The 57,671-nt window shown below is 55.1% G+C and carries 49 protein-coding genes, 2 tRNA genes, 2 rRNA genes and 1 pseudogene (1 of these 54 running past the window's edge); 12 read left to right on the top strand and 42 right to left on the bottom strand.

Annotated elements, in window-relative coordinates:
• From QN359_RS06930 to QN359_RS06885, 10 genes are all read right to left on the bottom strand, one after another.
• Positions 1 to 102, bottom strand: the start of a protein-coding gene (locus QN359_RS06930; protein ID WP_322251054.1) for an MBL fold metallo-hydrolase. Its footprint begins 786 nt before the window's first position; the window shows 102 of its 888 coding nt (coding positions 1–102); it begins with the start codon at positions 100 to 102; its stop codon lies beyond the left edge, outside the window.
• A gap of 47 nt (positions 103 to 149) precedes the next feature.
• Positions 150 to 362: a DUF1289 domain-containing protein gene (locus QN359_RS06925; RefSeq protein ID WP_322250385.1), complete on the bottom strand. Its 213-nt coding sequence runs from the start codon at positions 360 to 362 to the stop codon at positions 150 to 152.
• 13 nt (positions 363 to 375) lie between these two features.
• Complete coding sequence (locus tag QN359_RS06920; protein ID WP_322250384.1) at positions 376 to 699, bottom strand: hypothetical protein; 324 nt, start codon at positions 697 to 699, stop codon at positions 376 to 378.
• An 83-nt stretch (positions 700 to 782) separates the two neighbouring features.
• On the bottom strand, positions 783 to 2,069 hold the full coding sequence (locus QN359_RS06915) for a TIGR03862 family flavoprotein (RefSeq protein ID WP_322250383.1): 1,287 nt from the start codon (positions 2,067 to 2,069) through the stop codon (positions 783 to 785).
• Between the two features lie 86 nt (positions 2,070 to 2,155).
• Positions 2,156 to 3,262: a substrate-binding domain-containing protein gene (locus QN359_RS06910; RefSeq protein ID WP_322250382.1), complete on the bottom strand. Its 1,107-nt coding sequence runs from the start codon at positions 3,260 to 3,262 to the stop codon at positions 2,156 to 2,158.
• A 293-nt stretch (positions 3,263 to 3,555) separates the two neighbouring features.
• Positions 3,556 to 4,059, bottom strand: a complete 504-nt coding sequence (locus QN359_RS06905) for a hypothetical protein (RefSeq protein WP_322250381.1) — start codon at positions 4,057 to 4,059, stop codon at positions 3,556 to 3,558.
• Entirely contained in the window at positions 4,038 to 4,463 is a 426-nt protein-coding gene (locus tag QN359_RS06900) for a VOC family protein (RefSeq protein ID WP_322250380.1), read from the bottom strand. Before QN359_RS06900 ends, QN359_RS06905 begins: the two co-directional genes overlap by 22 nt.
• A gap of 3 nt (positions 4,464 to 4,466) precedes the next feature.
• Entirely contained in the window at positions 4,467 to 5,996 is a 1,530-nt protein-coding gene (locus QN359_RS06895) for a hypothetical protein (protein ID WP_322250379.1), read from the bottom strand.
• Complete coding sequence (gene ccmA / locus QN359_RS06890; protein ID WP_322250378.1) at positions 5,996 to 6,748, bottom strand: heme ABC exporter ATP-binding protein CcmA; 753 nt, start codon at positions 6,746 to 6,748, stop codon at positions 5,996 to 5,998. Before ccmA ends, QN359_RS06895 begins: the two co-directional genes overlap by 1 nt.
• Positions 6,741 to 7,145, bottom strand: coding sequence for a VOC family protein (locus QN359_RS06885; protein ID WP_322250377.1), 405 nt, complete (start codon positions 7,143 to 7,145; stop codon positions 6,741 to 6,743). The genes ccmA and QN359_RS06885 overlap by 8 nt, the downstream gene beginning before the upstream one ends.
• A gap of 232 nt (positions 7,146 to 7,377) precedes the next feature.
• Here QN359_RS06885 and gshA point away from each other — a divergent pair, with 232 nt between their 5' ends.
• Positions 7,378 to 8,979, top strand: coding sequence for a glutamate--cysteine ligase (gene gshA / locus QN359_RS06880; RefSeq protein WP_322250376.1), 1,602 nt, complete (start codon positions 7,378 to 7,380; stop codon positions 8,977 to 8,979).
• Between the two features lie 39 nt (positions 8,980 to 9,018).
• On the opposite strand, the gene QN359_RS06875 is transcribed toward gshA, so the two are convergent.
• Complete coding sequence (locus tag QN359_RS06875) at positions 9,019 to 9,294, bottom strand: hypothetical protein (RefSeq protein WP_322250375.1); 276 nt, start codon at positions 9,292 to 9,294, stop codon at positions 9,019 to 9,021.
• A gap of 177 nt (positions 9,295 to 9,471) precedes the next feature.
• Between QN359_RS06875 and QN359_RS06870 the strand changes: the two genes are divergently transcribed.
• Together QN359_RS06870 and QN359_RS06865 are read left to right on the top strand one after the other, a co-directional pair.
• Positions 9,472 to 10,482: a M14 family zinc carboxypeptidase gene (locus QN359_RS06870; protein ID WP_322250374.1), complete on the top strand. Its 1,011-nt coding sequence runs from the start codon at positions 9,472 to 9,474 to the stop codon at positions 10,480 to 10,482.
• Positions 10,479 to 11,210, top strand: coding sequence for an alpha/beta hydrolase (locus tag QN359_RS06865; protein ID WP_322250373.1), 732 nt, complete (start codon positions 10,479 to 10,481; stop codon positions 11,208 to 11,210). The genes QN359_RS06870 and QN359_RS06865 overlap by 4 nt, the downstream gene beginning before the upstream one ends.
• Here the strand turns inward: QN359_RS06865 and QN359_RS06860 are convergent.
• From QN359_RS06860 to QN359_RS06775, 18 genes are all read right to left on the bottom strand, one after another.
• Entirely contained in the window at positions 11,188 to 12,117 is a 930-nt protein-coding gene (locus QN359_RS06860; RefSeq protein WP_322250372.1) for a hydroxymethylglutaryl-CoA lyase, read from the bottom strand. The two genes, QN359_RS06865 and QN359_RS06860, sit on opposite strands and share 23 nt — an antisense overlap.
• Complete coding sequence (locus tag QN359_RS06855) at positions 12,114 to 12,854, bottom strand: pyridoxine 5'-phosphate synthase (RefSeq protein ID WP_322250371.1); 741 nt, start codon at positions 12,852 to 12,854, stop codon at positions 12,114 to 12,116. The genes QN359_RS06860 and QN359_RS06855 overlap by 4 nt, the downstream gene beginning before the upstream one ends.
• An 18-nt stretch (positions 12,855 to 12,872) precedes the next feature.
• Complete coding sequence (locus QN359_RS06850) at positions 12,873 to 14,879, bottom strand: acetyl/propionyl/methylcrotonyl-CoA carboxylase subunit alpha (protein ID WP_322250370.1); 2,007 nt, start codon at positions 14,877 to 14,879, stop codon at positions 12,873 to 12,875.
• A gap of 45 nt (positions 14,880 to 14,924) precedes the next feature.
• On the bottom strand, positions 14,925 to 15,953 hold the full coding sequence (gene bioB / locus QN359_RS06845) for a biotin synthase BioB (protein WP_322250369.1): 1,029 nt from the start codon (positions 15,951 to 15,953) through the stop codon (positions 14,925 to 14,927).
• Positions 15,954 to 15,970: 17 nt separating this feature from the next.
• A complete protein-coding gene (gene bioD / locus QN359_RS06840) occupies positions 15,971 to 16,672 on the bottom strand; it encodes a dethiobiotin synthase (protein ID WP_322250368.1) in 702 nt (233 codons plus the stop codon).
• On the bottom strand, positions 16,672 to 17,883 hold the full coding sequence (gene bioF / locus QN359_RS06835) for an 8-amino-7-oxononanoate synthase (RefSeq protein WP_322251053.1): 1,212 nt from the start codon (positions 17,881 to 17,883) through the stop codon (positions 16,672 to 16,674). The genes bioD and bioF overlap by 1 nt, the downstream gene beginning before the upstream one ends.
• Before the next feature lie 23 nt (positions 17,884 to 17,906).
• Positions 17,907 to 19,238 (bottom strand): adenosylmethionine--8-amino-7-oxononanoate transaminase, encoded by a 1,332-nt coding sequence (bioA, locus tag QN359_RS06830; protein ID WP_369124407.1) that lies wholly within the window; start codon positions 19,236 to 19,238, stop codon positions 17,907 to 17,909.
• Positions 19,239 to 19,341: 103 nt separating this feature from the next.
• Positions 19,342 to 20,127 carry an enoyl-CoA hydratase/isomerase family protein gene (locus QN359_RS06825; RefSeq protein WP_322250367.1) on the bottom strand — a complete coding sequence of 262 codons (786 nt, stop codon included), beginning with the start codon at positions 20,125 to 20,127 and terminating at the stop codon, positions 19,342 to 19,344.
• Positions 20,124 to 21,029 carry an alpha/beta hydrolase family protein gene (locus QN359_RS06820; protein WP_322250366.1) on the bottom strand — a complete coding sequence of 302 codons (906 nt, stop codon included), beginning with the start codon at positions 21,027 to 21,029 and terminating at the stop codon, positions 20,124 to 20,126. Before QN359_RS06820 ends, QN359_RS06825 begins: the two co-directional genes overlap by 4 nt.
• A gap of 10 nt (positions 21,030 to 21,039) precedes the next feature.
• A complete protein-coding gene (locus QN359_RS06815) occupies positions 21,040 to 22,662 on the bottom strand; it encodes a carboxyl transferase domain-containing protein (protein WP_322250365.1) in 1,623 nt (540 codons plus the stop codon).
• Between the two features lie 7 nt (positions 22,663 to 22,669).
• Complete coding sequence (locus QN359_RS06810; RefSeq protein ID WP_323493562.1) at positions 22,670 to 23,056, bottom strand: YchJ family protein; 387 nt, start codon at positions 23,054 to 23,056, stop codon at positions 22,670 to 22,672.
• A gap of 1 nt (position 23,057) precedes the next feature.
• A complete protein-coding gene (locus QN359_RS06805) occupies positions 23,058 to 23,477 on the bottom strand; it encodes a rhodanese-like domain-containing protein (RefSeq protein WP_322250363.1) in 420 nt (139 codons plus the stop codon).
• Positions 23,478 to 23,497: 20 nt separating this feature from the next.
• Complete coding sequence (locus QN359_RS06800; protein ID WP_322250362.1) at positions 23,498 to 24,628, bottom strand: acyl-CoA dehydrogenase family protein; 1,131 nt, start codon at positions 24,626 to 24,628, stop codon at positions 23,498 to 23,500.
• 38 nt (positions 24,629 to 24,666) lie between these two features.
• On the bottom strand, positions 24,667 to 25,863 hold the full coding sequence (locus QN359_RS06795) for an acetyl-CoA C-acyltransferase (RefSeq protein ID WP_322250361.1): 1,197 nt from the start codon (positions 25,861 to 25,863) through the stop codon (positions 24,667 to 24,669).
• A gap of 25 nt (positions 25,864 to 25,888) precedes the next feature.
• On the bottom strand, positions 25,889 to 27,694 hold the full coding sequence (aceK, locus tag QN359_RS06790) for a bifunctional isocitrate dehydrogenase kinase/phosphatase (RefSeq protein WP_322250360.1): 1,806 nt from the start codon (positions 27,692 to 27,694) through the stop codon (positions 25,889 to 25,891).
• A gap of 9 nt (positions 27,695 to 27,703) precedes the next feature.
• Complete coding sequence (locus QN359_RS06785; protein ID WP_322250359.1) at positions 27,704 to 28,633, bottom strand: pyridoxal-phosphate dependent enzyme; 930 nt, start codon at positions 28,631 to 28,633, stop codon at positions 27,704 to 27,706.
• A 51-nt stretch (positions 28,634 to 28,684) separates the two neighbouring features.
• A complete protein-coding gene (locus tag QN359_RS06780) occupies positions 28,685 to 29,869 on the bottom strand; it encodes an isovaleryl-CoA dehydrogenase (RefSeq protein WP_322250358.1) in 1,185 nt (394 codons plus the stop codon).
• A gap of 115 nt (positions 29,870 to 29,984) precedes the next feature.
• Complete coding sequence (locus QN359_RS06775) at positions 29,985 to 30,368, bottom strand: MerR family DNA-binding transcriptional regulator (RefSeq protein ID WP_322250357.1); 384 nt, start codon at positions 30,366 to 30,368, stop codon at positions 29,985 to 29,987.
• A 136-nt stretch (positions 30,369 to 30,504) separates the two neighbouring features.
• Between QN359_RS06775 and QN359_RS06770 the strand changes: the two genes are divergently transcribed.
• On the top strand, positions 30,505 to 31,587 hold the full coding sequence (locus QN359_RS06770) for an MBL fold metallo-hydrolase (protein WP_322250356.1): 1,083 nt from the start codon (positions 30,505 to 30,507) through the stop codon (positions 31,585 to 31,587).
• On the opposite strand, the gene ygiD is transcribed toward QN359_RS06770, so the two are convergent.
• The gene (gene ygiD / locus QN359_RS06765) at positions 31,575 to 32,378 is read right to left on the bottom strand and encodes a 4,5-DOPA dioxygenase extradiol (RefSeq protein ID WP_322250355.1); all 804 of its coding nucleotides are present in this window, start codon (positions 32,376 to 32,378) and stop codon (positions 31,575 to 31,577) included. The two genes, QN359_RS06770 and ygiD, sit on opposite strands and share 13 nt — an antisense overlap.
• Positions 32,379 to 32,660: 282 nt before the next feature.
• Between ygiD and QN359_RS06760 the strand changes: the two genes are divergently transcribed.
• The 3 genes from QN359_RS06760 to QN359_RS06750 are packed head-to-tail and all read left to right on the top strand — an operon-like array spanning position 32,661 to position 35,687.
• Positions 32,661 to 33,356 (top strand): hypothetical protein, encoded by a 696-nt coding sequence (locus QN359_RS06760; protein WP_322250354.1) that lies wholly within the window; start codon positions 32,661 to 32,663, stop codon positions 33,354 to 33,356.
• Positions 33,349 to 34,068, top strand: coding sequence for a hypothetical protein (locus QN359_RS06755; protein WP_322250353.1), 720 nt, complete (start codon positions 33,349 to 33,351; stop codon positions 34,066 to 34,068). The genes QN359_RS06760 and QN359_RS06755 overlap by 8 nt, the downstream gene beginning before the upstream one ends.
• Positions 34,065 to 35,687, top strand: a complete 1,623-nt coding sequence (locus QN359_RS06750; protein ID WP_322250352.1) for a peroxidase — start codon at positions 34,065 to 34,067, stop codon at positions 35,685 to 35,687. Before QN359_RS06755 ends, QN359_RS06750 begins: the two co-directional genes overlap by 4 nt.
• A gap of 9 nt (positions 35,688 to 35,696) precedes the next feature.
• Here QN359_RS06750 and QN359_RS06745 read toward each other — a convergent pair whose 3' ends face one another.
• On the bottom strand, positions 35,697 to 36,785 hold the full coding sequence (locus tag QN359_RS06745; RefSeq protein ID WP_322250351.1) for a catalase family protein: 1,089 nt from the start codon (positions 36,783 to 36,785) through the stop codon (positions 35,697 to 35,699).
• 173 nt (positions 36,786 to 36,958) lie between these two features.
• On the opposite strand from QN359_RS06745, the gene QN359_RS06740 reads away from it, so the two are divergent.
• The 4 genes from QN359_RS06740 to QN359_RS06725 all read left to right on the top strand — a co-directional run bounded on the left by QN359_RS06740 (position 36,959) and on the right by QN359_RS06725 (position 44,227).
• On the top strand, positions 36,959 to 37,852 hold the full coding sequence (locus QN359_RS06740) for a DMT family transporter (RefSeq protein WP_323493214.1): 894 nt from the start codon (positions 36,959 to 36,961) through the stop codon (positions 37,850 to 37,852).
• A 256-nt stretch (positions 37,853 to 38,108) separates the two neighbouring features.
• Positions 38,109 to 39,248, top strand: coding sequence for a methyl-accepting chemotaxis protein (locus QN359_RS06735; protein WP_322250350.1), 1,140 nt, complete (start codon positions 38,109 to 38,111; stop codon positions 39,246 to 39,248).
• 123 nt (positions 39,249 to 39,371) lie between these two features.
• Positions 39,372 to 43,817: an EAL domain-containing protein gene (locus tag QN359_RS06730; RefSeq protein ID WP_322250349.1), complete on the top strand. Its 4,446-nt coding sequence runs from the start codon at positions 39,372 to 39,374 to the stop codon at positions 43,815 to 43,817.
• Positions 43,814 to 44,227: a response regulator gene (locus QN359_RS06725; protein WP_322250348.1), complete on the top strand. Its 414-nt coding sequence runs from the start codon at positions 43,814 to 43,816 to the stop codon at positions 44,225 to 44,227. Before QN359_RS06730 ends, QN359_RS06725 begins: the two co-directional genes overlap by 4 nt.
• 75 nt (positions 44,228 to 44,302) lie before the next feature.
• Here QN359_RS06725 and QN359_RS06720 read toward each other — a convergent pair whose 3' ends face one another.
• The 7 genes and pseudogenes from QN359_RS06720 to QN359_RS06690 form a co-directional block, all read right to left on the bottom strand.
• On the bottom strand, positions 44,303 to 46,636 hold the full coding sequence (locus tag QN359_RS06720; protein WP_322250347.1) for a TonB-dependent receptor: 2,334 nt from the start codon (positions 46,634 to 46,636) through the stop codon (positions 44,303 to 44,305).
• A 345-nt stretch (positions 46,637 to 46,981) separates the two neighbouring features.
• Positions 46,982 to 47,839, bottom strand: coding sequence for a helical backbone metal receptor (locus QN359_RS06715; protein WP_323493561.1), 858 nt, complete (start codon positions 47,837 to 47,839; stop codon positions 46,982 to 46,984).
• Positions 47,832 to 48,608 (bottom strand): SDR family oxidoreductase, encoded by a 777-nt coding sequence (locus QN359_RS06710; RefSeq protein WP_322250345.1) that lies wholly within the window; start codon positions 48,606 to 48,608, stop codon positions 47,832 to 47,834. Before QN359_RS06710 ends, QN359_RS06715 begins: the two co-directional genes overlap by 8 nt.
• A gap of 58 nt (positions 48,609 to 48,666) precedes the next feature.
• Positions 48,667 to 49,368, bottom strand: a complete 702-nt coding sequence (locus QN359_RS06705; protein WP_322250344.1) for a thiol:disulfide interchange protein DsbA/DsbL — start codon at positions 49,366 to 49,368, stop codon at positions 48,667 to 48,669.
• Positions 49,369 to 49,454: 86 nt separating this feature from the next.
• Complete coding sequence (locus tag QN359_RS06700; RefSeq protein WP_322250343.1) at positions 49,455 to 50,105, bottom strand: SPOR domain-containing protein; 651 nt, start codon at positions 50,103 to 50,105, stop codon at positions 49,455 to 49,457.
• Between the two features lie 57 nt (positions 50,106 to 50,162).
• Positions 50,163 to 51,875, bottom strand: a complete 1,713-nt coding sequence (gene argS, locus QN359_RS06695) for an arginine--tRNA ligase (RefSeq protein ID WP_322250342.1) — start codon at positions 51,873 to 51,875, stop codon at positions 50,163 to 50,165.
• A gap of 137 nt (positions 51,876 to 52,012) precedes the next feature.
• A pseudogene (locus QN359_RS06690) lies at positions 52,013 to 52,498 on the bottom strand (DUF6622 family protein); the annotation flags it as partial.
• A 156-nt stretch (positions 52,499 to 52,654) separates the two neighbouring features.
• Here QN359_RS06690 and QN359_RS06685 point away from each other — a divergent pair.
• Entirely contained in the window at positions 52,655 to 53,563 is a 909-nt protein-coding gene (locus tag QN359_RS06685) for a recombination-associated protein RdgC (RefSeq protein WP_322250340.1), read from the top strand.
• A gap of 139 nt (positions 53,564 to 53,702) precedes the next feature.
• On the opposite strand, the gene QN359_RS06680 is transcribed toward QN359_RS06685, so the two are convergent.
• The 4 genes from QN359_RS06680 to QN359_RS06665 form a co-directional block, all read right to left on the bottom strand.
• A tRNA-Asp gene (locus QN359_RS06680) sits at positions 53,703 to 53,779 on the bottom strand.
• 34 nt (positions 53,780 to 53,813) lie between these two features.
• Positions 53,814 to 53,889: transfer RNA gene (locus tag QN359_RS06675), tRNA-Val, on the bottom strand.
• Between the two features lie 205 nt (positions 53,890 to 54,094).
• Positions 54,095 to 54,207, bottom strand: a 5S ribosomal RNA gene (gene rrf / locus QN359_RS06670).
• A gap of 171 nt (positions 54,208 to 54,378) precedes the next feature.
• Positions 54,379 to 57,254, bottom strand: a 23S ribosomal RNA gene (locus tag QN359_RS06665).
• Positions 57,255 to 57,671: the final 417 nt, after the last annotated feature.

Raw genomic sequence — 57,671 nt, 5'->3', positions numbered from 1 at the left:
CGGCGCATGACTGAGATAGGCGCTGTCAACCAGAGCGCAGCTGTGCTCAGACAGGAACAGGATGTTGTTGGAAGAGAGCCAGCCGCGTTCCCATACCTGCATGCCAGGCGGCAAATCGGGTACGCTGCTGCGTGACGTCGACACCGGCGTTAAAACATGCGTTGTTTAACTTCACGCCAGATATGGCGTTTGCTATCGTCATTCGCGCTGCCCCAGGCTTTGAGCTCATCGATGGTACGAAAACAGCCGGCGCACCAAGCTTTTTTCTCATCCATACGGCACACGCCTATACAGGGCGAGGGGATGGTCGGGCGCGCGTCATCGGCGAGCGCATCGGGATCATAATCGTACAAAATACTCATGCTGTTTCCATGGTTAAGCCTGCCAATTAGCTAACAGGGCGGCGTGCTCGGTCGGCACATCAAAATATTTCATCCCGGCACGGTACTCACTGCCGCTCAAAATCGTATAAATACAGGTTGCTTTGCACACGACTTGGGTACGTGCCGAGGCATCTTTAGGGCTAGGCACTTCCATCATCATTTGATAAGTTTGTTTCTCTTTGAGCATGACACTGGTTTGCAACTGAATACCAGCAACAGAAAAATTAACAACTTTTGCAGGTACAATTTTTCCAACAGCAACCTGTATCGCGGCGCGCCACGCCACTTTCAGGCGCAGGGGGGCACTTTCACTCATAAAAATACACGAAACCGGTGGATACCGTCATGACTTTGAAACCCAGATTAAAAACTGATTGTAACCATTTCCTGAGGCAAACTTCATTCTGTCGGCAAAGAACTTGCTTTTTTATTGATATGAAGCCAATTTAGCACCCCACGTGCGGCTTGACGACCGCTGGCCATGCTGGCTGTCAATAAATATCCACCGGTCGGCGCTTCCCAATCGAGCATTTCACCGGCACAAAATACCCCGGGGCAGGCGCGTAGCATCAGGGTCTCATCGAGCGCTTCAAAGCAAACGCCGCCGGCACTGCTGATCGCCTCATCGAGCGGGCGGGTGGCGTGCAAACGCAAGGGTAATGCTTTGATGGTCTGGGCTAGCACGGCTGGAATGCGCATTTGTTCCGGTGTCAAAACCTCATGCAATAAGGCGATTTTCAAACGATCTAAGCCCAATTTACTGCGCAAGTGTGTGCTCAGCGAACGCGCGCCACGGCCAGAGACGAGTTCGGCGGCCAGCCGTTCTGCGCTCTTGTCCGGCAATAAATCCAGTTCGAGCACGGCATAGCCGTTTTGCACCAACTGTTGACGCAAAGCAGACGACAAAGCATAGATCAGGCTGCCCTCGACACCCCCTTCGGTGATCACGAACTGCCCTTGGCGCATGGGGGCCGCGCCAGCCGCTGTGCGGGCGGCCACGGTCAATACTGGCTGACCAGCAAAATTTTGTTGGAAAAATGGAGTCCAAACAGTATCAAAACCACAATTTGCCGCGACCAATGGCGACACCTCAACACCACGTTGCTGCAGCCACGGCACCCAGGCGCCATCCGAGCCCAGCCGTGCCCAACTGCCGCCGCCCAATGCCAGCACCACCGCATCGGCTTGCGCGTGTACCGGGCCGTTCGTACTGGTAAATTCCCAACCTTGACCAGCAGCACCAGCGCCGGTCCAACGATGGCGCATGTGGAAGCGCACTTGATCACTACGCAAGGCATGTAACCACGCCCGCAGCAGCGGGGCCGCCTTCATATCGACCGGAAACACGCGACCGGAACTGCCGACAAAGGTTTCCACCCCGAGTGCCAAGGCCCAGGCACGCAGCGCGCTGGGGTCAAAATCTTTGATTATGTCGTGCAAGGCGGCGGCGCGCGCGCCGTAACGGCCGATGAAAGCCGGCCAAGCTTCGCCATGGGTCAGATTCATACCGCCTTTTCCCGCCAGCAAAAACTTCCGCCCGACACTGGCCATCGCGTCATACACATCGACTGCGACACCGGCGGCGGCCAGCACTTCTGCCGCCATCAGGCCGGCCGGTCCGCCGCCGATGACAATCACACGATGGGGCTCAGAACGAGGGAAGGAGGAGTGGTGAGCGCTGGACATGGGGAGTAGAAAATGATTCGGCCCTCATGATAGCCGCCCGCGCCCGCACTGGCAAATCAGGGTGCCGCCAAGCGCAGGCGCAGCGCTTATTTGAGCCAGCTTTGCTGATAATGCAAACGATAATCGTTGGCCGGATCGAAGGCATTCTTATTACCGCCATCATAGGCAATATTTTGCACCGTCACCAAATGCACCGGCGTGACATAGCTACTCGCTGCTTGCCCGCAAAAGGCGCGATTCAATTCATCGACCAATTGCCAAGCATGCATGACTAAGGGTTCCGGCACGGTACCGCTTTGCATGCCATTGCTGCGTATGCGTTGGTAAGCGCTGGGTGAACCGTCGCCAGCGGAGACACCGATAAGTTTATTGGCTGCCACCAGCGGGGCGATCGATGCGGTGGTGAGCAGATCAAAGTAAAAATCATTAACCGCAATCACGTGGGTCCATTTCGCGCCGTGGCGTTTCACGGCCGCTTCGACCGCCGTTTTCATTTTTACATAGCCGTCCGCGAGCGGCACATCTTCAACGCTGAGCAAGCGGCACGACTCACACTGCTTGATGGTTTCGAGTATCGTCGCCGACTTGGCTTGCAGATACGGGTTGCTCGAATCGGTAAACAACACGATGCCAGCCTTGCTGTCGGCTTCGACCACCATGTACAAGGCCGCGACTTGCGCCACCTCTTTCGGGTTGGAGGTGATATTGGTAAACAAGCCGCCCACCGGACCGCTCTTGATCGAGGCATGCCAACCCACCACCGGCACCTTGGCTTTATCCGCTGCGGCCAAACCCTTGGCTTGGGTGCTCACATCGATACCAGCCAGAATAATCCCATCGGCCTTCATATCGAGTGCCTGTGAAATAATCGCCGCACCTTGATTGCACCGTCCGCGACAATCGATAGACAGCGTTTCCCAAGCCCCGGCAATACCGGCTTCTTTGACACCGTTGAAGAGCGCACCGATCGCGGCATCGCTCATGTCGGCCGCGATGAAAATGATTTTCTTTTTCTTTTGCAGTTTCGGTCCGGCCACCGGCCCTTCCCAACGGTTTTTCAAGCTCTCGGCACGCGCAACTTTGGCGTTGGCGCGGCTCATGAACTGCATGGGGTTTTCTTGCGCAAACGCGCTCGCGATGAGATTGAACGCTAGAAACAACAGGGTCAGGCACTTACTTGGCGTGGCATTCATGATTCCGGCTTAGTCTGGGTTAGTCAAGTTGGGCGCATGCCCGCGCACTCATACCGCAGGCAAAACACTTCATTTTTGAAACATTTTCTTACATCTGCACGGCGATTATTGCAGAAAAAATTTACAAAAAATGAGAGTTTATTGATGCTGTGCGCACTTGCAAGCCGAAACGGAACTTAATTAAAAGAAACGACCATATCCAGAATTTAAATATGATTTACAAGATTTTTACAAACCAATATTTTGTTCTCAGGAACAACACTTGCCCTAAGGCCAAATAATATTTGCTTATGTCAGTGCTCGCTGCGGCTGGCATCGTGGGTGCGCAGCCAAGTCAGTTGCAAGATGCGGGCATCGTTGCTGGCACGATGGCGCGTCAATTGCAGCTCCTTGATCAGTTGATCCTTGGTGGCATGCCACAAGGCTTCCTGCGCCGGCGTGATGATTTCGCGGAAATCGGCCAGATGAAATGATGGCACACGCTCAGCGGCATCGAACAAACGCGCCAGCCAGACATAGTCGTGGGCCCAGCCATCGGTATAGATGGTTTGGCCGGCCAGCGCCAAATTGAGGTGCTCGGCGACGCTGTGCACATTCTTGCCGGACTTAAATAACATACCTCGCTCTATGCAATGCACCTGCGCGGCCGTCGCATCCCAGTGCACCCATTCTTGTTCCGGACGAATCAAACTACACCAGGCGTGGCCTTGCGCGCGGGAAAAACCGACTTCGATCGGATAGCTGCCTTTGCCGAAGCCCGAGGCTTCGACATCGATCACAATGGGGATGCTGTGCATGGCAGACCGTCCGCGGCAGCGGCGCGTTCATATAATTCCAGCGGCAAACCGTCGGGATCAGCAAAGAAAACAAAGCGCTGCCCGGTGTACTCATCGCGGCGGATCGCTTCGAGTTCGACGCCGCGCTGCTGCAGCAAGGCCACTGCAGCCTCGATATCGGCCACGGTAAACGCCAAATGCCGCAAACCACGCGCCTCCGGATACGAGGGGCGTGCCGGGGCAGCAGCAAAGGAAAACAATTCTATCTGCACCCCATCGGCGCATGCCAGATCCAGCTTGTATGACTGCCGTGCGGCACGATAATGCTCGGCGATGATGCGCAGACCCAAGGTTTCCGTGTAAAACTGCCGCGAGCGCGCATAGTCGGAACAAATAACGGCCACATGGTGCACTCCTGATAACATGATTCACTCCTGGTTGTTTTCTTTGTTACGCAAAATATATGCCAGTAATACACTAGCTAGTCCGCCGAGCAAACCGACGCTAACCCAGGTCTGGCTCGCATGCTGCAGCGCCAGCAGCGCACCGGCCCAGGAAAAATTGTTCAGCGTCTCGCAAACAGTTGCTGCCAAGTTGCCCTTGCCGCGCCGTTGAAACTGGCTGCGGGCCGCCGGCTTGGCCAAGTAAACATGAATCAGCAAGACCCCGACTTGCGCCAGCAAGCCACCGCTGAGCAGCCAAGCGGCAGCAGTTGGTGCGCTCAGGCCTAGCCAACTGGCCGCCAGTCCCAACAAACACAGGCTGGGCAGCGCTGCCGCCAGCATTTTGGCGCGCAGTATTTGCCGTGCTGACAGCGGTGCCAGTTGCAGCAATTGCGGCGCGGCTTCGGCGGAAAAAATCACCCAAGCCAATGAGCCGGTCAAACCGGACAGCAATACGGTCAGCGCCGCCACCGCGGCTGGCACGGGCTGGCTGGCGCGAAAAAAAAGCAATAATAAAGGTATGAGATACAACATTTGCAGGCCTATTCGCGCCAGCAAATGCCAGTCGCGCAATAACAAGCGCCATTCTTTGCGTAGGATTGCCCGCGTCACACCACTGCGCATCGGCGGCAGCGCTCGGCGCGATGTACTGACCCGGCGACGGCCGCTGTGCTCGCTGGCGCGCCCGTATAAGCCATGCAAGCTGTGCGTCAGCAATAAGAAAACCGCACTACTGAGGGCCAACAACAGCAGCGCGCTGCGCCACTGTGTCAGGGCGCGCAGCGGCCAAGTCAGCAATTGCCAGACAGGTGCATCGAGGTGTTGCTGCAGATACGGTAAACATTGTGCCAACAAAAAGTCGCTCACACTTTGTTCTCGATAGGCGAACAGTTGCGTAAGGAGGAACAAGGCGGCACCGCTGAGCGCCGCTAACACATGGGCGATCACGCGCGTGCGCTGCGGCCCCAGCCTGGCCACCAGCGCCAGACAGAGCAACATGGCGGCGCACACGAGCAAGCTCGCGTAACTCAGAATGAAAGGATAGATCAACAAATACAGCGGCAGACCATGCAGCAGCGCGATATGCGCCAATGGTGTCAGGAAAAACCAACACGCCGCCGTCACCGCCAACACCAAGACCCCGAGGCGTACCCGAAAAATCACGCTACCCGAGAGCGGCGAAGACAATAACAAATCCAAATCGGCACGCTCAAACAGCACGTCTACGCTGCGATTCAAGGCCATCGAAAACATCAGCGTCGACATCAGCAGCAAGGCCGCCACCAGTAACAGTTGCAACAACACCGGCGGTGCCGCCGCCAAGGCCAGCACACTGGGCCACAAGACCCAAGCCAGCACATGCGTGAGCAGCCAAGCTAGCAGCAGCACGAGAACTTTGCCCCAACGAAAGCCGCGTTGGCCCTTGCTGCTATTCATGGAAAACAAAAGCAGCCGCACTTCATGCGCCAGCAACCAGCCTACGCTGCCAGGATGGAACGGCAAGCTGCGGCGCATCAATTGAGCCCCGTCAATTGCAAAAAAATTTGTTCCAAGGTGGCGTCGCCCTGACGCGTTTGTTCACGTAACTGCGCCAGCGTCCCTTCGGCGATCAGCCGCCCCTCGCTGAGAATGCCGATGCGTTGCGCCAGCCGTTCGGCCACCTCAAGAATATGTGTCGTCATCAGCACCGTGCCACCCTGCGCCACATGCGCTTGTAGCAAATCTTTAACCTGTCTGGCCGCCGCCGCGTCAAGACCGGTCAAAGGTTCATCGAGAATAATCAATTCCGGATCGTGGATCAAGCCTCCGGCCAAAGCCAGTTTTTGCTGCATGCCACGGGAAAAAGTTTCCGTCAATTCATCGGCATGCCGGCTCAAACCCAAGCAATCAAGCAATTGCTGCGCTTTAGCCGTGGCATGCGGCGCGGCTACACCCCATAAGCCAGCGCTGAATTCCAAGTATTCCCAAGCAGTGAGTTTGTCGTACAACAACGGGGTATCGGGCAGATAGGCCAGCTTTTGCTTCGCGGCAGACGCAGCTTGCGGTAAGTCATGGCCAAGCAAGCTAATCTCGCCGCTATCGGGCTGCAACAAGCCGGCAGCCATGCGCAAGGTGGTGGTTTTGCCGGCGCCATTGGGACCGAGCAAAGCATACAGCTCGCCGCGAGCGAGCGACAAATTCAATCGCTCGAGCACTGGACGGGCAAAGTGCTTGCTGACTGCGCGCAGCTCCAAAGCCCATTCGGACGCAGCGGCGCTGCTATTCATCCGACACCGCCCCGACCGGGGTACACAATTCAACCAGCAAACCATCGGGGCAACGCACATAAGAAACGATTTGCCCCCATGGTTTGGCCAACGGTGCGGCCACTTCGCGCGCACCAGCCGCCAACGCAGTAGCATGGGCCAAGGCCACATCGGCGCAGCACAAGGCGACCTCGAAGCCCAGTGGTTGCACCGAGCTATGGGCAGCCACATGGCCAGCAGTATAATTGAAGGCAGCCATTTGGTGATCGGCAAAGGCCAGCGCGGTCGCACCGGTTTCGAGCTCACCGTACATGCCGGAATCATCGAGAAAACGACGAGCGATGCCGAAAGCCTGTTCAAAAAAAGCCAACGATGCTGCGACGTCAGGTACATACACGATAGTGTAAGCGAATTGCATGACAATCTCCTGGTGAGCGGACAGTGAGGGAAGCGCGAATCATAATGCAGCCCATATTACCAAAAAAATAATTCTATTCACGCGACTTTATCGCAAGGTCGACGAATCAAAGTTAAGCTTTTTAGCAAGTTTTGCGCTGGCTCGTGATGTTCGATTCAAATTTCGGCTATGCTAGCTCGAAATTCGTTGTCGAAATACGTGCGAAAAAATCATTATTTTGAAGGATACCTCTGTGAGCAATTTGTTAAACCGTCGTCTGGCTCTGCTCGATAGCCCTGCATATCGCCCCTTGCTGGCACAGGGCTTGCGCGGCATCGAGCGAGAAACGCTGCGCGTCGATGCGGCTGGTCACCTGTCGCGCCAGCCCCATCCAGCCGCGCTCGGGGCGGCACTCACGCATCCGCAAATTACCACCGACTACGCGGAAGCCTTGCTGGAATTCATTACCCCGGCCGAGCCTGACATTGCCATCGCCTTAGATAAACTCACGCAAATTCATCGCTTCGCGTATACCGAACTCGGCGATGAAATGCTGTGGAGCCAATCGATGCCCTGCACTTTGCCAGCGGAACAAGACATCGCCATCGCTTGGTACGGGCAGGCACACATAGGCATGATCAAACATGTCTACCGACGCGGCTTGGCATTGCGTTACGGCAAAAGCATGCAATGTATCGCCGGGATTCATTACAATTATTCTTTGTCGGAACAGTTGTGGCAAGTCTTACAAGAGGCGGAACACAGCCCCGGCGATGCGATGACGGCGCAGTCGGAAAATTATATCGCGATGATCCGCAATTTCCAACGCTACAGTTGGCTGTTGATGTATTTATTCGGCGCTTCGCCAGCCTTGGCGGCCTCGTTCTTGGCCGGGCGCAAGCATGAACTCGAGACCTTGGCCGACGATACCCTCTACCTGCCGTATGCGACCAGCTTGCGTATGAGCGACCTCGGCTACCAAAACAATGCGCAAGACGGGCTGGTGGCACCGTATAACAATCTGATGGAATACATGCGCAGTCTGTCGATCGCGGTGCGTAAGCCGTATCCGGAATATGAAAAAATCGGCACCAAAGTCGATGGCGAATGGGTACAGATCAACACCAATGTGTTGCAAATCGAGAATGAATTCTATGCCACGATACGGCCGAAACGCGTCATCCACAGTGGTGAGCGGCCGATCGAAGCGCTCTGTGCCCGCGGAGTGCAATATGTGGAAGTGCGCTGCATGGATGTCAATCCCTTCGAGCCGCTCGGTATCAAACTCGAAACGGCGCGCTTTCTCGATGCCTTCCTGCTGTTTTGTGCGCTCGATGAAAGCCCGCTGACCAATGTTGCTGAAGGCCATGAAAACAGTGGCAATTTCGGCTTGGTGGTGAAACAGGGCCGTCGTCCCGACTTACAACTCAGTCGCGCCGGCAGCGCTGTGTCGCTGCACGACTGGAGCTTGGAATTATTGGAAAAAATCGCGCCGCTGGCAGCGCTGTTAGACAAACAGCATGGCAGCAGCGAGCATCATGATGCCCTACAAGTGCAGATCAAGAAAATACATGATCCGGCACTGACACCGTCGGCCCAAGTATTGCAAGCCATGCATGCACATGGTGATTCTTTCCCGAAATTTGCCTTAAGCCAAAGCAAACACTTGGCCGAGCAATTCCGTGCGCACCCCCCAAGTGCGGAAGAATTACGCAGTTTTCAGGCGATGGCGCAGCAATCGATCGCCGAGCAAGCCGCGATGGAAAGCGCGCAAACCGGTAGCTTCGATGAATTCATCACCGACTACCGTTCGCGCACCTCCAGCCAAATCTGTAGCGACAGCGCAGCAATCTGAGAACGGACGCGGCCGGTGCATTTCCAAGCCGGCCGGGACTTACCAAAATTGCCAAAAACTTTTTTTCTTGGGAGCGGCAGTTTTTTTCTTGGGAGAAATTCCCATCCGCTCCAAGGCTTCTTCGTGGCTCAGGTTTTTGCCGCGTAAATAAGCATAATAATATTCCTGCGGCATTTTGAATTTAAAATTGTAGGGATCGGCCAAATGCTGCTTCAGCAGTTCCTGATATTTGTTCCACTCCGGCACATCGCCATTGTTTTTCGCCGCCAGTTTGCGAACATAGGCCATGGCCTCGTCGATTTTCAGATTGTTCATCGCGTTCCTTATTGATCGGTGATGAATCAGCGTTTCAAGTATTAAAACATAAAATACTTAAAAAGTAATCATTTCTACAACGTCAAACGTATCGCCGTCAGCGGTGCTGACGAGTCGCTTACTCGAAACTCAGATAGCCTGCTAGTATGGCTGCATTTCCATTTACGCGCTCCCTCCATGCCCGCCTTGCCTGAACTACGTGAACTCGAACGCATCATCAGCCTCGGCCGCGGCCAATTGGAAGTCGACACGGTTTGCGAAGTCAGCAGCCACAACAAGCGCTACCCGGTATACCGTATCGCACTCGGCAATCCCGATCCGGCGCTGCCGGCGATCGGTTTTTTCGGTGGCATCCATGGCTTGGAACGAATTGGCAGTCAAGTCTTGCTGGCTTTCTTGCGTGGTCTGGTTTCCCGTCTGCACTGGGATAAAAGCTTGCAACACATGTTGCAAGAAGTGCGGCTGGTGTTCATGCCCTTGATGAACCCGGGCGGCATGGCGGCGGCGACACGCTGCAATCTCAACGGCGTCGACTTGATGCGCAATGCGCCGGTGGAGGCCGATGATGAAGTGCCGTTTTTACTCGGTGGACACCGCATCAGCCGGCATTTGCCGTGGTATCGCGGGGCCGCCGACGCCGCGATGGAAGCGGAAAATATCGCGCTGTGCCAAACCGTGACAAAAGAATTGCTGAGCCGTGAATTCAGCCTCGCCATCGATTGCCATTCCGGTTTCGGGCTGCGTGATCGGGTGTGGTTTCCCCATGCGCACAGTGTGCATCCGATTGCCGGCTTGGCCGATATCTTGTCGTTGGAAGAATTGTTCTGTCAAACCCACCCGTATCACCGCTACCTGTTCGAGCCACAAAGCCGACAATACCGTACCCATGGTGATATCTGGGATTACCTGTATTTGCAAGCACAGCAAACCCCGGAAAAAACCTTTCTGCCGCTGACATTGGAAATGGGCTCGTGGTTATGGGTAAAGAAAAACCCGCGCCAGTTATTTTCTCGTCACGGCATGTTCAATCCGGTCGAAGAACACCGTTGGCACCGCGTCTTGCGCCGTCATCAATCGTGGTTCGATTTTCTCATGCGCGCCACCTGCGCGCATGCCAGTTGGCGCGCCCGCGGCCCGGCACGCCTGCGCTTGCAAGAGCGCGCCGTAACACGCTGGTACCGACCATGACTTGGGTACTGTTACGCGGCCTGATCCGCGAACAACGCCACTGGGGCGACTTTCCGGCGCAATTACAACGCGCCTTTCCGGCACAGCGCATCATCACGCTCGATTTTCCCGGCAATGGCAGCCGTCATCGTGAAAACAGCGCCAGCAGCATCGCCGCGATGGTCGAATTTGTGCACGCGGAGTTAGCCCGCCTACAAGTGACTGGGCCGGTGCAGGTATTGGCCATTTCGCTCGGTGCCATGGTCGCCATCGGCTGGGCGCAGCGCTATCCACAACAAGTGCAAAGACTGGTGCTGATCAATACCAGCGTGGCACCGCATAATCGGTTTTACCAACGCCTGCGGCCACAGAATTATCTGGCACTGCTGGCCAGCAGCCTGCGCAGCGATCATCAACAACGCGAACAAGTGATTTTCGATTTAACCAGCAACAGCCCGCTGCGCCGCAGCGAACTGGTAGCGCGCTGGCGCGCCTATGCCGAAGAATTTCCTGTCAGCCGGCGCAACAGCTGCCGCCAATTGCTGGCCGCCTTGCGCTACCGCGCCCCACTGCAGGCACCAGCCGTACCGCTGCTGCTGCTGGCCGGGGCTGGTGACCGCTTGGTGAACCCCTGCTGCTCCAGTCGCCTGGCGGCGCTGTGGCAAGCCCCGTTGCGCCTGCATGCGAGGGCTGGCCATGATTTACCGCTCGATGATGCTCACTGGATCATTGAGCAATTGCAGCACTGAGGCGTCGCGCTGCCAAGGCATTACCGGCCCGACTGACCGCCTTACGGCCGAGATGAGCGGCGATGAATTGACCGGCGTCGACCACGGCGGCCAGATCGATACCGGTAGCAATGCCTAAGCCCTGCATGAGAAACAGTACATCTTCGGTGGCCACATTCCCGGTCGCCCCTTTGGCATACGGACAGCCGCCCAGCCCAGCCACCGAGGAATGGAAAATACTGACGCCAACTTCAAGACTGGCATAGATATTCGCCAGCGCTTGGCCATAGGTATCGTGAAAATGCCCCGACAAGGCGGCCAGCGGGAACACCTCGGCCGCAGCCAGCATGACCTGCTGCACCTGGCGCGCGGTACCGACGCCGATGGTATCGGCAATGTCGATTTCATCGCAACCGAGTTCACCCAAGCGGCGCACGACATCGCTTACCGCCGCCACCTCGACCGTGCCCTGATAGGGACAGCCGAAGGCACAGCTGATACTGCCGCGCAGACGTAGTTTGTGGCGCTTGGCGGCCGCGGCGACGACGCGAAAGCGTTCTATCGATTCGGTCATCGAGCAATTGATATTTTTTTGTGAAAAGGCTTCCGATGCCGAACTGAAAATCACTACTTCATCGACCCCGGCTGCCAGCGCCGCTTCAAAACCTTGCAAGTTCGGCGTCAAGGCCGAATACACCACACCAGGCCGACGCGTGATGCCGGCCATGACTTGCGCCGACGTTGCCATTTGCGGCACCCACTTAGGCGAGACAAACGAAGCCGCTTCGATATTGCGAAAGCCGGCCGCGCTGAGTCGGTCGATCAGGGCGATTTTAATCTCGGCCGGAATACTTTCTTTTTCATTTTGCAAGCCATCGCGCGGGCCGACTTCGACGATCTTGACGTGAGCAGGCAAGCAGGCGCTCATGTGCGACTCCCGGCTTGACGAATGATGTCGAGGTAACGCCCTATCACTGTGTTCATCCCCAATTCCAGACTCTCAACGATGACCGCATGACCGATCGAGACTTCTAAAATACCGGGTATCTGCAAGAATTTCCCCAGATTATCGAGGTTGAGATCGTGTCCGGCATTGACGCCCAAACCGGCCTGTTGCGCACACAAGGCAGCCGCCTGAAAGGCCGCGAACACTGACGCCGCATCGACCTGGCCGTAGGTTTCGGCATACGGCTCGGTGTACAGTTCAATACGCGCGGCACCGAGTTCGCGCGCCAGCGGCAAATCGCGGTTATCGACGTCGACAAACAAACTGGTCCGTATCCCGAGTGCATCGAGTTCGGCAAGCACCGGTGCCAACTGTGCCGCATCGCGACGCAAATCCCAACCGTGATCGGAAGTCAGTTGGTCGGGCGCATCCGGTACCAAGGTGCATTGCGCCGGTCGGTACTGTTTGACGACCTCGATGAATTCGGCCGACGGATAGCCCTCGACATTGAGCTCAGCACCGCGCGCGCGGCACAATTGCGCCAGCTCAGCGACATCGCTGTAACGCGCATGGCGTTGATCTTGGCGCGGATGCAGGGTGATACCGCCAACACCGAGATCGAGACAGCGCGCCGAAAAGGCCAGCACGTCGGGATAATTACGGCCGCGCGAATTGCGCAGCAAAGCGATCTTATTAATATTAATGGAAAGTGCGGTCATATTCTCTTTCGTCGAAACTTACACTGGCTGCGCAAAGGCCAGTAATTGTGCGCCCTCGCCGACCTGGTCGCCGACCGCATACAAGACTTCTGCAATGATGCCGTCATGCGGTGCCGAAATGGTGTGTTCCATTTTCATCGCTTCCATGATCAGTAAGGCGCTACCTTTCGTCACGCTCTGCCCGGCCGCCACCAATACGGCGACGATCTTACCTGGCATCGGAGCAGTCAGACGACCGCCTTCGGCTTCGGCTTCACCGGCATGGGCCAACGCATCAAGATAATGAAACACGCTGTGCACAGCTTGACTGAAAACATGGAAATACTCACCATCCCGTACCACCGTGCCACTGACCGTACTCGCACCGAGCCGCAGTACCAGTTCCGGGCCCTGCTGTGACACCAAGCTCAAGCGGTGCTTTGCGCCATCACAGGTGAATTCCCAGCCATCAGCCAGATAGCTGAGCTGTACTGCATGGCTATCCTGCTCTTGGCTGAATTGTAAACGCCTTTGCAGTTGACTGTTCATGCGCCAGCCTTGGCTACTCTGCCAAGGATCGCTGCCGCCGCTGCGTTCGCTGTTCAACAAGGCGGCGCTGGCCAAGGCCAGAGAAGCGCAAGCCGGGGCCGGCGGCGTCGGAAACAATTGTTCCTGATTCCGCTCAATGAGGCCCGTATCAAGATCAGCCGTGGCAAACGCCGTGCTGCCGATCAGGCGTGATAAAAATGCGAGGTTCGATGATAAGCCGACGATTTGATATTGTGCCAAGGCCTGCGCCATACGTGCCAGCGCTTGCTCGCGATCCTTGCCCCAGACGATCAGCTTGGCAAGCATAGGATCATAGAATGGCGAAATGGTGTCGCCTTCACGCACACCGCTATCGATACGGATAGGCGCAGGATCGCTGCCATCACCATTCCCGAGTTCGAAGTACGCGGCCGCCGGGGTGCGGACATGGCGCAGTGTACCGATCGAAGGCAGGAAACCTTTTTCCGGATTTTCGGCATACACACGCGCTTCGATGGCATGCCCATGAATCCGTAACTCAGACTGTAACAGCGGCAATTTTTCGCCGGCCGCCACACGCAACTGCCACTCGACCAAATCGGTGGCGGTAATCATTTCCGTTACCGGATGTTCGACTTGCAAACGCGTGTTCATTTCCATGAAATAAAACGAACCATCTTGATTGACGATGAATTCGACCGTGCCGGCACCGACATAGCCAACTGCCTTGGCCGCGGCCACCGCGGCCTCGCCCATGGCGCGTCGCCGCGCTTCGCTCAAACCCGGTGCCGGCGCTTCTTCCAAGACTTTTTGATGCCGCCGCTGCACCGAACAATCGCGCTCAAACAGATACACACAATTGCCATGGGTATCGGCGAACACTTGAATTTCAATATGCCGCGGACGCTGCAAATACTTTTCCGCCAACACCTTATCGTCGCCGAAAGAATTGATCGCTTCGCGTTTGCAGGAAGCCAGCGCCTCTTTGAAGTCAGCCGATTGCTCGATCACGCGCATGCCTTTGCCGCCGCCACCAGCGCTGGCTTTGAGCAAGACCGGATAGCCGATCTGATCGGCTTGGGCATGCAGAAAATCGGCATCCTGATTTTCACCGTGATAGCCAGGCACCAGCGGCACATGGGCGGTTTCCATCAAAGATTTGGCCGCCGATTTACTGCCCATGGCGCGAATCGCCGCTGCCGGCGGACCGATGAAGACCAAGCCATGCTCGGCGCAGGCTTGGGCGAAATCGCTGTTTTCCGATAAAAAACCATAGCCTGGGTGGATCGCCTGTGCACCACAAGCCAAGGCGACCTCGATAATTTTTTCACCGAGCAAATAACTTTCCTTGGCCGCCGCCGGTCCGATTCTGACCGCTTCATCACACACCGCGACATGCTTGGCATCGGCGTCGGCGTCGGAGTACACGGCAACGGTACGAATGCCCATGCGACGTGCAGTAGCGGCAACACGGCAAGCAATTTCACCACGGTTAGCGATCAGAATTTTAGTAAACATGTCTCAGGCTCTTCTGGTTAAGGGGAATCAATGGTGCAGGCGCGCTCAGCTACAATTACCGGCTTTGGCCTCGACCTTACCGCGTGTAGTGAGGCCTAATTTCCCCAGCAAGACACGGTCATCCTGCGCTTCCGGATTTTGTGTCGTGAGTAATTTGTCGCCGTAAAAAATCGAATTGGCACCGGCCAGAAAACACATCGCCTGCACTGCCTCGCCCATTTGCCGACGACCGGCCGACAAACGCACGCGTGCCTTGGGCATGGTGATGCGCGCGACGGCGATGGTACGCACGAATTCAAACGGATCGAGCGGATCGAGGCCATGCAAAGGCGTGCCTTCGACTTGCACCAGATGATTCACCGGCACCGATTCCGGATACGGATTCAGGTTGGCCAACTGAGCGATCAGACCGGCGCGCTGACGCCGCGTTTCGCCCATGCCGACAATGCCGCCGCAACACACTTTCAAACCGGCGGTACGCACATGACCGAGCGTATCGAGGCGGTCTTGGTAGTCGCGGGTGGAAATCACATTGCTGTAAAATTCAGGCGCAGTATCGAGGTTGTGGTTGTAGTAATCGAGGCCGGCATCTTTCAGACGCTGCGCCTGTTCTTCCTTGAGCATGCCCAGGGTGGCGCAAGTTTCCAAGCCCATGGCTTTTACTTCACGCACCATGGTTTCGACTTTCTCGATATCGCGGTCTTTCGGTGAGCGCCACGCGGCGCCCATACAAAAGCGCGTCGCGCCGTTTTCGCGTGCGGCTTTGGCGGCATCGAGCACTTCGCGTACATCGAGCATCTTCTTGGCTTCGACGCCGGTGTCATAGCGTGCTGCTTGCGGACAGTAGCTGCAATCTTCTTCGCAGCCACCGGTTTTAATCGACAACAGCGTCGCCAATTCGATATCGCCAGCCGGGAAATTCGCTCGGTGCGCAGTCTGCGCCTGAAACATCAAATCATTGAATGGCAAATCGAACAAAGCCAACACATCGTCCAGCGGCCAAGCCTCGGCTTCAATGGTTTTCAGCGGTGCTTGAAACTGTAGCGCCTGCTCTGTGGTGTCATGGGTTTGCATAAAATCTCCTTAAATAATCAATTCAATAAAGTCAGATCGAGACCCGCCGCCGCCATGCGGTGGCGGGTCAGCGAGTCCGAGTCGTCAGCCAGACGCGGGATGACGCCGAGTAAAGGTGCGGCAATGCGCGCGCGCAGAGCGGCGATATTTTCAGCTTGGTAAAGCATATCCGCATCGACCGTATTCGCAACCCAGCCGGCCAGTCTCAAGCCGCGCGCCGCAATCGCCTGCACCGTCAGCAAGGCATGGTTGATACAACCGAGCCGCAGTCCAACCACCAAGATCACCGGCAGCGCCAATGCTTGCGCCAGGTCGGCGGTATCGATCTGCGCATCGAGCGGCACGCAAAAACCGCCCACCCCTTCGACGATGACGACGTCGGCTGACTCGCAGGCTGCGGCATACGCCGCCTGTATCGTCGCCAGTGACACTTGGACTTGTTCCACACGCGCAACGATATGCGGAGCGGCCGGAGTCCGCATCAAATACGGGCACACCAGCGCTGTCGGTGCGCTCACGCTGGAGGCTGCCATCAGACGATCCACATCCTCATTATGCCATTCACCATCGCGCCACTCGGCACCGGCAGCCACCGGCTTCAAACCCAGTGTGCTGCCGGCGCTGGCAAAGGCGTTCAGCAAGGCGCAACTGATCAGCGTTTTGCCGATTTCGGTATCGGTACCGGTAACGAAATAATCCTGTGTACGCGGTGCAGACATCACGCCACCTCGGCGAAACAGCGCGCCACATAATGCAAATTATCGAGCCGATTGATCGCCTGTACCAATTGCAGTACCTGCACCTTACTGTGCGCGGCTGACAGCGTGACACGCAAACGGGCGGTACCGACGGCCACCGTCGGCGGCCGAATCGCCCCGACCCAGAAACCTTGGTCGCGCAAATTGCCGGCCACCGCCAGCATGCCGGCATTGTCACCAATCAGCACCGGCTGCACCGCCGTTGGCGATGGCATATTGCTCCACACTTTCAAATCCAAACCGGTGCGGAATAAATCGATCAATTGATTGAGGTGCGCGCGTCTTTGCATGCCTTCCGGGCCGGCAATGATATCGAGACTCGTCAACAAAGCATGCGCTAACGCCGGGGGTGCAGCGGTCGTGTAAATATACGAACGGGCTTTTTGCACCAACCATTCGATCACCGTTTCATGCGCTGCCACGAAGGCCCCGCCGACACCGGCGGCTTTGCCCAGTGTGCCCATGTAAATCAAATTCGGCGAATGCAAATCAAAGTGTTCAAACACCCCGCGACCATGCGCACCGAGTACGCCGAAGCCATGCGCATCGTCGACAATCAGCCAAGCCTCGTATTGCTCACACAAGGCCAGCAAGGGGCGCAGATCGGCGATATTGCCATCCATGCTGAACACGCTGTCGGTGATGACGATGCGCTGCTTGCTCTGACAAGTTTTCAACATTTCGGCCAAGGCATCATAATCGCGGTGCGGGAACACCTTGGTGGCGGCGCGCGACAAGCGTGCCCCATCGATCAGCGAAGCATGGTTGAGCTGCTCGGAAAACACTGCCGCGTCCTTACCGGCCAAGGCGGTGATCACCGCTTGGTTGGCCATGTAACCGGAACAGAAATACAAGGCACGGGCCTGCTCGATGTGCGCTGCCATGAATTCGGCCAGGCGCTCTTCGAGTTGGGCATGCGCGCGGCTGTGGCCGCTGATCAGATGCGAGGCACCGCTGCCGGCACCGTACAGACTCGCGCCTTGCTGCAGCGCGGCGATAACCGCCGGATGCGCGGCCAGACCCAGATAATCATTACTGCAAAACGCCATCAGCTCGCGTCCTTCGGCCTGTACGGTGGCGTCACAGGCGCTGTCGACCGCACGGCGACGCCGGATCAAGTGTTGCGCATCGAGTGCGGCCAATTCAGTTTGCAAAGTTTGTAGCAAAGGCATAGGGCGGTGATTATTCTCAGTACTCATGCCATGACCTCGTCAAATACTTGCATGGTCTTTTCGGCTAACAGACTGATCTCAGCCGCTTCGAGTATATACGGCGGCATCAGATACACGCTGCGGCCGATAGGACGCATTAATAATTCGTGTTGCAAAGCAGTGCTGAAAAAACGCGCCGAAAATGTCGCGGCACGTGCTGCATCATCGACGACGGCATCGAACGCGAAAATCATGCCTTGTTGGCGCACATGGCGCACCCGCCGGTCATCGGCCAAACCGGCAAAAGCCTGCGCCAGTTGTTGCGCCTTACGCGCATTGCTGGCCAGTACATCGTCGCTGGCAAAGATAGCCAGCGTCGCCAAGGCAGCGCGACAAGCCAGCGGGTTGCCGGTGTACGAATGCGAATGCAAAAAGCCGCGGCGGATATCGCTGTCATAAAACGAGGCGAACACGGCGTCGGTAGTCATCACCAGGGACAAGGGCAAATAACCGCCGCTGATACCTTTCGACAAACACAGAAAGTCGGGCCAAATGGCCGCCGCTTCACAGGCAAAGAAAGTGCCGGTACGACCGCAACCGACGGCGATTTCATCTGCGATCAGATGCACCTGATATTGATCACATAAGGCGCGCACACGCTGCAGATACAGCGGATCATGCATGGCCATGCCGGTGGCGCATTGCACCAGCGGTTCGATGATGACGGCGGCGATTTTTCCTTGGCGCTGTTGCAGTAAGTGTTCGAGATCAGCGGCCGCATGCAGCGCCACATCGACCGCGGTTTCGCCATCTTGCGCCAGCCGCGCATCGGGTGAAGTGATCACATGCGCGCGCTGCAGCATAGGTCCATAGGCTTCGCGGAACAGACTGACATCGGTCACGGCCAGCGCACCGACGGTTTCGCCGTGATAGCTGCCTTGAATACAAACGAATTCTTGTTTCTCGCTTTGACCGAGATTGCGCCAAGAGTGAAAACTCATCTTCAGCGCGATTTCCACCGCCGAGGCACCATCAGAGGCGTAAAAACAATGGCCGAGCGCGTGCCCGGTCAAGGCTGCCAATTGTTCCGACAATTGCACCACCGGCGCATGGGTAAACCCGGCCAGCATCGCATGTTCGAGTTGATCGAGTTGATCTTTGAGAGCGGCATTGATGCGCGGATTGGCATGGCCGAACAAATTCACCCACCAGGAACTGATGGCGTCGAGATAGCGCTTGCCATCCATATCATAGAGCCAAGCACCGCGACCATGACTGACCGGTATCAAGGGCAGGGTTTCATGGTGCTGCATCTGGGTACACGGATGCCAAACATGCTTGAGGCTACGTGCGACCCAGTCATTTTGTATATTCAAAATTACTCCAAACTGCTTGATGAAGCCGCCATTTTATGCGACTTTTACATCACATTTTGCGCCGGACAATGATAGTACTTGATTTCATTGACAGAATAACCATTTACTGCAACCACGCCGGCTTACGTTTTTCGAGAAATGCCCGCACCCCTTCGCGCCCTTCGTCCGAGGCGCGGATAGCGGCAATCTGTTCCACCGTCTGCGCTAGCAAGGCCGGCGTGAGCGCGGCACCGCTCACTTGCTGCAGCAATTGTTTGGCCGCGCGTACCGCATGCGGACTGTTTGCCGTCAGCGCCTTGAGCAATTCTGCCAAGCGTGGCGCACTCGCCGCGGCCGTCACCACTTCATGTACAAAGCCGATGCGCAGCGCCTCGGCGGCGTCGAAGCGCTCGGCCGTGAGGAAATACCGGCGTGCCGCGTTTTCACCCATGGCCTTGATCACATACGGCGAAATCGTCGCCGGGATCAAACCCAAGCGCACTTCACTGAGACAAAAGTTAACGCCCTCAACACAGAGCACGATATCGCAAGCGGCCACCAAGCCCATGCCACCGGCATAACAGTCGCCGGCTACCAGCGCCACCACCGGATGGCGACAATCGTGAATCGCACTCAGCATACGCGCCAGTTGCGCGGCGTCGGCCAAATTTTCGGCATGGCTGTAATCGGCCATTTTTTTCATCCAATTCAAATCCGCTCCGGCGCAGAACGCCGCGCCTTGCGCGGCCAGCACAATAGCACGAATGCTGTCGTCGGCGCTCAAGGCTAGAAATGCCTCGCTCAATTCGGCAATCATGGTCTCATTAAACGCATTGCGCACATCGGGGCGCGCCAGCGTGAGCGTGGCGACGCTACCGGTTTGTTGCAAAAGCAGGGTGTCAAACATCATGGTGCGGTTCCTTTGATCGGTGCCACCGGTATCGGCAAAATTTTATTCTTTTCAAGAAACTGCTGTACTACCGGGGTCCAGAGCGCGATGCCTCTGGTAAACAGGCTATGCCCATTGGTTTCAAATGGCGGCAATAAATGGAATTCGGCCACGCCGCCGGCTTTCACAAACGCGGCGTGCCATGCTTGGCTGTAGCGCGGCCCAAAATATAAATCATTGTCGGTATAAATCCATAAACTCGGCAGCTTGCTGGTACTACCGAAATTGGCATACATGCGCTCCAACTTGTAGCCTTCGCACGGCTCGCCCGGATGCGCTGCCGGGTCACCACCGGAACCACCGGCGAAATTAATCGTAGCCATCAGACCGGGCGGGTTTTGCGCCGCCGTGGCGATGCTGGTATAGCCACCGACCGATTGTCCGACCAGTAGCAAACGGCTGGCATCGAGATACGGCTGTTGCTTGGCATACGCGAGTACCGCCAATATTTCGCTACTGGCCGCCGCCGCCATCTCGGCATAGCTTTTATTCTTGCAGGCGCCACTGTCTTCCGGGTCGGGATTGATGCCCATTGCGCCGTAGCCGATGCGAGTCGGTACTAACACAGCAAAGCCGCGCTCAGTGAAGTAGCGCACCTGCCGAGTGTAACGAAAGCGCGCCGGCTGCGCGCGGTCGGTAGCGCTGCGACCATGATTGAGTATCACCAGTGGAAACGGCCCCGGTCCGGCAGGACGGAACTGCGTGATCACCACCGTGCCAGCCACCGGACGATGCAGAAAATCTTGCACCGTCACGGTGATCTGCGCGACTTCCTCATGCAAATCGGCGGCGTTTTCCTGCGCCACCACCGCTGGTGCCAGCAGCACTGCCAGCGTCATGCTCAGCCAATCAAATGCCCGCATATCGCGCTCCTTACATGCGGAAGATGCCGAACTTGGCATCGGGAATAGGCGCATTCAAGGCCGCCGACAAACCGAGTCCAAGCACCATGCGGGTATCAGCCGGATCGATCACACCATCATCCCACAAGCGCGCCGAGGCGAAATATGGATGCCCCTGTTGTTCATACTGTTGCTTGATAGGTTGTTTGAATTCGGCCTCTTCTTCGGCGCTCCAACTAGCGCCCTTGCCTTCTATGCCATCACGCTTGATGGTAGCCAGCACGCTGGCCGCTTGTTCGCCGCCCATCACGCTGATACGCGCATTCGGCCACATCCACAAAAAGCGTGGCGAATAAGCGCGACCGCACATGCCGTAATTACCGGCACCGAAACTGCCGCCGATGATGACGGTAAACTTCGGCACATTCGCCGTTGCCACGGCCGTCACCATCTTGGCACCGTTGCGTGCGATGCCTTCATTTTCATACTTGCGACCGACCATGAAGCCGGTGATGTTTTGCAAAAATACCAGCGGTATCTTACGCTGACAACACAGCTCGATGAAATGCGCGCCCTTCAAAGCGGATTCAGAAAACAAGATACCGTTGTTGGCGATAATCCCCACCGGCATGCCGTGGATATGCGCAAAACCGCACACCAAGGTGGTGCCATAGCGAGCTTTGAATTCATCAAAATGACTGCCATCGACGATACGGGCGATCACCTCACGCACATCAAACGGTTTGCGGGTATCGAGCGGAATCACGCCATACAATTCGGCTGCCGGGAATTTCGGCTCTTCTATTTCGCGCAGTACCACGGTGGCGGGTTTTTGTCGGTTCAGATGCGACACGATGGTGCGCGCCAATGATAAAGCATGGGTATCATTTTGCGCCAAATGATCGACCACCCCGGAGAGGCGAGTATGCACATCGCCACCGCCAAGATCTTCGGCGCTGACGATTTCGCCGGTCGCCGCTTTCACTAAAGGCGGGCCGCCGAGGAAGATGGTGCCCTGGTTCTTGACGATGATCGATTCATCGCTCATGGCCGGTACATACGCGCCGCCGGCCGTGCAAGAACCCATCACCACGGCGATTTGCGGGATGCCCTTGGCCGACATATTGGCTTGATTGTAAAAGATGCGCCCGAAGTGATCACGATCGGGGAATACTTCATCTTGATTCGGTAAATTCGCGCCACCGCTGTCGACCAAATAAATACATGGCAAATTATTTTGTTCGGCAATTTCTTGCGCGCGCAAATGCTTCTTCACCGTCAGCGGATAGTACGTGCCGCCCTTGACGGTGGCATCATTACAGACGATCACGCATTCCTGACCAGCCACCCGACCAATGCCAGTGATCACACCGGCGCACGGCGCGGCATCGCGGCCGTCTTTTTCCTTGTACATATCGTACGCGGCCAACTGCGAAAATTCGAGAAACGGTGTGCCGGCGTCAAGCAGCGTTTGTACCCGTTCGCGCGGCAACAGCTTGCCACGCGCCAGATGCTTGTCACGTGCCGCCGCGCCGCCGCCTTCGGCGATGCGGCTGATTTTTTGTTTCAGATCATCGACCACGACTTGCATGGCTGCCGCATTGGCCTTGAATTCTTCCGAGCGCGGCATGAGTTTGGAATCGAGTGTTGTCATTAATTTTTCACTTATCAGGGAAACTGCCATCGACGTAAAACCATTTGCCGTCGTAGCAGGTGAAGCGACTGAGCTCATGCAAACGCTGCGCACGGCCGCCGATTTTGTAACGTGCCACAAATTCCACCGTGGCAGTATTGCCATCGACGCGATGCCGTTTGACTTCCAAACCCAGCCATTTGGTTGGCTCTTGATGGGTGATGCGCTCGCTCGGGCAAGTGCGTTCATCCCAGCTGGCACGCAGATAGGTTTCATCATTTTGCGTGTAGGCGGTGTACCTGGAACGCATCAATGCTTCGGCATTCGGCGCCTTGCGTGCGCCGCTGATATACGGAGCACAACAATCTGTTAATTTCTTTGTGGAGCCGCAGGGGCAGAGACCGGCTTGGCTCATTTCAAGTCTTGCTTTCCATTGTTTTGAGAGGGACCGTTTGTTTCTCCGCCACCGCCGCACCAGCCGCTTTCCAAGCACCGAAGCCACCGGCGATATGCGCAACATGTTCCAGCCCCATGTCTTGCAGGGTTTTAGTGGTCAAGGCGCTGCGCCAGCCGGCCGCGCAAAACAGAATGAATTGCTTGGGCTGGCCGAATACCGGTTTGAAATACGGTGAGGCCGGATCGACCCAAAATTCTATCATCCCGCGCGGTGCGTGAAACGCGCCGGGGATCACGCCTTCGCGTTCGAGTTCGCGGATATCGCGCACATCGATGAATTGCACGGTCGGATCACTCAAGCGGGCCTGGGCCTCGGCCACGCTGTAGGTTGTGATTTCGGCCATGGCTTCATCGACCAACTGCTGGTAACCTTTTTTCATCGTAGCTCCCTAATATTGAATTACGCCAGTGCGCGGCCGATCAAAATCTTCTGAATATCCGAGGTGCCTTCGTAAATCTGACAGACGCGCACATCGCGGTAGATACGCTCAACCGGAAAATCACTGACATAGCCGTAACCGCCATGCACCTGAATCGCATCGGAACAAACTTGTTCCGCCATTTCAGAAGCGAATAATTTCGCCATTGCCGCTTCTTTCAGGCACGGTAATCCGGCATCTTTCATGCTCGCCGCATGCCAGATCAACTGGCGTGCCGCTTCGATACGCGTGGCCATATCAGCCAAACGAAACTGTACCGCCTGATGCTCGAAAATCGCTTTGCCAAAACTACGGCGATCTTTGGCATACGCCAGCGCCGCTTCGAACGCAGCCCGCGCCATGCCGACCGCCTGCGCGGCGATGCCGATACGGCCCCCCTCAAGACCGGACAAGGCAATCTTGTAACCCATGCCCTCGGTGCCGATCAAATTTTGCGCTGGGATGCGACAGTTTTCAAACAGTATCTGGGCCGTATCCGACGAGTGCTGACCCATCTTCTGTTCCAAGCTGGCAACGATATAACCGGGCGTGGCGGTCGGCACCCAGAATGCGCTGATGCCTTTTTTACCAGCCGCCTTATCGGTCACCGCCAACACGATCGCGACATCGGCATGCTTGCCGCTGGTGATGAATTGTTTGACACCGTTGAGCACATACTCATCGCCTTCCCGCCGCGCCGTGGTGCGCAAATCAGAGGCATCGCTGCCGGCATGCGGCTCGGTCAAACAAAATGCGCCGAGCATGCTGCCCTGTGCCAGCGGCACCAGCCACTGCTGCTTCTGTGCTTCGTCGGCATACATCATCGCAATGCTGCAGACCGGACAATTATTCACCGACACCACGGTCGAGGTGCCGCCATCGCCGGCGGCAATTTCTTCCAACACCAGCGCCAGCGACAGGTAATCCATGCCGGCCCCGCCATACTGCTCCGGCACCGCCACGCCATACACGCCCATGCGCGCCAGCTCGGCTAATTCGGCGGCGGGGAAATGGTGCTCCTTATCCCAGCGCGCCGCATTCGGCAGCAAGCGCTGCTGGGCGAAGGCGCGAATGCTGTCGCGTATCATTTGCTGTTCCGGGGTCAATACCATGTCGCTGCTTTCTCTCTGGAGGAAATTTTTTTATCTACTCAGCACAACTCAATCGCCAGCGCCGTCGCTTCCCCGCCGCCGATACACAGGGATGCAATCCCGCGTTGCTTCTGCTGCTTTTTCAAGGCACCGATGAGGGTAATGATGATGCGCGCACCGGAAGCGCCGATAGGATGACCAAGCGCGCAAGCGCCGCCATGGACGTTGACCTTGTCATGCGTGATGCCGAGCTCTTTCATGGCTGCCATCGGTACGGCAGCAAAGGCTTCATTGATCTCGAACAGATCGACATCGGCTGTGCTCCAGCCGATTTTTTGATACAGTTTTTCAATCGCGCCTATCGGTGCGGTAGTAAACCAAGCTGGTTCCTGTGCATGCGAAGCATGGCCGACGATTTGCGCGATCGCCGTCAGACCGAGTTCCTTGGCCTTGGAAGCGCGCATCAGCACCAGTGCGGCGGCACCGTCATTGATCGAAGAAGACGAGGCAGCGGTGATGGTGCCGTCTTTTTTGAAGGCCGCTTTGAGGCTTGGTATTTTATCGAGGCGCGCCTTGAGCGGGCCTTCATCTTTATCGATCACGACGGCACCGGCGCGGGTTTGCACCGTCACTGGCGCGATTTCCCAGGCAAATGAGCCGTCAGCGGTAGCCGCTTGGGCGCGCTGCACCGAAGTGATGGCGAAGGCATCTTGGTCTGCGCGCGAGAAGCCGTATTTGCTCGAACAATCTTCGGCAAACGTGCCCATGGAACGGCCGCCACCTTTTTCATCGCGCGAATACGCATCTTCCAAACCATCGAGCATCATGTGATCGAGAATCTGGCCATGACCGATGCGATAACCGGCACGCGCTTTCGGAATCAGGTACGGCGCATTGGTCATCGATTCCATGCCGCCGGCGATCATGACGGCATTGCTGCCGGCAGTAATCGAATCAAACGCCATCATGGTTGCCTTCATCGCCGAACCACACATTTTCGATAAGGTCACGGCACCGACCGACATCGGCAAACCGGCAGCGATCAGCGCCTGACGCGCGGGTGCCTGGCCTTGACCGGCCATGAGGCAGTTACCGAACAAGACTTCTTCTATCAATTCCGGCGCCACGCCGGCGCGCGCGACGGCCGCCCGGATCGCCACAGCACCAAGCTGGCTGGCCGTGAGGGAAGAAAAATCACCTTGAAAAGCCCCCATAGGGGTACGGGCAGCACCAACGATTACGATAGGATCAGTCATTATGAATTTCCTTGGAGTGGGTTGATTAAACAGCGCTTGGGTTCAGCGGCGCAGCCGCCGCGGCGAGATGCTGGCTGAAGCGAATTTCCTGCGGATACGGAAATACATCGTCGACTTTGCCATCGACGATACGTTGTTTGCGGCCTTGCCAATAGCTGGCGGTCAGCAGATCGGCATGGTGGCGCATGAAAAATTGCCGCACATTCAGGTTACCCAACAAGAAGGTACCGAACTGTTCGGGAAAGACATCATTTTTGGCAATCGGATACCAAGGCTCGGCCGCCATCTCATCTTCTTCATTGCGCGGCAAGGGAATGGTCCGGAACTGACAATCGGTGATGTATTCGATTTCGTCGTAATCGTAAAACACCACACGGCCATGGCGCGTAACGCCGAAATTTTTGTACAACATGTCGCCCGGAAAAATATTCGCGCCGACTAAATCTTTAATCGCATTGCCATATTCTAGTACGCCATGCTCCATCGCCGCCAAGTCACCGCGCTGCTCGGCTTCGGTCAGATAAATATTGAGCGGTGTCATGCGCCGTTCGATATACAAATGCTTGATCACCACTTCATCTTCATTCACTTCCAGCATACTCGGCGCATAGCGTTCAATTTCGGCCAGCAAGGCCTCAGAAAAACGCGCGCGTGGAAAAGCGACGTCGGAATATTCCAAGGTATCGGCCATACGGCCGACGCGATCGTGATTTTTCACCAGCAAATATTTTTCTTTGATCAGCGCCTTGGTGGTTTCTTTCGGCGGCGGAAAACTATCTTTGATCAGTTTGAACACATACGGAAACGAGGGCAAGGCAAACACCAGCATGACCAAGCCGCGGATGCCAGGTGCGGCTTCGATACAGTCGGACGAGTATTTCAGGTGATGCAGAAAATCGCGGTAAAACAAATTCTTACCATGCTTTTGCAAACCGATCATGGTGTAAATTTCACTGCGTGGTTTCTTCGGCAAAATACTGCGAATAAATTGCACATAGGCAGACGGCACTTCCATATCCACCATGAAGTAAGCGCGCGTAAATGAAAACAACACCGTAATCTGCATGGTGTCGAACAAGACCGTATCGAGTACCAGCAAACCCTTATGTTTATGCATGACGGGAATGACGAACGGATGTTCGCTGTTGCCATTGATGCCCTTGCCGATGATGTAGGCTGATTTGTTCCGGTAAAACAAGCTGGCCAAGACTTGAATCTGGTGATTCGGTTCGCGCTTGTCATCGCCGAATTTCGCCCGCAGCCGTTGTTCAACCAAGGCCACATCGCGTTCAAGATTTTCAAACTCGGCGTCGAGTTGAAAATTGGTAACGATGCGTTTGATGGTGAAATTGAGACCGTCGGTGGCCGGATAATAGACGCGATAAGTCGGCGGTGTATCTTCGCGTTCCAGGTACTCGGTGGAAGTAGCCGGCCGCACGAAAATGAAATCATTGTGAAAATAATTCCGATGCAGCAACTTGGTACAGACGGTATTGAAAAAGGTTTCAGCCAATTCCGGACGCAGGTGGTCAGTCAGCAAGCCCATGTAATGCAGCTTGACTTCGCGCCAGACTTCATCACTCAAATCGCTTTCGGCATACTCGTCTTCCAGCGCCAGCACGCATTCGCGCACCCGCGTGTCATAGTATTGTATGCGTTCGCGTGCCGCCAATTGCGCCGCCTTCCAATCGCCCTCTTCAAAATACCGTTTGGCACTCTGGCTGCTGACGCGAAACAAATGGTAATGGCGGTCGAAGCCATCGAGTATCATGCGCGCGATATCGAAGGCAATCTGAGAAGACAGTAACTTGGGGAAGGAAGTATGGGGCATGGGCAGCGTTCAAGGCAGGTTGAAGTCGGATTTCCAAGCTGCCAGTTTAGCCACATCTACCCCGATACCGCCACAAATAATGATCAATGGCCGAGTAAATGCTGCCAACACCGGTAATTGTTGGTACACCACCGCCAAAGCGGCACCGCAAGCCGGTTCAACCAGAGTGCGCATCTCATCGGCGAACGCCAAACAAGCTGCCACCGCCGCCGCATCGCTGACGGTGACGCTGTGGATCACATGCTCAAGCGTCAGATCATAGGCGTGTTGCGCCACACGGCGCGCGCCCAAGCTGCTGGCGATGGAAGTGATGGCTGGCAGCGTAACCACTGCGCCGGCTGCCACGGCCGCCTGCAAAGAGGCTGCCCCCGCCGTTTCGACGGCAATCACCGGCACCGCCGCCAAGCCATTGCGCTGCAAACCCTGCACTACACCGCTGAGCAAACCACCACCACCGACCGAGCAAATCACGACATCGAAATCGAAGCCATCCGCCAGCTCATCGATGACGCTGGCATTGCCATCCCAAATATCGGCATGGTCAAACGGTGGAATGTAGACACTGCCGGGCGCGGCGCACAGCGCTTTCGCCGCTTCATTGGTTTCATCCCAGACCTGGCCGCTGACGATCACCGTCGCGCCGATGGCACGGATAGCTGCGCGCACGCTTTCGTGCGTGGTAACCGGCACGAGGATGGTGGTCGGGATCGCCAAGGCCACCCCGGCCACGGCCGCGGCAAAGCCGGCATTCCCACCCGATGGGCAAACGAAATGAGTGGCACCGCGCGCCGCCGCGCGACTACACATGAGGCCGATGCCGCGCAGTTTGAACGAGCCGGATGGCTGCGTATTTTCCATCTTCAACCAAACGGATTTTCCTGTGGCAGCAGACAGTGCGCGGTGCTCGAGCAGTGGTGTGGCGATGTGCAGAGTTGTCATGCTAGTGCGTGATGATTTAATTTAAAGTAAAGGCAAGGACGCGCCGCCATTTCAGCAGGTTTCGGCGTAGAGTTCGCGACCGATCAGCATGCGCCGAATTTCGCTGGTACCGGCACCGATTTCATAGAGCTTGGCATCGCGCCATAAGCGACCGACCGGGTAGTCATTGATATAGCCGTTACCACCCAGAGTTTGGATCGCTTCGCCGGCCATCCAGGTGGCTTTCTCGGCCGAATACAGAATCGCTCCGGCGGCATCCTTGCGCAAGGCGCGCACTGCCGCCGGGTTGGTGGCGCGGTCACAAGCTTGACCGACGGCGTAGACATAGGCCTTACACGCCATCATGGTCGAATACATATCGGCCAATTTACCCTGCATGAGTTGGAATTCGCCGATAGGCTGACCGAACTGTTTGCGCTCATGTACATACGGCACCACCGCATCCATGCAAGCTTGCATGATGCCGAGCGGGCCGCCAGACAAGACCGTGCGCTCAAAATCGAGGCCTGACATCAGCACATTGACGCCTTTGCCCAAACCACCGAGCACATTTTCGGCCGGGATTTCGCAATCGACAAACACCAATTCACCGGTATGCGAACCGCGCATGCCAAGCTTGTCGAGTTTTTGCGCAACCGAAAAACCTTTGAAATTTTTCTCTACCAAGAAGGCCGTCATGCCGCGTGCGCCGGCTGCCAAATCATTTTTTGCGTAGACCACCAGCACATCGGCATCGGGACCATTAGTGATCCACATCTTGCTACCGTTGAGTACCCAGCGATCGCCTTTCCAATCGGCGCGCAATTTCATACTGACCACATCGGAACCGGCATTCGGCTCCGACATCGCCAAGGCACCGATGTATTCGCCGGAAACCAGTTTCGGCAAATACTTGGCTTTTTGTTCTTCGGTACCGTTACGCTTGATTTGATTGACGCACAAATTCGAATGGGCACCGTAAGACAGACCGACCGAAGCCGAGGCGCGCGAAATTTCTTCCATCGCAATGATGTGCGCCAGGTAACCCATGTTGGCACCACCATACTCTTCACCGACGGTAATACCGAGGACGCCGAGATCGCCCATTTTGCGCCATAAATCCATAGGAAACTGATCATTCCTATCGATTTCGGCGGCGCGTGGAGCAATTTCAAGCGCAGCGAATTGCTGGATTGCTTCACGTAAAGCAGCGATATCGTCGCCATGATCAAAGCTTAAACCGGGTAAGTGCAGCATGTCATCCTCACTGATGGTGGAAATGGTAATTTTTTTTAACGACACCTCTCGTCGCGGAGGCTGAAAATTAAAATGATACGACTAATTGACGTTTACGTAAACGTAAAGTTAATCTTCAAACCCCTTGCGCCAGCAATTGCCGCGTTTCTTCTTCATGCGCGCCGATTTCCGCCAACATCACTTCAATATCTTCACGCTGTTGTTCCAATGCCGCACGATGACGTGCCAACACGCTTAAAAAACTTTGCAGTTGTACTTCGGTATCCTTGGGCGAGCGGTACATGTCGACCAAACTCTTGATATCCGACAAACTGAGGCCCAAGCGCTTGCCGCGCAAGGTCAATTTCAAATGGGTGCGCTCACGCCCGGTGTACACACGGCTGCGCCCGCTCGGGCCTTCGCGAGTCGGGTTGAGCAAACCCTGATCTTCGTAAAAACGGATCGCGCGCGGCGTGATATCAAATTCACGGGCTAATTCGGTAATGGTATAAGTGGCCATAGTCTTGGAAACGCAAACGGATTACAATCTCGAATTGACGTTAACGTCAATTAAATAAAAAAGCATTGTAGGCTATTCTGGCGGCTGCGACCGCGTTGCTGGCGCAAAAAAATAAGAGACGACGATAAGAGACAATATGAATGAACTAGAACAACAATTGCACTATCCGTTTGGCGAAACCTTGCCCGAAGCCGGGAAAACCATGGAAGTCGCACCCGGCGTGTTATGGGTCAGAATGGGCTTACCGTTTGCCTTGAACCACATCAATCTGTGGCTGCTCGAAGATGAAATCGATACCGAACACGGCCGCGTACATGGCTGGACCGTGATCGATTGCGGCATTTCCAACGATGCCACCCGCGACGCTTGGGAAGTCTTGTTCGGCAACATCGACAACCACCTGCGCGGCTTGCCTATCGTGCGCGTGATCGCCACGCACTGCCATCCTGACCATGTCGGCCTGGCCGATTTTCTCTGTAGTCGCTGGAAAGTGCAGTTATGGATGACCGCCGGCGAGTACGCGTTTGCGCGCATGATGTCAGCCAGCTTGCCGGGGGCCGATGGCAGTGCGATGTTCCCGCATTTTCGCCGCCATGGCTTGGTCGATCCGGCCCAACAAGAACGCATGCAGGAACGCAAATCCTACTACACCCGGCTGGTACCGACCGTCCCGGCGGCCTATCGTCGTATGCAAGAAGGCAGTGATGTGTTAATCCACGGACGCCACTGGGAAGTGATCTGCGGTTACGGCCACTCGCCCGAACATGCTTCGCTGTACAACGCCGAATTGAATTGCCTGATTTCCGGTGACATGCTGTTGCCGCGCATTTCCACCAATGTATCGGTGTTTGCCATCGAACCGGAAGCCGATCCGGTACGCCTGTACCTCGAGTCGCTGGAAAAATATCAGCGCTTGCCGGCCGACACCTTGGTACTGCCATCGCATGGCAAACCGTTTCGCGGCATGCACACGCGTATCACGCAATTACAAGAGCACCATGCGGCCCGCCTCGAAGAAGTCCGGCTCGCCTGCGCCGTACCACAATCGGCGGCCGACATCGTGCCGCTGATGTTTACCCGCGCGCTCGACGCCCACCAGCTCAGCTTCGCGCTCGGCGAAGCCTTGGCACATTTACACAAACTGTGGTTCGACGGCGTGCTGCAGCGTCATCTCGGCGCGGATGGCGTATTTCGCTTCGTCAGTCTTCAGCCGAATTGAACGCTGCGCATACCGAGCGTACCGAGCTGAAACTGCTGAAACACCGTGCTCGCCGCCTCGCTGGCAGCGGCGGCACCAAGCACGACCAGCAAAGGTAAAAAATGCTCAGGTGTCGGCACGGCCAGCGCTGCCCCGTTCAGGTGCTGATACTCGCACAGTGCCGCATCATCGCGCTTCGTCAGGGCGGCCGCGACCGCCGCATCAAAGTCCGCCGCCCACGCGCGGCTGGCGTGCGCGGCATCGGGCGTGCCGAAATCGAGCGCGCGCAGATTATGGACAATGTTTCCACTACCCAAGATCAACACCCCCTGTTCACGCAAAGCGGCCAGCTCGCGGCCAAATTGGTAATGCGCCGCGCCATCGAGACCATCGACCAAAGACACTTGCCACACCGGTATATCGGCGGCCGGGTACATATGCCGCAGCACCGTCCAAGCCCCATGATCGAGCCCCCAATCGCTGCGTAACTCGGCTGGGTAACTGCGGATCAAGTCGGCGGCGGTCTGCGCCAAGGCCGGTGCACCGGGCGCCGGATAGCTGAGCGCATACAAGGCCGGCGGAAAGCCGCCGAAATCGTGTATCGTGCGCGACGCAGGCTGTGCGCCGAACGCAATCGCCGCGCTCGTCATCCAATGCGCCGACACCACCAGAATCGCCCGCGGGCGCGGCAAACTCTGGCCCCAACTATGTAAAAAGCGCGTGTAATCATTGTCGTCGAGCGCATTCATGGGGCTACCATGACCGACAAAAATAGCTGGCATACGCATCGCGGCGGGGGGAAGTGCTGACATGGCGTGATCCTGAGAGTTTTTTGCAATGACTCAACTTTAACGCATTGCGGCTCTGCTCGTCATTTCCCCCTACGCGCACCGCGCCATGCTCACGCAGGTGGGAATCTTGGATTACGAGCGTATCGTCAAACGCGCCTGATAGAAGAATTGGATGTTGGCAATGAGAACCTAATGCAACAGTCTGCTGAAAATCTGAGCACGGATAGTTGGCATTATGCTACCCTTGGTTGACATCATCACATCAACCGCAACTTTTACCGTCTCAGCTTTCCGGAGCCACCCATGTCCAACATCGCAGGCAAAGCCTACGCCATGAATGTCATCACCCCGATACGCTGGTATACGGCGTGGCTGAACAAATTATTTTTCTGGGTCGCGCTGAAGCGCCCGAGTACCTTGCTGGGCTTGAGTACGCTTTCGCTGATCCACTACGCTCGCTGGACCATCATCGGGCCGCGCCAATTTCCCCATCTCTCGCCGCAACAACCGCGCGAAAACTTGCGCTATGCGTACATGCTGTTTTTCAGCAACTTCAACGGCAGTTGGGATCAATACGTCGATTCCTTTACCTTTGCGATACCGGGCGGTCTCGATCTGTTTTGGAAATGGAATCTGCGCTACTCGAAATCGGTGGCTTTGACACCATTTCACGACTATATCCAGTATAACCAGCTTGAAACGATTCACTACTACAACGCCTATCCGCTGGCCACCTCCAACGATATCAAGGCGGCGCAAAACGTCAAAGACAAGCTGATCGCTTTCGACCACCTGGCAGAACAAGGCAGCGACGAACAATTCATGCAACGCTATCGTGGCCTGCTGCGTGGCCTGCAACACGACCTCGGCAGCATGCATCCGACGCCTATCATCAGCATGTCGGCCTATCAGGTCGAAAAACGTGAGCGCTGGCATGCCGAGCAAAAACAACACGACACCACGGCCAACAGCCTTAATAAGGAGCACGAGCATGGCTAATGTCAGCGGCAATTCCTATGGTTTGACCACACTTTCACCGATTAAAAACGGTCGCGTCCCGGGTGCTGAAATCGCCTGTGCCGACGCCATACGCGAACGCTTACAAGCTTGGAACAGTGAGTCCAACAGCCCGATGGCACAGGTTCCGCATACCTATTTGTGCCGTTTTTTTGTGCTCGACGATGTACGCACCGAAAGCACCCCGGGCGGCAGTCTGCCCGACACCTTGACCGACCTGCTGCCGGTGGTACCGGACAGTGTGCGACGCGGCGCATTACCAGTGCAAGAGCAATTGCAATCACGTTACCTGGTCTTCTGTACGAATTTTTACGCTGGCCCAGTTGCCACTCCGGATGCCTATCTGGCCGGCATGTGGGCGACCATCCCAACACGCATCGCTGAAATCTGGGGCGACTGCTACGGTTTTGAGGATGTCCGCAATGCCGACGATTTCATCGTCTATATGAAAAAATGCCAGCTTAAAAATGCCTTGTTTTTCAACGGCTCGAATGACAAACCGCTCGATGAACAATTGAAGGCTTTGTATTTGAAACAAGAATTGAGCCACTTCGCCATTGCCAACCAAGGTTTGCCCGCTGCCACCGTGCGCGCCAATTACCGCGCCTTCATCGCCCGCGTGGCACCGGACAATCTGTCTGGACCCCGCTGGCACGCCGGGCAGTACCGCCTCTCTACTGAAAGCCAGGCATGAGCCACACTCTCGATTTACTCGATATTCAAGCCAATGTACTGCGCGCTTATGGACGCTTCGGCTACCCGAAAGCCCGCTATGTTTTTCTCAACATTCGCCATGCGGCACGCGCGCGCAGTTTTGTCGCCGCCATCACCGCACGTGTCACTACGGCCGTGGCCTGGGGCACCGGTGCCGATGAAGTGCCGGCACCACCGTGGACCGTGAATATCGCCTTCACTTATCAAGGTTTGAAAGAATTGGAATTACCGCGCAGTTCTTTGATCGGCTTTTCAGCGGAATTCGTCGAAGGCATGAAACATCGCAAAGATATGCTCGGCGACGATGGCGTCAGCGCGCCCGAACACTGGGATCCGATCTGGCGCGAGAACCGCGAAACCCGCGATAAAGACGTACATATTTTCATTTCACTCAATGCCCAAGCGCCACAACCGACATCAGCCGACTTGGCGGGAATACAACAGGCATTGGCACAGAGTGAGAGCAATCTACAACAAGCCTATGCCTGGCTGCAGTCCATCATCGCCGCCAGCGCCGGCGGCGTGATGGTGCTCGGCGGCCATCGTGGCGATCAGGGTGCCCTGCTCGATTATCAAGATGTCGCGGTCGTGCTGGAAAATGGTTTGCCTACCGCCAAAGAACATTTCGGGTATACCGATGGTATCGGTGATCCGGTGTTTGAAGGCGTGCCCTACGAGGCCGCGCGCGTGCGCGGACGCGGCAAGCAAATGGCGGATGGCAGTTGGGCGGCGCTGGCGACCGGTGAATTTTTGCTCGGCCACATCGATGAAGCGCACGAATACCCGCCGGCACCGCGGCCAGTTTTACTGTCACGCAACGGTACCTACATGGTCTACCGCAAGCTGCATGAAAATGTCGCCAGCTTCGACCGTTATCTGCAACAAGAAGGGGCGAAATATCCGGGCGGTGCGGAATTGCTGGCAGCCAAATTCGTCGGCCGCTGGCGCGACAATGGTGCGCCGCTGGTGAGCGCGCCGGATCATGCAAAAAAACAAGAATTCGATGCCGCTTTCGCCGCCGCCGACCCGCAGCAGCGCGACCGCATGCTGAGCGACTTCAGCTACGATGACGATATGAGCGGGGCTAAATGTCCGTTCAGTGCCCACATGCGGCGCATCAATCCGCGTGCCTCGCTGCAGATGGGGCGTGAAGCGGGTGACTTGCCCGGCTCTTTGAAAACCATGAGCGGCGCCTTCGACACACCGGGCGCGCTGAGCAACCGCCGGCGCATTTTACGCCGGGGTCTGCCCTACGGCAAAGTGGTGGATCGCAGCCGCGACGATGGCAATCATGGCATCGTGATCATGATGCTCAATGCCGACATCAAGCGCCAATTTGAATTCATCCAGCAACAATGGATTAATTACGGCAATGATTTCAAGGCCGCTAACGACAAGGAAATTTTGCTCGGTAACCACAGCAGCGATCCGCATCTGGCCAGCAAGGCGGTACTGCAAGTTGATCCGGCTGGCGACGAGGCACCATACCTGTTGGCAAATATTCCGCGCTTCGTCGAAACCCGCGGCGGCGAATATTTTTTCATCCCCAGCTTAACGGCGCTACGTATGATTGCACGCGGCATCGTCGACCCGACCTGAACACTTGCCTTACTCCTCCGACTTGAAAGTGGTGGTATTACCCCACTGAAAACGGCTGTTCTGGTTTTGCTGCTCGTCGGCATTCAAGCCGGGAATTTCCCAGCTCAGCGGCTCTTCGCGCGGCAAATGGTTATGCTGGTGGCGAAACGCTGAGATCGCCTCATACACCACGCGGCGCGCGCGGTTGATGCCACCCAGTGGGCGGTGCTCGGGCAAGGCCCGCCATGGCGTAAACGACATATCCTCACCGAATTGGCGCTGGATATCGCTGTTGAAACTCTGCCGTGGAATCCGTATCGTCGCCACTTTCCGAAATGGCGACAACTGCTCCGACCACAGCTTGCCCGGGTCTTCAATCGGCATTTGCACGGCATCGGTTTGCAGTTGCACGGAAAAATCGAATAAGGCATCTTCTTGCGTCAATTGCGCCACCATCGCATCGCGCAAAAAATTCACTTTGGCCGGATGCGGCAAGCTATCTATCGTGCGCGTGCTCGGTACCACCGCATACTTGACCGCCTGCTCGCCGAACAGATAGGGGGTGGTGCTGAAGTAACTGATGTGCAAAGGGTTGGCAAATTTGAGCATGGAATGCCACAGATTGTAGGCCACCCGCCAATGCGTGGCGAAATACCACAATATGGCAAGCACATTGCTGGTCATGGCTTTGATCAGACCGGCAAATTCGCGCACATTGGCGGTCACAAAGATATCGCTGCTGATGAGGATGAAATCGTGGGTACCGCTGACGTCGGTCGTATCGCTTAATTTTTTACCCGGTACGCCGAGCAGCTTAATCGCCATGCCACGGATATCGCTTTTGATATCGGGCTGTATCGTCCCGTTTTGATTGGAAAAGCGTATCCAAGCTTTATAGCGACGATTTTCCTTAAATACACCAACCCGTAAAGCCGCCGGCAAATCGGGTTCAACGATGAAATACGCGCGCACCAAACCATGCATTTTGGGATGGGCGTCGCGGCGCATGATACCTTGCGGATATTGCGCGGTAATTTTGGCTTGCAAACGTCGCCGCAAATCACTGACGTATTTTTCCTCGTCAGCGGGAATTTGTTCCGTGGCTAATGGTGGCGGCATAATTTTCCTCGTCAAACAAGTTGCAGTCCAACTTGATGTTAATCAATTAAGCTTCAGTTTATACGGGTTTTCCAAAGTCCACTCAAAAATTTACTTTTTGTCACTAACTAATCGCCGTCCCAATGGCAGCGCTTTCATGTAAGCTTGAAAACCTTTCCTTTCCGAAATTTCCCGTGATCAAAGTTCCCACTCTCACCTATGTCAAATTGCTCATCGTCGCCATGTGCTGGGGTGGCACCTTCATTGCCGGACGCCTGCTGGCCAACCACATACCACCGATGATCGCTGCGGCGCTGCGCTTTGCCATTGCCAGCGCGGTGCTGTTGCCGCTGGCGTGGCAACGTGAAGGCGGCTTGCCGAAACTGACGCGCGCGCAAATGCAAGCGACCTTCGCCCTCGGTGCCACCGGCATCTTTTTGTACAATATTTGTTTCTTCTCAGCTTTAGAACACATGGTCGCCGGACGTACCGCCTTGTTCGTTGCCGTCAACCCGATTGTCACGGCACTCGCGCTGGCCACCCTGTTCGGTGAGCGCTTGGGGGGCCAACGCTGGGCCGGCATAGGAATAGCGTTTATCGGCGCGGCCATCGTCATCACACGCGGTGATCCGCTCGCGGCCGTGCACGATCTGGCGCAAGCCTTCGGACCCGGCGAAGTCTTCATGAGCATCGCCATCTGCGCCTGGGCCGCTTATACCATCATCGGCCGCCACGCTCTGACCGGATTGTCGCCATTGGCCGCCACCACCTACGCGGCCTTGTGGGGGCTGTTGTTGCTCAGCTTAGGTGCCAGCACCGAATTGACGCGCTTCGACAGCGGCCTCATCACTTGGCCAGACCTTGCCGCGCTCGCCTACCTCGGCATCTTCGGCACGGTCTTAGGCTTCGTTTGGTATTACGAAGGCGTCAAAGCCATTGGTCCAAGCCGCACCGCAGTGTTCAACAACCTCGTGCCCGTGTTCGGTATCAGTTTCGCCGCCGTATTGCTGGGTGAACCGATCTTGATTTCCATGCTCATCGGTGGCGCACTGGTCATCGGCGGCGTGGCGTTAACCAACCGCAAATAAGCAGCAGCATCGCCCACGGAAAAGCGCAAAAAATTGCATCACAGAACGACTAACGGCTTTATTGTGGACTAAAACACACATTTCAGCACACTACAACAAGGCTGCCACCCACAGTCGAGAAAAAAAACCCATGCTCTTTTAACAAAAAGATTGCATTTCCTTGAATTCGGCCACAATATAGGTTGCTTGCGAGATATGTTTTCGCAGCCATTTTTGTTTGCAAATAGTTCATGCTGTGTCTTTTGGGATAGGTAACATGCAGAATTTTTCTTTCCGTAAACATGGCGATCTGCTGCTCGCATTGCTCCTCTTGGCAGCAGGCACACTGACGCTGCTATCACAGACATTGACTGTGCTTAATACCGTGGTTGGCTTGCTGATACTGCTTTGCGGCATATATCTGGTATGGTCACTACATACGGCACGACTGCGTGAAAACCTGACAGAGCAGCATAGTCCGGTACACAAATACGATCCGGCACCGGAATTACCGAATTTGGTCCATCACGTCTTGCCGCTCTGGGATGCCCATGTCGCCTCGGTCAAACAGCAAACGCAAACAGCAGTAGAAGAATTGATCGGCAGCTTTGCTTCCATGGTCAATGAATTCGATGCCGCCGGCTTTGGTGGCGTGGCTAATCTGGACAGCTCAAAAAACTCTGACGCCACAATCACCTTGCTGCAACTTTGCAAAAAAGAGCTGGCACCGGTGGTGTCGTCTTTTTCCAACATGATAGAAAGTAAAGACGAATTACTGCATTGCATACGCGATCTGGCAAAATCGACCAATGAACTCAATGCCATGGCCCAAGAAGTTGGACAAATTGCCGCGCAAACCAATCTGCTGGCCATCAATGCCGCCATCGAAGCCGCCCGGGTCGGCGTGCATGGACGCGGCTTTGCCGTGGTAGCTGGCGAGGTGCGCAAGCTCTCGCACATGTCGGCCGAAACCGGACGACGAATGACCGAGCGCGTCAAGAATGTGGCCGAGGTGATGAAAACCGCCTTAACGACCGCCGACCGTGCCGCCATTCAAGACAGCAAAGTGCTGGAAGTCTCGGGTGCCGTAGTACGCGACGTACTCTCGCATGTGGAAGCCATGGGCAGTGCTGCCGAAGATTTGCGCGCTCATGGCAATCATATTCGCGGCAATATCGAAGAACTGCTGGTCAGTTTGCAATTTCAAGATCGCACCAGCCAATTACTCGACGTGATACGTCAAGATATCAACAAGATGCAAGCGAACGTCGCGTTTGCCGGTGACATTGCGCTACCGGCTACCGAGCAATGGTTGGCAGACTTGCAGTCGACTTACACCATGAGCGATGAATACCGCAATCATGGCAACACCGATGCCAGCAGCGCCAACAACGATTCCGAAATCACTTTCTTTTAATTTGCTGTCAAGCTACCGCAAGAAAATCTGGCACATCCCGCAGCACGTCCAACATGGCGTCGGGCCTGGCCCGTGCTCTGCATTACGGTCATCTGACAGCCTACTTTGTGCAGTGGAGCGAGCATGCTTTTACCCCAACACAAGTCCAGAGTATTAGTCGTCGAAGACGACGAATTGCTGTCGCTGCAAATTCAAATTCGCCTCGAATTACTCGGCTATGTCGCCATTGCCGCTACCGCCTATGGCGAAGAAGCGACCGTACTGGCCCGGGAATTACAACCGGACATCATCTTGATGGACATCATGCTCGCCGGAGAACAAGACGGCATCGCCAGCGCCAATATCATTCGTGCCGAGTGCGGCATACCGGTCATTTTTTTAAGTGCCCAAAGCGACGCAGACATCCTGCAGCGCGTCAAACAATCCGATGCCTTCGGCTACATCATCAAACCGTTCACCGACCGCGAATTGCATACCGGCTTGGAACTGGCTTTATACAAACACCAGGCCGAAGCCAAACTGAAACTGAGCGAACAAAGACTGCGTGCCATTTTCGAAGCCGAACCCGACAGCGTCATCGTGCTCGATCGGCAGGCGTATTTGCTCGAAATTAATTCTGCCGGTCTGGCCATGCTGCAAGCTGAACAGATCGAGCAAGTGCGCGCTCATACGCTGCAAGCCTTCGTCGATCACAAATACCGGGCCGACTTCTTAGCCTTGTTCGATACCGTGCTGGCCGGTGGCAGCAGCATCTTGCAATTTGAAATCGTCACCCTACGCGGCCAGCGCCGCTGGCTGGAAACCCATGTGGTGCCTTTGCACGAAAATGCCAATACGCAAGCAATGCTGTTGGCCATTACGCGCGACATTTCCGAAGCCAAGCGCACCGAAGAAGCGCTGCGCCAAAGCGAGCTGGATTTACGCGAAGCCGAGCAAACCGCGCATGTTGGCCACTGGGTTTGGGAACCTGATTTCAAGCGTTTGACTTGGTCCAAAGAAATGGAATTGATTTGGCAGCGCGACCTGTCGCAATACCAAGGCGACATGGCACAAATGATACAGGCCACCGTCCATCCCGATGACATTAGCAACGTCGTGATGCATCAGAAAAATACGATCAAAGATCACAGCCTCGCTGCGCCATTTGAATATCGCATCGTCCGCCCCGACGGCAGCATCCGCCATATCTGGGCCATGCCCGGCAACCGTACCGTCAATACCGCTGGCCGCGTGCTCAGACTAACCGGTATCGTGCAAGATGTCACCGAACGACACCACGCCGATGCTCAACTGCACAAATTATCGCTGGCGCTGGAACAAAGCCCGGAAACCGTGATCATTACCGATATCCATCAACGTATCGAATACGTCAATGAATCATTTCTACGCACCTTCGGCTATGCGCGCGAGGAAGTCATTGGCCGCACGCCCAACATCATCCGCTCGCAACACACTCCCGATCCCTGGTTTCCGTCACTGTTGCAAACGCTAAAACAGGGATTAATCTGGCGCGGCGAATTTCACAATCAGCGACGCGACGGCAGCGTGATCATTCAATACGCCATCATCACCCCGCTGCGCCAGCCCGATGGCCGCATCACCCATTACGTCTCGGTGCAGGAAGATATCACTGAAAAGAAACGTCTGGCAGCCGAGCTCGATACCCATCGCCATCACCTTGAAGAATTGGTCGTCAGCCGCACCGTCGAGTTGGCCGAGGCGCGCCACTTGGCCGAAGCGGCCAATGAAGCCAAGAGCAATTTCATCGCCAACATGAGCCATGAAATTCGCAGCCCCATGAACGGGGTGCTGGGCATGACCTATCTGGCGATGGCAGCGACGAGCGATCCGAAACAAAAAGACTACCTGAAAAAAATTCAACTCTCAGGCCAACATCTGCTGCACATCGTCAATGACGTACTCGATTTTTCTAAAATCGAAGCCGGCAAAATGACCCTCGAAGCACTCGACTTCCGGCTCGAAGACTTGCTCAATGATTTGGCCAGCATGATGGGGAACAAACTCACGGGCCGCGACATCGGCTTTCGTTTCGACGTCGATGCCACGCTGGAAAAATACCTGCACGGCGACCCGCACCGCATCAGCCAAATTCTGATCAATTACACCAACAACGCGCTCAAATTCACCGAGCATGGCGAGATCGTGGTGCGGGTACGCAAAGTGCAAGATCTCGGCAATACCAGCCTGGTACGCTTTGAAGTCGAAGATTCCGGCATAGGCATGAGCCCGGCGCAGCAAGCCAAGCTGTTCCAAACTTTTGAACAAGGCGACAGTTCCACCACCCGCAAATATGGCGGCACCGGCCTGGGGCTGGCAATCTGTCGCCAACTCGCACGCCTGATGGGCGGCGAAGTCGGGGTCAGCAGCGAACTGGGGAAAGGCAGCATTTTCTGGTTTTCAGTACAACTGGATGCCGCCCATCCACCTGCCTGTGCGGCCCCCGCGCCAGCCGAATCATACCAGCCGAGCGAATTACAACTGTTGGCCAAACAGCGTGGTGGCATCACACTCTTGGTGGCTGACGATAATCTGTTCAACCAACAAATCGCCGCCGAATTGCTGGAAGCAGCCGGACTCACCGTGCTCTTGGCCAGCAATGGCCAACAAGCGCTGGAGTTACTGACAAAAAAAACGGTCGACGGCATACTGATGGATATACAAATGCCAGTCATGGATGGATTAGCGGCGACACGTGCCTTGCGCAGTCAAGAAAAATTTGCCCACCTGCCGGTGATTGCCATGACCGCCAATGCCATGGACGAAGACCGCCTGCAATGCCTGTCGGCCGGCATGAATGACTTCATCGCCAAGCCCTTCGAACCGGCCATCTTGTATCGGACCCTGGTGCGTTGGCTGTCAGATGCGCCGGCCGTCGCAAGCAGCGCCGACAGTCCGGATGCGCTTCGCCAAAGCGAGATCGATCCTGATCTCTGCATCGATTTGCGCGAACTGGAAAAACAACTGGGGCCGGTACCGGAAAAAATCTCTAAGTTCGCCAACAAATTCGTCGACTCGGCCCGACAGGGCTTGCTCGAACTCGATGCCGCCTGCGCCAGCCGCGACCAGCTCGCGCTGGCCGCGCTCGGCCACAAATTCAAATCGAGCGCGCGCACCGTCGGGGCGCATCAATTTGCCGATCTGTGCCATCGCTTGGAACAACTGCACGACGATACCGATGGCACGGCAGCATTGGCAATCGTGCGCTCGCTGCACGATTGGCATAGCCAAATCGCCCACTTCGTGCAACGCTATGTCGATGCCAAAGGCGATCCAGCCATTGTCTCCGCGGCAGCCATACGCGCGGCGCGGCGCCGCGCGGCCAATGCAGAATTACATGTGCTGGTACTGGAAGACGATGCCAATCATATCGAGATCGCCAACAGTTTTTTGCGTCAACTCGGTGTCACGCGCATCATCTCGTGCATGGATGGGCATCAAGCCCTGACCATGCTACGCACCTACCAACCCGATTTGCTGCTGTGTGATTTACATCTGCATGGCATGGATGGTATTACCTTCTTACGTCAAATCGCGGAACTCGGCTTCCAAGGTTCGGTCATCTTGGTCAGTAGCGTCGACCACAACCTGCTCAAGGCCGCCGAGAGTCTGGTCAAAGCGTATGGCCTGCATCTGCTCGGCGCGCTGAAAAAGCCTTTGCAAGCCGATGCGCTCGAACTCGCCTTGGCACAGCAACAGCAATCGCGTCCGGCACGCATCCCGTGTCAAAAAGAAGCGGCGCTGTCACTCGAAGAGCTGCAACACGGTCTGGAAAACGGCTGCGTCGAAATTTTCTACCAACCGAAAGTCTCGGTGCTTAACTGGCATGTGGTCGGGGCAGAATGTCTGGCACGCTGGCGTCATCCCGAGCGCGGCATCATCGGTCCGGCCAGTTTTGTGCCGGTGCTCGAAGCGCATGGCATGATCAATCAACTGACCCACGAAGTGCTGCGCAAAGCCGCCCAGCAGCTCGGCCTGTGGCAGCAGTTCGGGCAAAGTTTCAAATTATCCGTCAATGTCTCGATGGACGATCTCGACCAAGCCGATTTACCGGAACAATTTGAACACATCGTCACCAGCGCGGGAATTGAAACCAAGCAGATCACGCTGGAATTGACTGAGAGCCGCTTGATGGACAACCTCACCCTCAGTCTGGAAATTTTGACGCGTCTGCGTCTCAAGGGCTTCGGCTTATCGATCGATGACTTCGGCACCGGCTTTTCAACCATGGAAAATCTCAAGCAATTGCCAGTCACCGAACTCAAGGTCGATCGCGCCTTTGTCAACGGTGCCACCGATGATGAAGCGGCGCGCGCGATTCTCGGATCAAGCATACAATTAGGTAAAATATTCCGCCTCAATTTGGTCGCTGAAGGCGTGGAGACACAACAAGATTGGGATCTGATCGCCCATTCAGGCTGCGATGAAGTGCAAGGCTACTTCATCGCCAAACCCATGGCCGCCGCTGCCTTCGTCGACTGGAAAGCCGACTGGGATCAGCGCTTGCTGCAAACTGGCAGCACCCAACTACCCCTAAAGGATAAGCCATGACTAGCGTACTCCCCCTCAATTGTGAAGACCTGCATGTGATGGTCATCGACGATGATGATTTTCAAATCGACTTCGTTTCTGACCTCTTGGGCGAACTTGGCGTCAAGCACATCAGTACCGCGCTCGGCGGCCGGCTGGGTTTACAAGAATTCGACCGGTGCGAACGCAAACCGGATTTACTGTTATGCGATATCCAAATGCCGGAAATTGATGGCTTTGAAATGATGAAAGAGCTCAGCGAACGCAAGTACCAAGGTGGCGTGATTTTGATGTCTGGCCAGGGTGCGAAAGTTTTGTACTCAGCTTCCTTAGTGGCACAACTGGCGCGGCAAAATTTTTTAGGGACTCTGGAAAAGCCACTGCAAAAACATATGCTGCAAAGTACCATCAAAAAATTGATTGAAGCCTGAAACAAGGCTGCGCGACTTCTCAGTTCGCGCAGCCTTGTTTAGCAACCCGGGCCAGCCCGAGTCACATTAAAACGATCAGATTTTTCCGTTCAAACTCAAACCTATCGTCAGCGGACGAACCCGATAACCTTCATTCACAGATTGCACATTCGGGCGTTGTATCACCTTCTCGTTATTCAGCAGATTTTTTGCAAACAACGAAACTTCCCAATTGCCGTAACTGGCACCGACACTGGCATCGACCGTGTTATAAGCCGGACGCAAATAATCGGGATCGGTATGCGTCAAACTACCATGGCTGGCACCTACCCAATGCACCGCACCGCGCGCAAAACCATAGACATCGTTAGTGACATCGAAATTATACTGACCCGTCAGACTGGCATTGTATTTCGGCACGCCTTGGATAGGATCACCCGAGGAAGCGCCGATCGACGGCACATCGGTGGCCAATTTCGCATTCGTGTACCCGGCTGACAAACCAAGCAAAATATTCGAAGTCGGCTTGATCTTCATTTCCACTTCCAAGCCATAACTCTTGGCTTTACCGACATTGGTTTCATAATCGAAGCCGCAACCCGGTAATACTATATCCTGTTGTAACTGATTCCAATCGATGTAAAACGCCGCCACATTGAGCGAAACGCGATTGCCCATCAAACGCGATTTACTGCCGACTTCATAGCTCCACAATTTATCGGGATCGAACGAAGTCGGGGCCGCCGTAATATTAAGATTTTTAAAATCGGCAGCACAGACGGCCGCCGGAATCGCGCGGTTCTGTCCACCTAAGCGGAAACCCTGAGCCGCGCTGGCATACACACTGTTATTCGGATCGACTTGCCAAGACAAAGCAATTTTCGGTGTCGTCGCATTGAAATTTGAGCTGGCATCGGAATGTGTCGGGCCACCGGCAAAGAACAAGTCACCATCGCGCGAGAGCGAATCGGTGGCGCGTAAATAGCGCGCGCCGACCGTGGCACTGACAGTTGGGCTGAAGTGATACGTGGCTTCACCAAACAAGGCCGTTTGCGTGGTCTTGTAATGGCGTGCGCTGAAATACGAATTGTCGCCCGGGAAGGCGGAACCCAAGATGGCCGGATCGCTGATGCTGGCACCGGCATTCTTAAATGCGGTATTGATGCCGAATACAGGCTCGTTATCGACCACATCCGTTTTCAAATTCGAATAAAATACCCCACCTATCCAGGTCACAGGCGAGGCCGCGGCGCTGCCATCATACGGCTTCGAGGCCAAGCGAATTTCCTGCGAAAACTGACGCACCTTATTATTGAGATACACCGCCGATGGCAAACCCGCGACCACATCACCGAGACCGGCCGGTGCCGTTGCTGCGGCATTGATGACGCCACCGATGTAGGCGCTGTTGACGGTAGTGCCGTCTTGGGTGCGATTAAAGTCGCGTGCGAAATAACTCGACACCGCGACCAGATCGGCAAAGCCCATATCGTAATTGACAGTCACACTAGGCACGACCAATTTGTCGGTGCCCGGCTCGCGCACGGTCTTCGCGGTTTGATTACCGGGCAAGGCCAGATAAAATGCGTCAATATCTTTCGACTTCACTTCTTGGTACAACACCGAAGGTGTAATCGCCAAATCACGGGTCGGCATCCATTTCAAAGCGGCGCGTAATACCGAACTGTCTTCACTGTTGATCCCGCTGCTGATCACCTTGCGGGTAGTCGGCGAAACTTGGTCGACAAAGCCGCTGTTATGCCCCTGTTGCACACCGATGCGCAGCGCCAGTTCATCTTTAATCAGCGGCAAGTTGTAGACGCCATTGACCGTATAGTTGGTGCCACCACCCTTGGTCGACGAGAATTCGCTAGAAACCGTGCCATCGCGCTCTTTCAAATCAGGCTGATTGGTGATGAATTTGAGCGTGCCGCCCATCGAACTGGCACCATACAAAGTACCTTGTGGACCACGCAGCACCTCGATGCGATCGATATCAAACAATTTCGGTTCGGCGCTGCCCAAACTGTATAGATTGCGCGTCGTCATCGATACATCATCGAGATACACGCCAACCGTGCTGGAACCGGCCGAAGAACTGACGCCGCGAATTTCAATATTGCTCAAGCCGGAACCGGAACCGCTGGCACCGGAAAACGACACATTCGGCACGGCCCGCGTCACATCGCTGAGGTCAGTGATGTGTTGGCCAGCCAATTCTTCACCCTTCATGACGGAAATACTCAGCGGCACTTTGCTGGCGTCTTCTTTGCGTTTTTGCGCCGTCACTGTGACGGTTTCGATTTGATCCGAGCGCTTCGCATTCGGCGTTGCTGTGTCACTGCTTTGCTGGGCCCATGCTGGGCTGGCAAAAATCGACGAGACTGCCGCTGCGATACAGAGCAGCTTGCCGTTATATGTATTCACCATGGTCATACCTTTATCGTTAAGAGCACCAAAAGAAGACAAAAATTATGCCGCCCCGCGAAATTGCTACACATTTGTGCAAATTTCGACGACGCGGCCTTATGTCTTTTGTATAAGCAAAAATTATTCCGGCTGGCCATCAGGCAGCAAAATGGTGCACAGATACCATGCGTCGGAAAATCGTTCTCAATATGGACGAACAGGAGGAAAAAGATAGCATAGTGCTGAGCAGCTACAAAGCAGCGCGCCGTATGACTGTGGTAAGGATGTTGAAACTTAGCCGGCAGATAAGTTTTATGAAAATTATTTATACTGATTCAATTTGATATTAGACAAATTATTTTCAGTTTATTCAGACTCACCACGGCATAACTGCCCCAGATAGCCCAGGCCGGCAATGGCGCGACTGCCATACCAAGAAAGTCGCTCTCCATCGATAAGCAAGACCGGCTTACCAAGCTGCTTCTCCAGAACATCGACATGCACGGCAGTAAAACGATACGGCTCGGTCGAGAGGCAGACCAAATCGATCTGTTCGAGCATGGCAGAGTTCCAACTGAAGGCCGGATAGCGCCGCGTGTCGTCGCTTGGCGTCCAGCATTCCCAACCGATCAGCGCCAGCATCGCTGCAATATAGGTGGCGGCCGACACCGTCATCCACGGATCTTGCCAAATGCAGTACACCACCGTTTGTCGGGGTGCAGCCACAGGCAAGCGCGCCCACGCTAACTCAAATTCGGCGCATAGATGCTGCGCCGCCGGCATCACCTCAAACAGCGCGCCGAACAAACGATACAGCGCCAAATTATCGCGTGGCAGCAGTGGATGGGTGACGATGATGTGGGGAATGAATTGCGCCAACAAGGCCACCGTCGGCTGCTCGTTTTCATCGATATTAACGATCAAATGCGTCGGTGCCAACTGACGGATTTTTTCTATATTGACGTCTTTGGTGCCGCCGACTTTAGGAATCAAAGCCACCTTTTCCGCCGGGTGGATGCAAAACCCGGTACGCCCGACCACGGCCGCGGACAAACCCAAATCGCACAGCAATTCCGTCAAGGACGGCACCAGGCAAACAATGCGCGCGTCACGGGCCGCCACCGGATGATGGCGCGTACCGGCCGCGTCGGTCAGACCGGCCGCAATGGCAGCGGTGGCAGCGGTGGCAGCGGTGGCAGCGGTGGCAGCAGTGACATCATCCATCGGCGCGCGCCTTATGCGGTGCCTTCTGCATGGCCCAATCATAGAGCCAGTTCGGCAGCAGGCGCAGTAATTTTGCCACCAGCCCCATTTGCCAAGGAATCACGCGGTAACTGCGACCGCGGGCAATCGTCTGCAAGGCCAGCGTGGCAAAGCGCTGCACCGGCATCAGAAACGGCATGGTGTAGGCATTTTTCCCGGTCATCGGCGTATCAATATAACCGGGTGCCAGCGTCACCACCCGAATGCCTGAGCGTTTCAATTCCACCCGCAAGGACTCGCAATAACTGATCACCGCTGCCTTCGAAGCACTGTAGGCAGCGGCACCGGGCAAACCGCGTATGCCTGCCACACTGGCGATACCAACCAGACGGCATGGCGTGTCAGCGGCATAGTTCTGCATGGCAGCGATGAAGGGAGTGAAGGTCGCCACGGTCGCCGTCAAATTGGTCGCCACCACCCGTTCAAACACCGCCAGATCCGCCGGCTCGGCGCTCAGCGTGCCGACCGAGATACCGGCATTGGCAATGACAACTTGGACGCGGCCGCTTTTGGCCAGGAAATCTGCCGCCGCTGCCGCCAGAGCGGCGTGATCATTCACATCGAGCGCATACACAGAGTGCCGCTCGGGATGGGCCAAACTGGCGCGCAGTTGTTGCAACTGCTCGCCACGCCGCGCCACCAAACCCAGGCTGGCGCCTTGCTCGGCATAGGCTGCCGCCAAGGCGGCCCCGATTCCCGATGAGGCACCGGTGATGAACACTGCTTGCATGGTCTCTCCACTCAAAAAAAAGTCCGCCAGTTGGCGGACCGATGTTCAACTTCTCAGCTTACTTCTTGACCGTAGCCGGTGCTGCCGATAATTTTTCTTTGGCAGCCTTGGCGACGAGGAAGTCTAATACCTGGATCACGGCACGGTTTTGCTGATCTTCGCTCACCCGCGTCACGGTCGAAACCGCTTGCGCTGGAGATGTAACGTAGCGGCCATCGATAGCGATGGTCGGCACGCTGTCGATCTGATACGACTCCATCAGTTGGGTAGCGCGGCTGAGCTTGCTGCTGATGGCGAAAGAGTTGTAAATATCGGAGAACTTCTGTTTGTCGATTCCCGATTTGGCAACGAATTCCATGATATCTGCATCGCTTTGCAAACGATTACGTTCAACATGATAGGCATTGAATGCCTTGGCATGGTATTCCTCAGTTTTACCCATCGCTTCCAAAGTGAAGTACAGCTTCTGTTGCGTGACCAAGCCATGAAAATTCACGTGCACGCGTTTGAAGACGATATTGTCACCCTGCTTTTTCACCCACTCGGCGATCACCGGCTCAAGAGCATTACAGTGCGGGCAGAAATAACCGAAGAATTCGATGACTTCAACTTTTTTCCCACTCTCGGTGGGCTGGGTACGACTCAATACCCGATACTCGACGCCGCTTTGCGGTGCGGCCGGACTCGCGCCTGCCCCACTGGCTAAGAAACCCAAACCGAGTAATAACAATCCACGCAGCACTTGACTCAATACACGCATTATTTTTCCTTTAAAAATGTCATTCACTCAGGCACAGCCGCAGCAAATCCAAGTCCAGACGCTGCATGGGCTACACCCGGTGGTAATTATTTCACTGTTCTTACTACCGCCACATCGACGCCATTCTCAGACAATCTGGAACGAGTTCGGTTCATTGTTTCAACACTGCCGAATGGTCCTATCCGTACCCGGTACATGGTGCCGGTATCCGAAGTCTTTTCCGTCACCTTGGCTTCAAAACCGAGCAAGGCTAATTTTCCGCGCGCGCTCTCGGCATCGGCTTGCTCTTTGAAGGCCCCGGCTTGCAGCGAATACGTATATTTATCATCACTCACTTCGGCCGTCGGCGCTGCTGCCGGCGGTTTTGCTGCCGGTGCCGCAACTTTCGGTTCGGTCGCCTTCACCGCTTGGCTATTGGCCAACTGATTCGCCGTCAACTCATCGGGCTTGGCCGCGGCATGCGGCACTGCTGCTGCCGCTGGTGCGGTCTCCGGCGCGACTTTGGCGATATCATGCGCCGTGTCTTTGCCGTATAAAGGTTTGTTCGGATCTTGCAGTTGCACTGAGGGTTGATCGGCTTTATCAGTTTTCAAGCCTTTATTGGTAAAAGGCGTGCTGGTCTTGGTAATCAACAATGCCACCGCAACCGCGATGCCCAGACCGATCACCAATCCGATGATCAGTCCGGTCAAAGTATTGCCAAGTTGGCGTTGCAATCGTGAAGAATGAGGTTTCATGCGTCTCCGGCAAAAAAAAGCTGTTCGATTCAAGGTAGAGGCAAGGGCCGCAGCCACTTACATTTTCGGTGGTGCCGACACGCCGATCAAAGCCAGACCGTTGCGTATCACCTGACGCGTCGCCAGCATCAATGCCAAGCGCGCCAATTTCACCGCCTCGTCATCGACCAACACCCGTTCAGCATTGTAATAGCTGTGCAACTCACCGGCCAGATCACGCAAATAAAACGCCACCTGATGCGGACCAAGTTCGTCGAGTGCGCGTTCCAGCGCTTCCGGGTATTCTGCCAGCTTGGCCAGCAAACTGGCTTCACGCGGTGCCGTCAATGGTGTCAAATCGACCTCGGCAAGTGCGGCAAAACCGGCTTCTTCAGTCGAGTACTGTGCCAACACCGAGCAAATCCGCGCATGCGCATACTGTACATAGTAAACCGGATTTTCATCCGACTGCGACAGCGCGACATCGACATCGAATACAAACTCGGTATCGGCTTTGCGCGAGATCAGGAAAAACCGCACGGCATCACGACCACGCACCACATCGCCATTACCTGACCAGTCGATCAGATCGCGCACCGTCACATATGAACCGGCGCGTTTGGAAATTTTGACTTCGGCACCGTCCTTCATCACCGTCACCATCTTGTGCAAGATATAGTCGGGATAACCCTGTGGGATACCGACATCAAGCGCTTGCAAACCGGCGCGCACGCGCGCGATCGTGCCGTGATGATCGCTGCCCTGAATATTGATAGCCTGACGGTAGCCACGCTCCCATTTACTCACATGGTAAGCCACATCCGGCACGAAATACGTATAGGTGCCATCTGACTTCTTCATCACGCGATCTTTGTCATCGCCGTATTCGGTGGTACGTAACCACAATGCGCCATCCTGCTCGTAAGTTTTACCGGCAGCCGTGAGTGCCGCAACGGTGGCGGCCACTTTGCCATCGACATACAAAGACGATTCCAAATAATAATGATCAAATTTCACACCGAAAGCCAGCAAATCGCTGTCTTGCTCACGACGTAAGTAAGTGACCGCAAACGCGCGTATCGATTCGAGGTCGTTGACGTCGCCGTTGGCGGTGACCGGCACGCCATTGCTGGCCGAAACGGTTTTTTTATCGAGAAAATCGCGGGCGATCTCGGCGATGTAATCACCGTTGTAAGCCGTTTCCGGCCACGCCGGGTCGCCCGGCGCATGGCCATTGGCACGCGCCTGTACCGACAAGCCGAGATTGGCGATCTGTACACCGGCATCGTTATAGTAAAACTCACGGGTAACCGCATAGCCTTGGATATCGAGCAAAGCCGCCAGCGCATCACCGAGCGCACCTTGGCGACCATGGCCGACATGCAGCGGACCGGTAGGATTGGCCGAGACAAACTCGACCACCACCTTTTGACCGGCACCGCGCCGGCTCTGACCATAGGTAACCCCGGCCGTCAGCACGGTTTTCACGATGGCTTGCTTGGCGGCAGTTGCCAAGCGGATATTAATGAAACCGGGACCGGCGATCTCCACCGCAGCAATCAAAGGATGCGCCGCAGCTTCGAGACTAGCAACGATCTGCTGGGCAATCTCACGCGGATTTTTGCGCAAAGGCTTGGCAATCTGCATGGCGATGTTGCAGGCGATGTCGCCATGTGCCGCATCGCGTGGACGTTCCAGCAAGACATTGGCCGACACGCTGGTATCGGCAATCAAAGGCGCAACAGCTTGTTGCAAGAGGCGGAGAATTTCTTGTTTTTGTTCAGCTAACATGGCGCATAGGGATCGTTGCGTTTAGCACAACTAATCTAAATAAGGACAGTCCTCATTATACTGTCTCCCCCGCGCCATGTCCGGCTGCATCTGCAGGACTCACACAGTTTGCGCAGCCTCAGGCCCGTTCGATGGTGCTACCAGGCTAAAATTGCCAGCAAGCGAGTAAAAAAGACCCCGTTCATGATACCGAATACCGCGCTGCACACGATAACAAAGCCGCTATCGTCACGTAATGCCGGCTGTACCGCGACGGCGATATTTTCTGCATACTTCAGAATAAAAATACTCAGCATCAGCGCCATCGGTATCCAACTGCCACGTATCCAAATCAATTGGCCCGACAGCTTGCGTAGCGCGCCCGCTGTTTGCAGGGGCAGCAGCACCAGTATGGCCAACGCGACTGCCGCAGCCCAGCTCCCTAGCGAGGCCCATTGCACACCGAAATGCCCAATCAAACCTTGCAAAGACAAGGCACCCATCAGCAAGGGCATGATGACTGCCTTGCGCACGCTGACTTCCCTGTCCTGACTGGCCTGGAAACCGCGACTGATCAAAAATGCTAACAAAGCCCAGACCCAGATCGGTGTGTGTATCAAGATTTGCTGCAACATGTTGTTCTCCCTGTTTGTAAGTTGTTGCCAGTATTGCCGCTACGATGTCGCGATACGAGATGAATGCGATAAAGCGCGCGAAAATGTCGCGAAGGCACGGCTTTATGGCCTCAGTTGCATGGTCTGGGCGTGTAGAATGTGAGCTTTTCTCCATTTGGAAATGCTATGTGGTTCAAGAATTTACAGGTTTTTCGTCTTAACGCGCCGTGGCACATCAGCGCCTTGGAATTGAATGCGCAGTTGTCCAGAATCGCCTTCGCCAATTGCGCCTCCAATGAAATGCAAAGTCAGGGATGGGCTTCGCCGCGCGGCAACGACATGCTGGTACACAGCGTCAACGAGCAATTTCTGCTCAGTCTGGCAACCGAGAAAAAATTACTGCCTTCGAGCGTGATCAATCAAGTCACCAAAGCCCGTGCACTCGAACTCGAAGAACAACAAGGTTTCGCACCAGGTCGCAAAGCCATGAAAGATTTAAAAGAGCGCGTGACCGATGAATTATTACCGCGTGCCTTTGCCATCACTCGCCACACCCAAGTCTGGATCGATCCGCTCAACCGTTGGCTCATCGTCGATGCTGCCAGCCCGGCACGGGCCGATGAAGTCATCAAACTGCTGCTCAAGTGCTGCGACAAGCTGCCGCTGGAAGGCTTACGCGTCAAATCCTCACCTCAGGCGGCAATGACGAGCTGGTTGCTGGCCAATGAAGCCCCGAAAGGTTTCACCATCGATCAAGATACGGAATTGAAGTCATCGAAAGATGACAAAGCCACGGTGCGCTATGTGCACCACAGTATAGATGCCGAAGATGTACTCAAACACATCACGGCCGGTAAGCAATGCACCAAATTAGCCCTGACCTGGGATGACCGCATCAGCTTCGTCTTGACCGACACGCTGGCGATCAAGCGCATCAAACCGCTCGACATCCTCGACGAAGATAAAGAATCAGGCAACGACAAAGATGCCCGTCTCGACAGCGACTTCATGCTGATGACGGCAGAACTGGCCAAGATGCTCGATGACATCGTCTTCTCGCTCGACGGCGAACTCGACGCTGCCAAAGCGGCTTGATTCCTGCGTGCACAAAGCAAAAAAGACGAACCGAGTCAGGTTCGTCTTTTTTTTGTGCATATTTCTGAAACAAACTTTTGGCTTGCTTCCGCAATAGTGGAAAAAGCCGCTTGCTTACGCAAACGGCTTTTTATTTTACTGGCGGAGCGGACGGGGCTCGAACCCGCGACCCCCGGCGTGACAGGCCGGTATTCTAACCAACTGAACTACCACTCCGAAACAACTTAACCTGGCTGCCTTCGTTTATCTGTGGTGGGTGCTGAGAGGCTCGAACTCCCGACCTACGCCTTGTAAGGGCGCCGCTCTACCAACTGAGCTAAGCACCCATATTCATGCTTATTCAGATAAACTCTTCAACGTGTGTCACCACGTCTACAGAAGCAATATTGTATTACAAACTGCACTGCTTGTCTAGTGGTCTTCGTCAAGTATTTCACGCTAATTACTGCGATAGCACTTACAAAATCCACCATTCTCACTTAAAAGCAAAACCCCCGCTCTCACAAGAGAACGGGGGCATGCAGAATAGAAGCCTGACGATAACCTACTTTCACACTGGTTGCAGCACTATCATTGGCGCGTAGTCGTTTCACGGTCCTGTTCGGGATGGGAAGGGGTGGGGCCGACTAGCTATGGTCATCAGGCATAACTTGTTGATTCATTGTGCACCTCGCTACACTGAGGCACGCAATCAATCCAATTCAGAAGAAGTAAAGTCTTAATAATCTTGTTATTATTTTTTGGTTATGATTTGTACCGAACATTCCGGCAAACACTTCATTAACTCACTCGTAGCCTATACCTGCTAAGGTTATAGGGACAAGCCTTACGGGCAATTAGTACTGGTTAGCTTAATGCATTACTGCACTTCCACACCCAGCCTATCAACGTCCTGGTCTCGAACGACCCTTTAAAGAGATCTAGTCTCTGGGAAGTCTCATCTTAAGGCGAGTTTCCCGCTTAGATGCTTTCAGCGGTTATCTCTTCCGAACATAGCTACTCGGCAATGCCACTGGCGTGACAACCGATACACCAGAGGTTCGTCCACTCCGGTCCTCTCGTACTAGGAGCAGCCCCCTTCAAACTTCCAACGCCCACGGCAGATAGGGACCAAACTGTCTCACGACGTTTTAAACCCAGCTCACGTACCACTTTAAATGGCGAACAGCCATACCCTTGGGACCGGCTACAGCCCCAGGATGTGATGAGCCGACATCGAGGTGCCAAACTCCCCCGTCGATATGAACTCTTGGGAGGAATCAGCCTGTTATCCCCAGAGTACCTTTTATCCGTTGAGCGATGGCCCTTCCATACAGAACCACCGGATCACTATGTCCTACTTTCGTACCTGCTCGACTTGTCAGTCTCGCAGTTAAGCACGCTTATGCCATTGCACTATCATCACGATGTCCGACCGTAATTAGCGTACCTTCGAACTCCTCCGTTACACTTTGGGAGGAGACCGCCCCAGTCAAACTGCCTACCATGCACTGTCCCCGACCCGGATAACGGGCCAAGGTTAGAACCTCAAATAAACCAGGGTGGTATTTCAAGGATGGCTCCACGCAAACTGGCGTCCACGCTTCTAAGCCTCCCACCTATCCTACACAGATCGATTCAAAGTCCAATGCAAAGCTACAGTAAAGGTTCATGGGGTCTTTCCGTCTAGCCGCGGGTAGATTGCATCATCACAAACATTTCAACTTCGCTGAGTCTCGGGAGGAGACAGTGTGGCCATCGTTACGCCATTCGTGCAGGTCGGAACTTACCCGACAAGGAATTTCGCTACCTTAGGACCGTTATAGTTACGGCCGCCGTTTACTGGGACTTCAATCAAGAGCTTGCACCCCATCATTTAATCTTCCAGCACCGGGCAGGCGTCACACCCTATACGTCCACTTTCGTGTTTGCAGAGTGCTGTGTTTTTATTAAACAGTCGCAGCCACCAGTTTATTGCAACCCCTTCACCCTTCTGCCGCAGGGCAGTCAAGCTACAAGGGCGTACCTTATCCCGAAGTTACGGTACCAATTTGCCGAGTTCCTTCTCCCGAGTTCTCTCAAGCGCCTTAGAATACTCATCTCGCCCACCTGTGTCGGTTTGCGGTACGGTCTCGTATGACTGAAGCTTAGAGGCTTTTCTTGGAACCACTTCCGATTGCTTCATGCACTAGTGCACTCGTCCCAACCCCTTGAATTCCGCGCCCGGATTTGCCTAAGCGCCTTCTTTGAGCCAGAAACCGACTATTCCAACAGTCGGACAACCTTCCGCGATCCGTCCCCCCATCGCATCATACGACGGTGCAGGAATATTAACCTGCTTCCCATCAGCTACGCATCTCTGCCTCGCCTTAGGGGCCGACTCACCCTGCTCCGATGAACGTTGAACAGGAAACCTTGGGCTTACGGCGTGGAGGCTTTTCACCCCCATTATCGCTACTCATGTCAGCATTCGCACTTCTGATACCTCCAGCATCCTTTACAAGACACCTTCGCAGGCTTACAGAACGCTCTCCTACCATATCCATAAATGGATATCCGCAGCTTCGGTGTATAGCTTAGCCCCGTTACATCTTCCGCGCAGGACGACTCGATCAGTGAGCTATTACGCTTTCTTTAAAGGGTGGCTGCTTCTAAGCCAACCTCCTGACTGTTTTAGCCTTCCCACTTCGTTTTCCACTTAGCTATACTTTGGGACCTTAGCTGGCGGTCTGGGTTGTTTCCCTCTTGACACCGGACGTTAGCACCCGATGTCTGTCTCCCTTGCTCGCACTCGTCGGTATTCGGAGTTTGCAATGGGTTGGTAAGTCGCGATGACCCCCTAGCCATAACAGTGCTCTACCCCCGACGGTGATACAAGAGGCACTACCTAAATAGTTTTCGGAGAGAACCAGCTATTTCCAAGTTTGTTTAGCCTTTCACCCCTACCCACAGCTCATCCCCTAATTTTTCAACATTAGTGGGTTCGGTCCTCCAGTGCGTGTTACCGCACCTTCAACCTGGCCATGAGTAGATCACTTGGTTTCGGGTCTACACCCAGCGACTGATTCGCCCTATTCGGACTCGATTTCTCTACGGCTTCCCTATGCGGTTAACCTTGCCACTGAATGTAAGTCGCTGACCCATTATACAAAAGGTACGCAGTCACGGAACAAGTCCGCTCCTACTGTTTGTATGCACACGGTTTCAGGATCTATTTCACTCCCCTCCCGGGGTTCTTTTCGCCTTTCCCTCACGGTACTGGTTCACTATCGGTCGATATCGAGTATTTAGCCTTGGAGGATGGTCCCCCCATGTTCAGACAGGATTTCACGTGTCCCGCCCTACTTGTCGCAAGCTTAGTTCCACATTGATGATTTCGACTACGGGACTATCACCCTCTTTGGTCGCACTTTCCATTGCGTTTGTCTATCAAAAATGCTAAATCTTGCAGGCTCTTCCCATTTCGCTCGCCACTACTTTGGGAATCTCGGTTGATTTCTTTTCCTGTAGCTACTTAGATGTTTCAGTTCGCCACGTTCGCTTTGCATACCTATGTATTCAGTATGCAATGACCTTACGGCCGGGTTTCCCCATTCGGAAATCTGCGGATCAAAGTGTGTTTGCTCACTCCCCGCAGCTTATCGCAAGCTACTACGTCCTTCATCGCCTGATATCGCCAAGGCATCCACCATGTGCACTTAGTCACTTGTCCCTATAACTTTAGCTTCTGGCGTCTCGTTTCATTGCTGAAACCAGGTTCATCGCCAGAAAGCGGTTATAGTTCTTTACTACTTATGAGTATTACTTTAGCGTTTGCCGTATCTCAAGAATTTATTTTTTTCTAAAACTGCCTTTCGGCTGCTTTTGATCAAACTCTTTTTAATACATTGTTTGTTTCGATACAATCATAACCCTTCCATAAATTATCCAGCATGACTGTCGTCATACCGAACGACAACATCTTCCGATGTTATCCTTTACAGAAATAATTTGATTATTTCTACTTTACTTCTTCTAAATTGTTAAAGAACGAGATACTACTTATTACTCTGACTTTCGCTTTGAAAGATCAAACCTAAATCTCTGCGTCTTACTCATTCGCTGACTTAGGTTTGCTATTTCTTGGTGG

It is taken from the genome of Undibacterium sp. 5I2, from assembly GCF_035019605.1.
Classification (GTDB): Bacteria; Pseudomonadota; Gammaproteobacteria; order Burkholderiales; family Burkholderiaceae_D; genus Undibacterium.
Note: the sequence above shows the minus strand (reverse complement) of the source record. Positions and strands in the feature narration are given on the sequence as shown.

What these genes read in the sequence shown, in the direction of transcription:
- QN359_RS06865 (WP_322250373.1), top strand. Translation starts at nt 10,479, where the DNA reads ATGACTTGGGTACTGTTACGCGGCCTGATCCGCGAACAACGCCACTGG.
- bioB (WP_322250369.1), bottom strand. Translation starts at nt 15,953, where the DNA reads ATGCAAACCCATGACACCACAGAGCAGGCGCTACAGTTTCAAGCACCG.
- QN359_RS06920 (WP_322250384.1), bottom strand. Translation starts at nt 699, where the DNA reads ATGAGTGAAAGTGCCCCCCTGCGCCTGAAAGTGGCGTGGCGCGCCGCG.
- QN359_RS06700 (WP_322250343.1), bottom strand. Translation starts at nt 50,105, where the DNA reads ATGAAACCTCATTCTTCACGATTGCAACGCCAACTTGGCAATACTTTG.
- QN359_RS06815 (WP_322250365.1), bottom strand. Translation starts at nt 22,662, where the DNA reads ATGACAACACTCGATTCCAAACTCATGCCGCGCTCGGAAGAATTCAAG.
- QN359_RS06725 (WP_322250348.1), top strand. Translation starts at nt 43,814, where the DNA reads ATGACTAGCGTACTCCCCCTCAATTGTGAAGACCTGCATGTGATGGTC.
- QN359_RS06910 (WP_322250382.1), bottom strand. Translation starts at nt 3,262, where the DNA reads ATGAATGCCACGCCAAGTAAGTGCCTGACCCTGTTGTTTCTAGCGTTC.
- QN359_RS06770 (WP_322250356.1), top strand. Translation starts at nt 30,505, where the DNA reads ATGAATGAACTAGAACAACAATTGCACTATCCGTTTGGCGAAACCTTG.
- QN359_RS06915 (WP_322250383.1), bottom strand. Translation starts at nt 2,069, where the DNA reads ATGTCCAGCGCTCACCACTCCTCCTTCCCTCGTTCTGAGCCCCATCGT.
- QN359_RS06745 (WP_322250351.1), bottom strand. Translation starts at nt 36,785, where the DNA reads ATGCCGCCACCATTAGCCACGGAACAAATTCCCGCTGACGAGGAAAAA.
- QN359_RS06780 (WP_322250358.1), bottom strand. Translation starts at nt 29,869, where the DNA reads ATGCTGCACTTACCCGGTTTAAGCTTTGATCATGGCGACGATATCGCT.
- QN359_RS06750 (WP_322250352.1), top strand. Translation starts at nt 34,065, where the DNA reads ATGAGCCACACTCTCGATTTACTCGATATTCAAGCCAATGTACTGCGC.
- QN359_RS06735 (WP_322250350.1), top strand. Translation starts at nt 38,109, where the DNA reads ATGCAGAATTTTTCTTTCCGTAAACATGGCGATCTGCTGCTCGCATTG.
- ccmA (WP_322250378.1), bottom strand. Translation starts at nt 6,748, where the DNA reads ATGAATAGCAGCGCCGCTGCGTCCGAATGGGCTTTGGAGCTGCGCGCA.
- bioD (WP_322250368.1), bottom strand. Translation starts at nt 16,672, where the DNA reads ATGTCTGCACCGCGTACACAGGATTATTTCGTTACCGGTACCGATACC.
- QN359_RS06860 (WP_322250372.1), bottom strand. Translation starts at nt 12,117, where the DNA reads ATGAGCGCCTGCTTGCCTGCTCACGTCAAGATCGTCGAAGTCGGCCCG.
- QN359_RS06795 (WP_322250361.1), bottom strand. Translation starts at nt 25,863, where the DNA reads ATGACTGATCCTATCGTAATCGTTGGTGCTGCCCGTACCCCTATGGGG.
- QN359_RS06705 (WP_322250344.1), bottom strand. Translation starts at nt 49,368, where the DNA reads ATGCGTGTATTGAGTCAAGTGCTGCGTGGATTGTTATTACTCGGTTTG.
- QN359_RS06715 (WP_323493561.1), bottom strand. Translation starts at nt 47,839, where the DNA reads ATGGATGATGTCACTGCTGCCACCGCTGCCACCGCTGCCACCGCTGCC.
- QN359_RS06775 (WP_322250357.1), bottom strand. Translation starts at nt 30,368, where the DNA reads ATGGCCACTTATACCATTACCGAATTAGCCCGTGAATTTGATATCACG.
- ygiD (WP_322250355.1), bottom strand. Translation starts at nt 32,378, where the DNA reads ATGTCAGCACTTCCCCCCGCCGCGATGCGTATGCCAGCTATTTTTGTC.
- aceK (WP_322250360.1), bottom strand. Translation starts at nt 27,694, where the DNA reads ATGCCCCATACTTCCTTCCCCAAGTTACTGTCTTCTCAGATTGCCTTC.
- QN359_RS06800 (WP_322250362.1), bottom strand. Translation starts at nt 24,628, where the DNA reads ATGGTATTGACCCCGGAACAGCAAATGATACGCGACAGCATTCGCGCC.
- QN359_RS06855 (WP_322250371.1), bottom strand. Translation starts at nt 12,854, where the DNA reads ATGACCGCACTTTCCATTAATATTAATAAGATCGCTTTGCTGCGCAAT.
- bioF (WP_322251053.1), bottom strand. Translation starts at nt 17,883, where the DNA reads ATGCCTTTGCTACAAACTTTGCAAACTGAATTGGCCGCACTCGATGCG.
- QN359_RS06685 (WP_322250340.1), top strand. Translation starts at nt 52,655, where the DNA reads ATGTGGTTCAAGAATTTACAGGTTTTTCGTCTTAACGCGCCGTGGCAC.
- QN359_RS06755 (WP_322250353.1), top strand. Translation starts at nt 33,349, where the DNA reads ATGGCTAATGTCAGCGGCAATTCCTATGGTTTGACCACACTTTCACCG.
- QN359_RS06730 (WP_322250349.1), top strand. Translation starts at nt 39,372, where the DNA reads ATGCTTTTACCCCAACACAAGTCCAGAGTATTAGTCGTCGAAGACGAC.
- QN359_RS06805 (WP_322250363.1), bottom strand. Translation starts at nt 23,477, where the DNA reads ATGAAAAAAGGTTACCAGCAGTTGGTCGATGAAGCCATGGCCGAAATC.
- QN359_RS06870 (WP_322250374.1), top strand. Translation starts at nt 9,472, where the DNA reads ATGCCCGCCTTGCCTGAACTACGTGAACTCGAACGCATCATCAGCCTC.
- QN359_RS06900 (WP_322250380.1), bottom strand. Translation starts at nt 4,463, where the DNA reads ATGTTATCAGGAGTGCACCATGTGGCCGTTATTTGTTCCGACTATGCG.
- QN359_RS06825 (WP_322250367.1), bottom strand. Translation starts at nt 20,127, where the DNA reads ATGATGTTTGACACCCTGCTTTTGCAACAAACCGGTAGCGTCGCCACG.
- QN359_RS06875 (WP_322250375.1), bottom strand. Translation starts at nt 9,294, where the DNA reads ATGAACAATCTGAAAATCGACGAGGCCATGGCCTATGTTCGCAAACTG.
- QN359_RS06810 (WP_323493562.1), bottom strand. Translation starts at nt 23,056, where the DNA reads ATGAGCCAAGCCGGTCTCTGCCCCTGCGGCTCCACAAAGAAATTAACA.
- QN359_RS06785 (WP_322250359.1), bottom strand. Translation starts at nt 28,633, where the DNA reads ATGACAACTCTGCACATCGCCACACCACTGCTCGAGCACCGCGCACTG.
- argS (WP_322250342.1), bottom strand. Translation starts at nt 51,875, where the DNA reads ATGTTAGCTGAACAAAAACAAGAAATTCTCCGCCTCTTGCAACAAGCT.
- QN359_RS06905 (WP_322250381.1), bottom strand. Translation starts at nt 4,059, where the DNA reads ATGCACAGCATCCCCATTGTGATCGATGTCGAAGCCTCGGGCTTCGGC.
- QN359_RS06760 (WP_322250354.1), top strand. Translation starts at nt 32,661, where the DNA reads ATGTCCAACATCGCAGGCAAAGCCTACGCCATGAATGTCATCACCCCG.
- QN359_RS06720 (WP_322250347.1), bottom strand. Translation starts at nt 46,636, where the DNA reads ATGGTGAATACATATAACGGCAAGCTGCTCTGTATCGCAGCGGCAGTC.
- QN359_RS06895 (WP_322250379.1), bottom strand. Translation starts at nt 5,996, where the DNA reads ATGCGCCGCAGCTTGCCGTTCCATCCTGGCAGCGTAGGCTGGTTGCTG.
- QN359_RS06885 (WP_322250377.1), bottom strand. Translation starts at nt 7,145, where the DNA reads ATGCAATTCGCTTACACTATCGTGTATGTACCTGACGTCGCAGCATCG.
- QN359_RS06850 (WP_322250370.1), bottom strand. Translation starts at nt 14,879, where the DNA reads ATGTTTACTAAAATTCTGATCGCTAACCGTGGTGAAATTGCTTGCCGT.
- QN359_RS06820 (WP_322250366.1), bottom strand. Translation starts at nt 21,029, where the DNA reads ATGCGGGCATTTGATTGGCTGAGCATGACGCTGGCAGTGCTGCTGGCA.
- QN359_RS06710 (WP_322250345.1), bottom strand. Translation starts at nt 48,608, where the DNA reads ATGCAAGCAGTGTTCATCACCGGTGCCTCATCGGGAATCGGGGCCGCC.
- QN359_RS06925 (WP_322250385.1), bottom strand. Translation starts at nt 362, where the DNA reads ATGAGTATTTTGTACGATTATGATCCCGATGCGCTCGCCGATGACGCG.